The sequence below is a fragment of the Vibrio sp. YT-17 genome (assembly GCF_033337375.1).
Lineage (GTDB): Bacteria > Pseudomonadota > Gammaproteobacteria > Enterobacterales > Vibrionaceae > Vibrio > Vibrio alginolyticus.
In genome coordinates this window covers 115,343-167,292 of record NZ_JAWOQP010000012.1, presented here as the reverse complement: position 1 = coordinate 167,292, position 51,950 = coordinate 115,343, and the positions used below count along the sequence as shown (strand labels likewise).

Below are 51,950 nucleotides of genomic sequence, written 5' to 3'. Positions count from 1 at the left end.
GAGTGGCCAAAGGGAGCAGACTGTAAATCTGCCGGCACTGCCTTCGATGGTTCGAATCCGTCCCCCTCCACCATATTGAAGAAGCCAGCTCATTGAGCTGGCTTTTTTCGTTTCAGGATCTTGATAGCATAGTCCTACTACAACGAACCTTTCACTCCTAACCGAAACTCTGCTCGATTGAATACCTATCACGGTAAATAAGTGATCAGAAATAGCGTAGGGAAAATGCTTGAGAACAAGGCGCAATTTTTTGATAAGTAGTTATTCTACAATCAAAAATTGCAACGCAGTTATCGAGTATTTTAACAAGCTAGAATGACCAGTTATTTACTACGATTGGTATAACCTATACTCAATCTCACTAAAGCAACCAACCCCATGTGAAACTCCACAAACAAAAGGCTGAGGAGCAGATCTTTACCCTACAAACAATGTACTAGCTATTTTGATTTTGTTAGTTCGTATGGCCTTAATATGAATGTTCAATATAAATAGGAAAACACTTTAGGACTTACTAGAAAAAGTGGGCTCGCAAAATTAGAGCAAAAGTTATCAAGCGGACTCAATTAGTGATGTTTGTATAAAAACACGTACAAGAAATACAAATGATAGATACAAAAAATCCCGCAGGGGATGCGGGATTTTTACTAGTGACTAAATTGGTTTAAAGGTGACTAGCCTTGAATGCCAACGATTAACCATGGCGCATTAGGCGTAGTCAAGTCACGCTCTAGGTGCCAGATATCTTCGATTTCTTCTTCAACACCTTCTACTGTGTCACGGTAACGACCGCTAAACTGCAGACTAAGCTGTGCTTTATTTGCATCGTAATCAGCACGGACGATCTCCGCATCAACGTACATTACGTCAGTATGCTGCTCACCGTCGAGCTTCGCGCGCTCTGCTTTTAGGTCTTCAAACAAGCTTGGAGAAACATATTCTTCAATAGTTTCTAACTGGTTGTGATTCCACGCACCTTGCAGGATTCGATAGTGTTCACGAGAACCATTAATGAACGCTGCTTGGTCAAAACCCGGTGGGTAGTTATGTGGTACGTCTGTTTGAGCGCCAAAACCACCAAAGCCACCATTATTTGTGTTTGGTTGTTGCTCAAAGTTTTGCATGTTTGGTTGCTCAAACTTAGATGCGTTGCCACCAAATGCAGGCTGTTGACGATGCTGGTTCATACTGCCCTGCTTCGCACCTAGCATACCGCGCATTAGTTTAAAGATGACAAAGGCAATCAAACCAATAATTAGGATATCCATAAACTGGATACCTTCAAAAGCACCGCCAAAGAATGCAGCAAGTAGACCACCAGCAAGAAGTCCGCCTAGCAGACCACCCATAAGGCCTTTCTTACTTGAAGACTTTGTCGTCTGATCTTTGCCGACCGTATTGGTGTTTTGTTGCTGTTGTTTCGGTGCTGGTGCAGTTTTGTAGCTCTTACCGAAAGACTTACTGCCACCAAACTTCTTCGCTTCCGCTATAGGCGTTACAGCAACAGTAAACATCAATAAAGCAACAATAGAAAATAAACGTTTCATCGTTATCCTTAAAGTTAGCTATCTAAGATAGTGCCCCATTTTCAAGACGAAACAATCGTTGTTTCAAACAGTAGCACGCCAAAGATGATTTTTAAGTCATCATACTCTGTATACCGATTGATGAAAATAGCTTATAGAAGCTGACATGTATCAGAATATTGCCAAAAATGCAGACTGCTCACACTGCTTACAATTCAGCTGAAGGCGCTTGATCAATGTAAAAAAAGTATGGAATAAGTTCACTAATACTCCAGATTGTTTTACTTGAATTAGAATCAGTGACACAGCTCAGAATCCTACACCTTGAGGGCACTTGGACACATTGCCTTGTTGACGGTTAATAGGTAGCTGACTATCATATTGAACGATGTTCAATAAAGTAGTTTGAGAGTATGGCGCGCAGAAACGATCACACCCGAGAAGAGTTAGTGAATTTGACGTTAACAACGGTCAAAAACTTTTTAGATGAGAATTCTTACCACGAACTCAGTCTTCGTAAAATCGCTAACATGATTGGTTACGTGCCAAGCACATTGGTAAATGTTTTTGGTAATTATAATTTGTTGTTGCTTCATGTTGTCGCTCAAACTTTAGATGAGTTATCTCAAGAAGCACGCAAAGCGACTAATGACAGCAAAGACTCCCATCAAGCGCTTTTTGAACTCGCTTATTGCTACCACGATTTTGCTCAAAAACACCCATACCGTTGGCAGTTAGTGTTCGAACACAACATGAATGGAGCAGAACTTCCGGAATGGCATGCCAAACGTATCGATGGTATGACGGGAATGCTAGAGTCACTATTGGCTCAAATCGCACCACATCGTACTGAATCCGAAGTGATTCAAGCGAGTCGAGTCCTTTGGTCTGGCGTACATGGCATTACTTTACTCAGTGTTGATGATAAGTTTTTCTCTAGTGAACCTATTGATGGCAAAGAGTTGATCAGTAATCTTCTTTCTAACTATCTCACGAACTGGTAACAAAGGATTATCCATGTCATCCGACAGACAGCCGTCGTTACTTACGCAGAGAAAGTTCCTGCCCTATTTCATTACTCAGTTTTTTGGCGCTTTCAACGACAATATTTTTAAAAACGTTTTGCTGTTGTTTGTCGCATTCGCGGGCTCCAGTGCACTGCCTATTTCGAGCAATTTGTTCATCAACCTTGCGGCAGGCTTGTTCATTCTACCGTTCTTTTTGTTCTCTGCTTCCGCTGGCGTATTAGCCGACAAATATGAAAAGTCATGGTTTATTCGTAAGGTTAAACTATTTGAAATAGCCATCATGCTCTTGGGTGCCATCGGATTCATAACCGAAAGTTATGGTGTGCTTTTATTGCTACTGTTTTTAATGGGCACACAGTCAGCATTTTTTGGCCCAATTAAATATGCCCTTTTGCCTCAAAAGTTAAATGCTAAAGAGTTAGTGCCCGGCAACGCTCTTGTTGAAGCTGGTACCTTTATCGCCATCCTTATTGGCACCTTAGGCGCTGGGATTATTGCCTCTGCAGACAACGCAAAATACCTTGCCGCATTTTGTGTCGTGATCTTCGCATTGTTAGGCTACTTGTCGAGCCGCTCAATCCCCTTTGCTGCAGCCAGCGCGCCCAATCTCTCTTTTCGTTGGCAACCATACAAGCAAACCAAACACACGCTCTCTATCGCCAAATCCGATCGAGTTGTTTTTCAATGCATAATGGCAATAAGCTGGTTTTGGTTTTTAGGCGCCGCATATCTAACACAATTTCCGAATTTCACTAAGATTTACCTAAATGGCACCGAGAGTGCGGTGTCTTTCTTGCTCGCTCTATTTTCCATTGGTATCGCGCTAGGGTCGCTACTTTGCAATTGGATCTCAAACCATCGTATCGAAGTCGGTATTGTGCCAATTGGTGCCTTTGGCATTACGGTATTTGGGTACCTAATGGCCACTTCCATTCCCAATGATCTACCTACTTTCCATAACTTTGTAGACTTCTTTAGATATGAGCCTTTTTGGCCATTATTTTTCTACCTATTGATGATTGGCGCTTCGGGCGGTTTATTTATCGTGCCTCTTTACGCATTAATGCAGCATCGAGCAAAGGAAACCGAACGTGCTCAAGTCATCGCAGGGCTCAACATTTTTAACTCTCTGTTTATGGTCGGCAGCGCTGTCTTAGGTATTGTGTGCCTAAGTGTAATCAAGATGACAATTCCTCAGCTGTTTGCATTGTTAGCCATTTTAAATTTCTTAGTCGCCGCTTACATCTTTTTGCAAATTCCTATTTTTGTAGTTCGCTTTGTCATGTGGATGCTTACGCACACCATCTATCGAGTTAAGCATAAGAATCTACACAACCTACCCGAGCATGGTGGGGCATTGATTGTATGTAATCATGTAAGCTACATGGATGCATTGCTACTTAGTGCCGTATGCCCAAGGTTGATTCGTTTTGTGATGGAGGAAGATTACGCCAACCTACCTCCATTAAGGCGCTTTTTACGTCGAACTGGGGTAATTCCAATTTCAGCGAGTAACAGAAGCTCTATCAGACGTGCATTTAACGATGTGGAAGCCGCGCTAAGCGAAGGTCATATCGTCTGTATATTCCCTGAAGGAAGATTAACGTCAGATGGTGAAATGAATGAATTCATGCGCGGTATTGATATAATCCTACGTCGTAGTCCAGTACCTGTCATACCTGTTGCACTTAAAGGCTTATGGGGAAGCTATTTCAGCCGCGCAAAGGGTCGCGCATGCTGTGGCTTACCGACTCGATTTTGGTCAAAGCTAGAAATTGAAGCAGGACAACCAGTGCCACCAAATGAGGCAACGGCAAAAACAATGTTCGATAAAGTGCATCAACTCAGAGGCGACTGGCGATAAAATACGCTTGAACACATGTTTAGAATAACTGAACATGTGTTCAAATCATTAAGACAAACTGACCACACCCAGTGCGATATACTCTCCCTTTCATTCACAACAGCGAATAAAAACCTTGAATAGAAACTACCTCCTGTTTGGATTGGCGTTACTTTTTTGTCTAACCCCTCTTGCCTCCTCTCCCATTGCTCTAGTTATCGGTTTTCTACTCGCAAGTTTTGGTTTTGTGCCTTCCGAGCTGCCCATCGCTTCTTTTACTAAAAAGCTGCTGTCTTACTCGATTATTGGCTTAGGCTTTGGCATCAACTTTGAGCAAGCACTTGCAGTCACATCGGATGGTATCGGCCTGATCATCGCCACTATTACAGGCACACTGATCATGGGCACTCTCATTGCCAGGGTAATTAAATTGGAGCGAGTAACCGCTTACTTAATCTCATCAGGTACTGCAATTTGTGGTGGTAGCGCAATTGCTGCTGTGGCACCGGCGATTAAAGCGAAAGACGAGCAGATTGGATTAGCACTGGCAACAGTGTTTGTCCTGAACTCCATTGCACTCTTTGTGTTTCCTGTGATTGGACATGCTTTAGGGCTAGATCAACACACGTTTGGCACATGGGCTGCCATTGCCATTCATGACACATCTTCTGTTGTCGGGGCTGCCTCGGCCTATGGGGAAGAAGCACTAACGACGGCAACAACATTGAAACTCGCGCGCGCTTTATGGATCATTCCTGTTGCTTTGATCAGTGCCGTCATCTTTTCAAGAGGCCAAAAAGAGTATGGAAAGAAAAAACTAGCTATCCCTTATTTCATTTTTTGGTACTGTGCAGCTATCGCGTTTAGCGACTTCTTTCCTCAATTTGAAATGGTCTATCACGGCATTTTCATTGGAGCAAAGCAAGCGTTGGTTGTATGTCTGTTCTTGATAGGTTGCAGCATTTCAATTTCAAAACTAAAGTCAGCTGGAGCTAAGCCGCTGTTGTTTGGTGTGACTCTGTGGGTGTTAATTTCGACCACTTCTCTAAGTTGGTTACTGTTTTAGATATTGGTGGTCTGCTTATCGCGTTGAGGGGACGGCATTTCCCGTTTGCTATTTTTGTATATAACGACCAACGCAATAGCGATCAAAAATGCCGTTAGCTCTGCAACAGAGCGGGCTAGCCCTTCACTACTTATCGCGATACCAATTTGTAGTGCTACTGCCGCAATTAAAACTAGCTTTGCCATCCTGAACCTTATGCATTTTCTCTCCACGAAGAAGCATAATTATGATTCAGAGTTATTAGGATACGAAATTCTCTTTATGACTAATACATAGCAAAATTGACTAATGCTGAAGTGATGACAGCAGCCACTCTTTCACTGCCTTACGCGAAATTTTGATCCCACCTTCTAGTAGAGTTTGTGGCATTACGTGGTATTCCACTGGCCATTTAAACTTCTCTAATTTTGATTGCAAATGCTGGTCATACTCCGATTTGCTGCGCAATCCATTGGTCTGAATCACAGCTACTGGTCTATGACCAAACTCCGCGTCTTCGACTGGAACCACTATACTCTGCACTACACCATCAATTTGGTTCAAAGCGGCTTCAATCTCTTCACAATGGATATTCTCACCACCAGAGATAAACTGATTGTCGGCACGGCCGATTATCTTTAATTCATCACCTTGCCACTCGCCAAGATCTTTGCTGTCAAACCAGCCTTTCTCATCCAGAAATGGGGTAACATGTCCTTGATGGAAATACCCTGCCGCTAATGTCTTACCGCCAACAAAAATGCGTTGGTCAACTAATTTTATCTTACGGTGCTTCAATACATGTCCAGCATTACTGGTGCTGTCAATTCTCTTTGCGGTAACGGTAGAGGCCGCCTCCGTCATCCCATAACCTAACCACGTCTCAATGCCTTGCCCTGATGCTCGTAGTGCCAACTCATGATCAACGTGACTGCCGCCCAGTAGCACATGTGTCAATGACAAATGTGCATCATCATCCAATAACCGTTTGAGCTGAGTCGCAACCAAAGAAGCGTGTGATACGCCCTGAACATCATCAACAAGTTTCCCTGAACCGACTTTTAGTGTTGCTCCGACATATAGCCAACGATAGACAATCGCTAATCCAGAGACGTGATACAGCGGAAGCGATAATAGCCAAGCATCTTGCTGAGTGAAAATGAACTCCTGCAACAAGCCCTCTGCAGACGCAAGATGCTGTCGATGTGTATGAACCACAGCTTTAGGCTCCCCTGTAGAGCCAGAAGTAAATACTACTGAAGCTAGCCGGTCATGATGATAGCTATCTTCAGTCAACGAATCACTCTCTTTCTGTGATACTACAGGCGGTGAAAGCAATGTTGCCTTGAGTTTTTGTATATCATGTTCAGAAAAGGTCGAAGCGCACTCCAGAGAAAACCAGATAAACCGAGTTTGATCAGGCCTGTAAAGTGTAGCAAGCTTACCCTGCAACTTATCTAGTGGTTGTTCCATGGTCAGCGCAGCGAGCGCGCCTAACTGTTTGGAGGCAAGATAAAACAACAGTGTTTCTACTTGGTTCTTGCCAACCAAAGTCAGCACATCCCCCCGAGTTACACCCAAGTCATTCAAATAGTGAGTGTATTGGTCAATACGCTTCGAGAGTTGTTGCCAGTTTAATACTTCTGTTGATGTCTTGAGTGCAATAGAAAAAGGGCTCGTTTGAGCCCAATATTTCCATGGTGCCTTCGCAATATTGTCTACGCAGAATGCCACACAATCTCCTGGTCTTTTAGAGGAAGAACGGGAAGTTCACACTTAGGCCAGCCCTGCTCTAGCTGAGCTTTGAATAAGCCAATCGTATCCAAACCTGGAACTTCATCAGGCAGCTGCCATTGGGCAAAGCGCGCTAATTGAGTTAAACCGAGACTGGATTCAATGCTCGAGCTAATCACTGCTTTCATCCCCAGTGACTTCGCTTTCTCTATCAGTGTAATACAAAAATCCACTGAACCAATGAGTGTGGGTTTGATGATGATCGTTTTCACACCAGTTAGATCTTCAAGACGGAAATCTTCACGACGAACCGCATCTTGCAATGTTTCATCCCAAGCGATAGCAATACCAGTATTAATCGCAAAAGAGAGACTATCGCCAGGAGAGCGGCACGGCTCTTCTAGAAACGTGATTCGTTGACGCAGAGACGGAGCAATGTACTTAGCGAACTGCTGCGCTTTTTCTGGTGTCCAAGCGCGATTGGCATCGAGTCGAAGCGTTAATTGAGGGATTGATTCAAGAAAAAGGTTCACAAGCATGCCATCGCGAATTGGCTCATAAAGTCCAACTTTCACCTTAGCGACTTTCTCACCTTCCATTTCGTTCAGCTTTGGAATGAGCTCATCTGGGTCGCCAGTGCATAGTGGCGCTGTTTGGTATTTACCTTGTTGTGGTAAGCCACCAGCTAATTCAAGCTGTGCCATCGATAAACCAAACGCAACCGACGGGTACATCTTGGCATAATCCACATCCAACTCTGCTACCCAACGCTCCGCCTGTTCTTGTAGCTGAACACCCGCATCTTCGGTGCTCTCTAAGCTAAAACCAGGAAGAGGAGCGACTTCTCCAAGCCCTGTTTTACCATCTTCGGAAAGCGCAACAACATAACCAACACGTTCGGTTAGCTTGTTGTCACGTAGGATGACACCACTATCCATGGGCAAGCTATAACGATAAATTTTCGCTTCACGCATAATTCAAGTCCTATGTAATGCCGTATATTTGAGCGTTCTGACGAGCAATCCCACCAGCCTCCCAGAGGGCGAGGCGCTCAGGAAAAAAGGAACAGAGGAGCTAACACGCTCCTCATTTAGACGGATTATGGGTTGCGAGGGAATTTATCGAAGTCTGGGCGACGCTTCTCGTTAAAGGCATTACGACCTTCTTGGCCTTCATCAGTCATGTAGAACATCATCGTTGCGTTACCCGCTAGCTCTTGCAGACCCGCTTGACCATCACAATCTGCGTTTAATGCAGCTTTCAGGCAGCGCAATGCCATTGGGCTGTGCTGTAGTACTTCACGACACCAACGAACGGTTTCTTTCTCTAGATCCGCTAGTGGTACAACTGTGTTTACTAGGCCCATGTCTACCGCTTCTTGAGCATTGTAGAAACGACATAGGAACCAAATTTCGCGAGCTTTCTTTTGGCCTACGATGCGAGCCATGTAAGATGCACCCCAACCGCCATCAAATGAACCCACTTTAGGGCCTGTTTGACCAAATTGAGCGTTGTCAGCTGCAATCGTTAGGTCACACATCATGTGCAGAACGTGACCACCGCCAACAGCCCAACCCGCTACCGATGCGATAACTGGTTTTGGACAAGTACGAATATCGCGCTGGAAGTCCAATACGTTTAGGTGGTGCGTACCTTGGTCGTCTTTATAGCCGCCATAGTCGCCACGGATCTTCTGGTCGCCGCCAGAACAGAATGCGTCTTCACCTAGACCTGTCAGAATGATCACGCCAACACCAGAGTCGTAACGCGCATCTGCCAACGCATCAATCATCTCTTTTACCGTTTGAGGACGAAACGCGTTACGCACTTGAGGACGCGCAATGGTGATTTTCGCGATACCATCTTCAGACTTATGGTAATGAATGTCCTCGTATTTCTCGCCGCAATCTTTCCATTGAACCGGAGCGTAAAGTTCTTCTTCAGAAATGCCTACTGTTTTAGCCATGGTGATTCCCATTGTTCTCGTTACTCTCACCAAAGTGAGACTGAATTATTTGCTTGGTATGTATCGCAAACTGTTTGGGCTGCTCTTGATGGACGTTATGACCAGCGCCTTCAACTTGTCGATACGCCAACCCGCTATGTTGTGCCAGTTGGCTAAATTTTTGGTCTTTCTCACCACACAAGTAATACACTGGTATGTTCTGCTTTTGCAGTGAGGGCAACAAATATGCCTGTTTGGCTAACGATGTCGCCATCAACATATTCGCCACCGCTGAGCCAAGATTATCACTTCGCTTCGCAATGAATGTTTGTCTTTGCTCATGGTTTAGTGAAGAAAACACCGCTTGTTGGTACCAATCGTTCAAAACACGTTCAAGTGGTTCAGTTTTGAAACGCATTGCCCAGCGAGCATCATTCTCTAATCTCACCTGTTTCTCTGACTCAGTTTGAAGCCCGAAGTTTCCCCCTTCAACAATCGCGCCCGCAATATTGAGATCTGGAAAGCATTGATGGGCAATACCATGCATCGCAATGCGGCCGCCCATAGAGTAACCAATCAAAATAAGTGGTTGTTGTGAGGGAAATAATAAAGATAGTGTGGAACCAAGAAGTTTGCAGCAATCATTCAGATCGCTGCAAGAAATAGATTGGCTGTGCCCATGACCAGGGAGGTCAACCGTAACACGTTCATACTCGGGTAACGCGTTGATACACGCTTGCCAATCTTCACCGCTACCAAGCAAGCCATGCAAAAACACCAAAGTGGGCAACGTTCTACTTTGGTGTTTTTCTAATACAGGGAAACGTTCAAAGTAAAGCATTCAGACTCTTATTAAATGCCTTGAGTGTCTCAGCAGCTTGATTAGGTGGGGTTTGAACCTCGACCAGCAACGTTCCTTGGCGGTGACATAAATGCTCTTTTACAGATGATTGGAATTGCTCCAGTGTAGAAACATGCAAATACGCCAAACCAAACTGCTTTGCCGCGTGTTCAAACTGATAACCATGAGGCATTTGATAATATGTCGTTCTGCGCTCTGGTGGTACTGGCAACATATCAAAAATCGCACCGCCGTCATTATTAGTAACAACAAGTACCGCCGGCAGTTTATTGTGAGAAAATAGCGCCAGAGAATTGAGATCATAAAGTGCTGCTGTGTCACCGATATACATTAGTAACGGATTACCTCTTGCCCGTTGCACGCCTGATGCCGCAGCAAACAAACCGTCAATCCCTGATGCGCCTCGATTAGTGAAAACCTCTACACCATCCAATTTTCCGTACATATCAACAAGCCGAACAAACAAGCTATTACCCAAGAAAACATCTACGTTCTTTGTGCGCTCGTTGATGTCTGCTGCCAACGCAATTTCGTCAATGGCAGACGCTGAATCAGATAGGAAGGCTTCTTCGATACGTTGATGAACTCGCTTAACGTCATTCGCTAACCTATCAGCCCACCCAGCAAATATTGACTTCTCAAAACTAATGCGAGAAACCCACGTTTTAGGAGGCTCAACCCAGTGCGTTTGCGCCAGATGATTTTGGTTATTCCGGTCCATACAAGGTGAGACATACCAATACTGAACGTCTTTACTTTGTTGATTTTTCGATACTTGTTTATCAATCCATTGGTTCAAACGTTTGGAGATGATTCGGCTACCAAATTGGATAATAAGTTCACAAGATTCAAGCTCGTTTACGAACTCGGGAAGTTGAAGCCATACATCGTAATACGCCCAATCCGAACTGAGACCACTTTGCGGGTCTGCAAGTACTGGCCATCCCATCTTTTGTGCAAATGCCTGCGCCGACTTCGCTTGTTCAAGCGGTAAGCTGCCAATCACAACCAAGCCTTTTTTGTCTGAAAAAGGCGGGATGTTCGCCTGTGACAAATGGCTAAAACGCTGAGTATAAGTGCCGCTTCCTTTTCGCCATCCGGCGACCGAATCTAAGTAGGTTTGATAATCCGCTTTTGCGCCGTTGGAATACAAAGGCTCTGGAAATGCACAATTAATATGAACGGCACTACCCTGCAATTGCTGAGTAAACATCACTTCGTCAACAGAGGTCAGCAACCAGTTAAGCGACGTTGCTAAATTTGGGCTTGGTAAATTCAAACTGGCCGAAACATGATGTGAAAAAATACCCAATTGATTTATCGCTTGGTTTGCACCACAGCCGACAAGTTCTACTGGACGATCTGCTGTCAGCAGCACCAGTTTTTCACCAGTAAGTTTGGCTTCGGCAACCGACGGTAATAAGTTCGCCACTGCCGTACCAGAGGTAACGATAATTGCCACGGGTTCCTGAGTAGCTTTCGCTAAACCAAGAGCCATAAAGCCCAATCCACGCTCATCAAAATGAGTATGAATGGAAAAGTCGGACTGTTCTGCCGCTTCTAAAGTTAAAGGAGTAGAACGAGATCCGGGAGCGATACAAACATGCTTAACGCCAAATCGCTGAAGCTCAATCAATATGGTTTCTGACCAAACTCGATTGAGCACCGCTTGGTCATGACTCATGATGCGACTCCCAATGGCGGATGATCAGAAATCAGCGTAAGTAACGTCGACATTTTCTTATCAAGTTCTGCCCACTCATGTTCTGCCACAGAACCAGGCACAATCCCTGCGCCCGCAAACAGTTGTACTTGATCACCGAGCACAAGCGCGCTTCTGATTGCGACACAAAACTCTGCTCGTTCATGGCTTATATAACCCATTGACCCCGCGTACCAGCCGCGTGCAAAGGGCTCATTATCAAGAATAAACTGCATGGACTCTTGTCGGGGTAAGCCAGCAACCGCCGCTGTTGGCTGAAGCGCCGATAACAACTGAACACCATTTATCCCCGCTCTTAGACTAGCGTGAATATTTCGCTTAAGGTGCTGCACTTTTCGTAGTCTGACCAAACTCGGTTCAGCTTCCACTTCAACCATTTCAGAATGCGGTAATAGACGATCAATGATGTCGTCCACCACATACTGGTTTTCGTTGAGGTTCTTTTGGTCTTGGGATAACCAATTCGCCAACTCCATATCTTGAGTGGCATTGTCTCCCCGACCAATCGTACCTGCTAACGCTTCGGTATGTAGCTCATGCCCTACGCGAGAATACAAACGTTCTGGCGTAGACCCCATAAAACTGTGCTTACTGTCTAAGCTCAGCATGAAATGGAAGCTATGATGGTTATTTAAGTAACTTGCTTTAAGTAGCTGTGCAGCACTTAATGTGTTATCAAGCTGCACGGTAGAGCGACGCGCTAAAACCACTTTCTTAAAATCATCATTCTCTATACCAGTCAGAACCTTATGAACTAACTCATTCCATTGAGGCTGACTTGGCGTGTGAACAATAGAGCGGATGTGAGACGAAATTGGAGCTAAGGCCGCGACCTCACAAACCAGTTTATTCAACCCAGCTAGAGTTCGCGCTTTGTCTTCTGAAATATTAACTGCGAGAGACCACTGTTGGTCAAAACGAATTAACTCAATTTGAGGCAAAAAGAAAAAAGAAGGCATACAGCGACGATTCTTCTCATGCTGTCCATCAAAAGAGCGCCCGCCCCAGACTCTTTGCCCTTCACCTAGAATGGTATAAGCAGGACCTGGCTCAACAAAAGCGTGCAATTGCCCTAGTGCAACGACCTCTTCACGTGTATCGCGGGACTGCCAATAAAACTTAGGGAAAAGTGGTTGTGCATCAAGCCAATCAATAAATGAGAAATTAGGTTTCTCGCTAAGGGGCTCGACCAGACGTGTTTGATTGCCTTCCGATTGCTGAACTCGCTCGATAATTCTCTTTACGGCTTGATGGAACTGTGACAAATCAACCTCGTTGTATGTGAGGATAAATGGTAACTGACGGCTACTCTAAGTTTAGACCCAAAGCAAATCAAGGTCGTATGCGATCTTTTGCGAAATCCTGTGATAGCAAGCGAGCAAAACTTAACCAGCAGACAGATTATTTACAGATATATATTCTAATAAAAAACAAATTATTGTATTTTAATAAAGAAATTAACGAATTTTTAGGAATTAAACAATGCAAAATATCGGGATGTCGTCAAAACTCGACAATGTCTGCTACGACATTAGGGGTCCTGTACTCAAACATGCTAAGCGCATGGAGGAAGAAGGGCATAAAATCCTAAAGCTAAACATTGGTAACCCTGCCCCATTTGGTTTTGACGCCCCTGATGAGATTTTAGTCGACGTGATTCGTAATCTGCCGACTTCTCAAGGCTATTGTGATTCCAAAGGCATTTACTCTGCTCGTAAAGCTGTGGTCCAACACTATCAGCGTAAAGGTATACGCTCGCTAGATGTCGAAGATGTGTATGTAGGTAACGGCGTGTCTGAGTTGATCGTAATGGCCATGCAAGCGCTATTAAACAATGGCGACGAAATGCTGATCCCAGCACCAGACTATCCGTTATGGACAGCTTCAGTTGCACTATCTGGTGGTAAGCCGGTTCATTATCTATGTGATGAAGAAGCTGACTGGTACCCAGACCTTGAAGACATCAAAAAGAAAATCACACCAAAGACACGTGGCATTGTTCTGATCAACCCGAACAACCCGACAGGTGCGGTATACAGCCGTGACTTCCTACTTGAAGTGATTGAGATAGCACGCCAGCACAAACTGATCATTTTCGCAGATGAGATCTACGACAAAGTGTTGTACGACGGTGCAACACATACCTCAGTCGCTACACTCACTGAAGACGTGCTAGTCATGACATTCAATGGCCTTTCAAAAGCCTACCGTGTTTGTGGTTTCCGTGGTGGCTGGATGTTCCTAACGGGGCCTAAACATCTAGCTCAAGGATACGTGAATGGCTTGGAGCTGCTTTCATCGATGCGTTTATGTGCAAACGTACCAATGCAACATGCCATTCAAACCGCGTTAGGTGGATACCAGAGTATCAATGAACTGATTTTACCAGGCGGACGCTTATTAGAGCAGCGCAACCGAGCGTATGAACTGATCAATCAGATTCCTGGTGTTTCTTGTGTTAAACCTAAGGGTGCGATGTACCTCTTCCCGAAAATCGACACTAAAATGTACAACATCAAGAACGATCAGCAGATGGTTTTAGATTTCTTAAAACAAGAGAAGGTCTTACTGGTGCAAGGTTCCGGTTTTAACTGGCCAAAACCAGACCACTTCCGCATCGTGACACTACCGCACGTTGAAGATCTAGAAATCGCCATTGGACGTTTTGAAAGATTCCTATCAACCTACAGCCAGTAATGAATCACTGGTAGTAATTAGTGCTGATCTCTCATATGCTTAGAGGAACTCCTAGTGAGTTCCTTTTTTACACCAGAAACGGAGAAAGCCATGAAAGAAAGCCATTTTTTCGCCCACCTGGCTCGAATGAAGCTGATCCAACGCTGGCCTTTAATGCGGTCCGTCTCACCAGAAAACGTTTCAGAGCATAGCTTACAAGTTGCTTTTGTCGCTCATGCCCTTGCCCTAATTAAAAACAAAAAGTTCGGCGGCAACCTTAATCCAGAACGCATCGCGATTCTGGCCATGTACCATGACTCCAGTGAAGTATTAACGGGTGATCTTCCAACTCCAGTGAAGTATTACAACCCTGAAATTGCCAAAGAATATAAGAAGATAGAATCGGCAGCGGAACAAAAATTACTCTCAATGTTACCGGAAGAGTTCCACGATGATTTTGCCCCCTATCTTCTTTCTCACTCTGCACACGAAGAGGACGCAAAAATCGTTAAGCAAGCCGATTCCATCTGTGCCTATTTAAAATGTCTCGAAGAACTAAGCGCCGGTAACCATGAGTTCGCTCTGGCAAAAAAACGCTTAGACGTCACTTTGCAAGAACGCAGAACGCCTGAAATGGATTACTTTCTCAATACCTTTGCCCCAAGTTTCGAATTATCGTTAGATGAAATCAGTTAGCTTACGGAGATAATCGTGTCGTTTGAATTACACCCGCAATGGCAAGAGCGCCATGATGATGAGCATAAAATCCGTCGAGACGACCATCGGAGCCCGTACCAACGAGACCGAGCGCGCATTCTTCACTCGGCTGCATTTCGACGCCTACAAGCAAAAACCCAAGTACACGGTAATAGCTTGGAAGACTTTCACCGCAGCCGGTTAACACACTCCTTAGAAGCGTCGCAACTCGGGACTGGTATCGTCGCCCAACTAAAGAAAAAACAGCCAGAGTTCCGTGATCTATTACCATCAGACAGCTTAATTGATTCATTATGTTTAGCGCACGACATCGGGCATCCTCCATACGGTCATGGGGGAGAAGTCGCTCTAAACTACGTAATGCGCGAACATGGCGGCTTCGAGGGGAACGCCCAAACCTTTCGTATCGTCACTAAGTTAGAGCCTTATACTGAGCATTTCGGAATGAATTTATCACGCCGCACACTGCTTGGTTTGATTAAGTACCCTGCCCTCATTAGTCAAACACGCTCCGTCAAGTTGCCTCAACCAGCCGAGCATCAACGTAAACTAAAAGCAAAAGATTGGAGCCCAGCTAAAGGCATTTATGATTGTGATAAAGACTTATTTGATTGGGTAATTGCACCGCTTTCTGACAACGACAAGGCATTGCTTAGTCTGATGCGTTCAACGCCAGAATCGGAGTTTGAGCACAGTAAAACGCGTTTTAAATCACTCGATTGCTCAATCATGGAGCTAGCAGATGATATCGCCTACGGTGTTCATGATTTAGAAGATGCAATCGTACTTGGTATGGTGACACGTCAGCAATGGCAAGAAGGCGCAGCAAGTCAATTAGCGGACTGTGGCGACCCGTGGTTTGAAGCTCATATCGATTCCATCGGACAGATGCTATTTAGCGGTAAGCACCATGAGCGGAAAGATGCCATCGGTGGTATGGTTAACGCGCTACTGACCAGCATTTCAATCAAAGCGGTGGATGAGCCGTTTAATAACCCTTTACTTTCTTGGAATGCGTGTTTAGAACCACAGATGGCACGTGCACTTGACGTACTCAAGCACTTTGTCAGCACCTTCGTTATCCAAGTCCCGCAGGTCCAGATCGTTGAGTATAAGGGTCAGCAAATTATTATGGATATTTTTGAAGCGTTAACAGCAGACCCAGAGCGCTTACTACCCGTTCATACAAAAGAGCTGTGGTGTCAGGCGAAGAGCGAAAGCAATAAGATGAGGGTCATCGCCGATTACATTTCTGCAATGACCGATGGTCACGCACAAAAGCTACACCGCCAACTTTTCTCTTCCATCGTTCTTTAGTAACACTCAACCTTTCAAATAATTCTTTTCAAAAACGCCCGGAGGCATCTGGGCGATTTGGAATTCGATCATATTTTCAAAGGCATGCATAAGCGGTGTAAAGTCGCGCTCGGGTTCAAGCAGGCGAAGCGAATGATAACCTGCCTCGACTGTCGATAAGCTATTCTCAGAGGGCGCCTTACGAATGGTGTAGTGCCCTTGTAGTTGCTTAGGCAACTGCACGGTTGGGAGTGGATGTAAGTTGCTTGAGAGTTGCCACATTTTGTACGCTTTTTTCCACGTACCATCGAGCAAAATCAAACGTATTTTCTTAGATACACTATGACTCGCTTGAGTGATTTCAGAAATGCATCGTGACCCTTCTGATGGGTAAAGAACAAAATGTTGATATGACTCATCCGCTAATAAGTGATTTAAGACATCATCACAAGAAAAGTCCTCTCCTATCAAACAAATACAGTTATCTAAACTCAAATTGAGAATCCGTGCCGTACCAAGCGGACGATGTTCTTCACTCGTGTGCTGAAGAATGATAAGTTCTACCTCGCTTGCCAGCGGTACAATCCATTGGCAAATACACGCTTTTTGCGATTTTCCACAACGAGAACAATAACGAGACATAGAGTGAACCTTTATACCTTGCTGAGTATTATCAGCGTGATCTGTTTGATACTTCAATTTGAACCAATGGCAAGCCTAACCGAGTGGCACAGCTACAATATACGCCATGGTGAATGGTGGCGAATCGTAACAGGAAATCTCACACATACCAACTTTGCGCACTTAGGAATGAACCTCGCCGGATTGTGGATCATTACTTTTATTTTTCGCCCAAGCACTCGTAACTTCCTTATCGTTTTTTCAATCTTATGTGCATGTGTTGGTGCGCTGAATTTGTTTACCAACATATCGGTGTACGTGGGTTTATCCGGCGTATTACACGGATTGTTTGGATTTTGGGCGCTCAGAGAAGTCTTTGAAAGTAGAAGAAGCAGTGTGTTGTTAGTCGGAGGGCTAATCGCCAAAGTAGCTTGGGAGCAGGTCTATGGCCCATCAAGCAGTACTGCTGAGCTTATCGGTGCAAACGTTGCTATTGATGCTCATATGTTTGGCGCACTCGGTGGGTTAATAATGGCTTTAATGGAAAAAGGCCTTCGCCGTCGTTTATTCGGATAAAAAATCCCGAACCACGAAAGAGGGGCTGGTTCGGGAAAGCAGTAATAGGGAAGCAGATATTGTTCTGAATTCAGACTCAATATCTGCAATACATCAAGCTACAGTAAAATGCGGTCTTCGTTTTTCTTAACTGTCGCTTCACCAATGCCTTTTACGCTCTTCAAATCTGCTGCCGTTTTAAAAGGGCCATGTTCCTCGCGGTAGTCCACTATACTCTGCGCTTTCTTCTCACCTATACCTTTCAACATGGTCGCAATTTCTTCAGCAGTGGCCGTGTTGATATTTACAGTAATTTCAATTCCTTCATATTTGTCAGTGGCTGAATCCGCAGCCATGCTAAAAGGTGCAAAAACAAATAAGCACAATGTCAAAATCCATTTCATATTGAACATACAATCTCCAAAATAGTAGGCTAAAAACAGTCATCGAGAGCGAGTCACTATCAAGTTTGCAATGGAAAGCAATATGGTTATGCATTTAACAAACTGAGATGACCCGGAATTCACAACGGCCGCTATCACTTAAACGCGCACTAATTTAAGTAATGCCTATTGATGATTGAAGTTCATAAAGACAAAAATAAAACGGGCCGCTTATGCGGTCCGTTTTATTCAACATACAAATTACACTAATTGTGCTTAGTTGCTCACAACAAAGTACTCAATGTCAGTATTTGCACGCAGTACGGCTAGTACAGATGATAAGTCTTGCTGAGAAGATGCACGCTGCATTTGCATCGCAACTTGATCTTCTAACTCACTATCTAGCTCTGCGTTTACAGCATCAAGCTCGATGATAATGATGTTACCTTCAAGATCTTTAGACTGACCGTATACTGGTTTACCATCGACTGGTTTTGCCATCGCGAATACCGTTGTTGCCAACGGAGAACGACGATCTACTGTCTCTTGTTCACCAAAGGCAAGATTGTTTTCAGCAAGCACGTTCGTCTTACCTTCTTTCAATGCCGCAACGACTTGTGTTCCAAGCTCCATCGCTTCTTGCTCACCTTTAACACGAGATAGCTCTGCAACAACCTGATCTTTCACTTCTTCTAGTGGAAGAACTGTCTCGTCACGCGCATCTTCAACACGAACAACGATAATATGCTCAGGCGCAACTTCGATAGCTTCAGAGTTTAGGCCATCTTCTTTAACTTCAGGACTTAGGATAGCTTGCATTACAGCAGGGCTACGAAGCACTTCAGGTGCATCAACCTGAGAAATAAAGTCCGTTGTCTTCACTTCTTGGTTAACCGCTTGAGAAGCATCATACAATGAGTCTGGGTATTCAAACGCTACGCGCTCAAGCTCATTTTGCAACTCGTAGAATTGATCGATAGCTTGTTGGTCAACCATCTCTTGTTTGATTTCAGCAGCGACTTCTTCAAATGGCTTCGCCACAGAATCTTTTAGCTCTTCAAGCTTGATAATGTGATAGCCAAAGTCCGACTTTACTAGACCCGACGTATCGCCAGGGTTCTTCAGTGCGAATGCCGCTTCTTCAAAAGCAGGGTCCATCACATCACGCTCGATCCAACCTAAGTCACCACCGTTTTCAGCGCTGCCAAAATCGTCAGATTTATCTTGAGCAAGCGTCGCAAAGTCTGCACCCGCGTTTAGCTCATCTAGGATAGCTTGCGCTTTTGCTTCATCGTCCCCTTCTACAAGAATGTGAGCGACACGGCGTTGCTCTTCTGAAGAGTATTTGTTTAAGTGCTCGTCGTAGTACTTTTTCACCTCAGCATCAGAAACATTAACTTGTTCCTTTAGCGCTTCAGCTGACAGTTCGATGTAAGAGACTTTAACCTGCTCTGGACGTGTAAAGTTGTCTGGGTTTGCTTTGTAGTACTCTTGAATTTCTTCGTCGGTCAATTCAATATTTTTCGCAAACTCCGCTAAGTCGATCTGAATCGTGCGAATATCACGAGTTTGAGTGAACAGCTTGCCTTCTGCTTGTACTTCACCCGGCAGAATAAATTCACTGTTTTGTAGCGCATTCAGCAGTTGCTCACGAACCAATTCACGACGCATGTACTCAGCAAAAGAGTCTGGCGAAAAGCCTGCACGACGCAAAGAAGCTTGATAGATCTCTTGATCAAACTGACCATTAGATTGGAACTGAGGCATGTCTAGAATCATGCTACGCACTTGAGTGTCGCTGATTCGCAGACCCAAAGCTTCAGCTTGTTGGTCAAGCAACACGTCATTGATCATTCGATCTAAAACGGATTTGCGGAAAGATTCAACATATGCAGGGTCAGCCAGCATTTGAGAGAAGTAGTCACCCAACTGAGCTTGCATACGGTTACGCTCATTTTGGTATGCCATCTCGAACTCACCACGAGGAATCTCAGTGTTACCGACTTTCGCTGCAGAGTTGTTGCTACCACCAACGATGTAGCTACCTACACCTGCAAATACGAAAGACAGGATGATAAGTCCAAGGATAATTTTGACCGCGATGCTATTCACGCCTTCGCGTAGTCGATCCATCATAATTTAACTGCTCTCCACAATTGAAGCCTACTGCTTCTATCTAATAGAAATAATGGCGCAATAATATCAGAAAAAGAAATGCGCATCAGTATGATGCGCATAATTTAAGAAAGTTCGGCTCGAAGTTTGTAAATTTTTGTTCGAAACTTATTGTTTGAGCAAAAGTTAAGCAAATGGCCGGTTACAGAAATAACGCCGTGATTAGTTACAAGCGTCTTTCAGTGCTTTACCAGCTTTGAAAGCTGGTACTTTTGCTTCTGCGATTTGGATTTCTTCACCAGTTTTTGGGTTACGACCAGTACGTGCAGCACGAGTACGAACGCTGAATGTACCAAAGCCAACTAGAGCGACTTGATCACCAGATTGAAGAGTTCCGCTTACTGCTTCGATGAATGCATCTAGAGCACGACCCGCTGACGCTTTAGAAATATCTGCATTTTCTGCGATTTGTTCTACTAACTGAGTTTTATTCACTGTAATTTCCCCTTTGTGTCATCTGTGATTATTTTTGTGATGACTTTCGTTCCATTGTTAAGAAAATATGCTCCACCCCTTATTCATCAAGGGCTGGCAGCTATCGAAACTAACTTAGCGCCCAAAAAAAACGCTGACAAGCCTTTTTGGGCTTATCAGCGTAAACTTTTACTTATTTTTGCTACACATCACTATTTTTGAGACTCAAACTCAACGCCCGTCGGGTCTCGCTCTAGTGCGACTTTCAGTACTTCATCAATCCACTGTACAGGGATAACTTTCAGATCAGCGATAACATTATCAGGAATCTCTTCCAGATCACGCTCGTTATCTTTTGGAATTAGCACTGTCTTAATGCCACCACGGTGTGCCGCAAGTAACTTCTCTTTTAGGCCGCCGATAGGTAGAACCTCACCACGCAGTGTGATTTCACCCGTCATCGCTACTTCTGCTTTCACAGGGTTGCCTGTCAGAGAAGAAACCAATGCCGTACACATTGCTGTACCCGCACTTGGGCCATCTTTTGGTGTCGCGCCTTCCGGTACGTGTACGTGAATATCTTTCTTCTCGTAGAAGTCAGTATTGATACCTAGCTTTTCTGCACGAGAGCGAACCACTGTCATTGCTGCTTGGATAGACTCTTGCATCACATCACCAAGAGAACCCGTTTGTGTCAGCTTACCTTTACCTGGCATTGATTGAGTTTCAATCGTTAATAGATCGCCACCCACTTCTGTCCAAGCTAGGCCAGTTACTTGACCAATTCGGTTACTTTCATCCGCTTTACCGTAATCGAAACGTTGAACACCTAAGTACTCTTTTAGGTTGTCCATCGTTACCGTTACTGACTTGATGTCCTTATCCAGCAAGATGTTCTTCACCGCTTTACGGCAGATCTTAGAAATCTCACGCTCTAAGTTACGGACACCCGCTTCACGCGTGTAGTAACGAATGATGCCAATAATCGCAGAATCTTCAATGACGATTTCATCCGCTTTCAAGCCATTACGCTTCACTTGTTTATCAACAAGGTGACGTTTTGCAATGTTCAGCTTCTCGTCTTCGGTGTAACCAGATAAACGAATAACTTCCATACGGTCTAACAATGGACCCGGGATGTTCATCGAGTTCGATGTCGCAACAAACATAACGTCAGAGAGATCGTAATCCACTTCTAGGTAGTGATCGTTGAACGAGTTATTCTGTTCAGGATCAAGTACTTCTAGCAGAGCCGATGCTGGATCACCACGCATATCGGAAGACATTTTGTCGATTTCGTCCAATAAGAACAGCGGGTTCTTCACACCAACCTTCGACATCTTCTGGATCAATTTGCCTGGTAATGAGCCGATATAAGTACGACGGTGACCACGAATTTCCGCTTCATCACGCACACCACCCAACGCCATACGAACATACTTACGGCCTGTAGCTGAAGCAATTGAACGACCAAGAGATGTTTTACCGACACCAGGAGGACCAACAAGACAAAGGATAGGACCTTTTAGCTTGTTGATACGGTTTTGAACCGCCAAGTATTCAAGGATACGTTCTTTGACGCGTTCTAGACCGTAGTGATCTTCATTAAGAACCTCTTCTGCTTTCGCTAAGTTTTTCTTAACTTTTGAGCGCTTAGCCCAAGGAACGCTGACCATCCAATCGATGTAGCTACGAACCACTGTTGCTTCAGCAGACATTGGAGACATCATCTTGAGCTTTTGCAGCTCTTGCTCTGTCTTTTCACGTGCCTCTTGAGGCATTTTTGATTCGTCAATCTTCTTCTGTAGCGTTTCGAACTCGTCTGGTGCGTCTTCCATCTCACCAAGTTCTTTCTGAATCGCTTTCATTTGCTCATTCAGATAATACTCACGCTGAGATTTTTCCATTTGCTTTTTAACGCGACCACGAATTCGTTTTTCAACTTGCAGCAAGTCGATCTCTGATTCCATCTGGCCCATCAGGAATTCCAGACGCTCAGTGACGTCAACAATTTCAAGCACTTGCTGCTTATCCACCAACTTTAACGGCATATGAGCCGCAATGGTATCCGCTAAGCGTGCGGCTTCGTCGATACCATTAAGTGACGTTAGCACTTCTGGTGGAATCTTCTTGTTTAGCTTAATGAACCCTTCAAACTGATTAATCGCGCTGCGAACAATCACTTCTTGCTCACGCTCATCCAATTCTGGCGTAACAACAAATTCAGCTTCCGCTAGGAAGAAGTCACTCTCTTTAAAGTGATTGATTTTTGCTCGCTGCTGGCCTTCGACCAATACTTTTACTGTGCCATCCGGAAGCTTCAAGAGCTGGAGAATGGTGGCTACCGTACCTACGTCAAATAGGTCGTCAACCGTAGGCTCGTCAGTGTCCGCTTGCTTTTGTGCCACAAGAAGAACTTGTTTGTTGGTTTCCATCGCCGTTTCTAGACAGCTAATCGATTTCTCACGACCAACAAACAATGGAATAACCATGTGTGGGTAGACCACTACGTCACGTAGAGGTAGTACCGGGATCTCGATACGCTCGGAACGTTCCAAGTTCATATAATTCTCTCTTCCGCTTTCACGTTTAACGTATTACTTAAGGCAGTATATGGGGGCTAATTGTTTGGATTCAATAAGAGAAATAAAAAAAGGAGGTAATTACTTACCTCCTTTTTCATTATGGCTGAATTTACTCTGCTCCAGCTGCCTGATTGTCTGCGTTACTGTAAATAAGCAGTGGCTCTGACTCGCCATTAATGACGGACTCATCAATCACGACTTTACTAACGTCTGTTGCAGATGGTAATTCGTACATGGTTTCAAGTAGCACGCCTTCAAGAATCGAGCGTAAGCCACGAGCACCTGTTTTACGCTCCATTGCTTTTTTCGCGATAGCGCGCAGCGCATCTTCACGGAATTCAAGTTCGGCGTTTTCTAGCTCAAACAATGCTGCATATTGCTTGGTCAGTGCGTTCTTCGGTTCACATAGGATCTGAATCAACGCTTCTTCATCAAGCTCAGTCAGTGTTGTTGTTACAGGTAGACGACCAATGAATTCTGGAATGAGGCCGTACTTCACTAAGTCTTCAGGTTCAACTTGAGTAAATAGCTCACCTACCGTCTTCGATTCATTCTTCGAACGAACTTCAGCACCAAAGCCAATACCTGTACCTGTTGCAACACGCTGCTCAATCACCTTGTCTAAGCCAGCAAAAGCACCACCACAAATGAACAGGATCTTAGATGTGTCCACTTGTAGGAATTCTTGCTGAGGATGCTTACGACCACCTTGAGGTGGAACCGATGCAACCGTACCTTCGATAAGTTTTAGTAGCGCCTGCTGAACACCTTCACCAGATACGTCACGCGTAATAGATGGGTTTTCAGCTTTGCGTGAAATCTTATCAATTTCATCAATGTAAACGATGCCGCGTTCTGCTTTAGCTACATCGTAATCACATTTTTGCAGAAGCTTTTGGATGATGTTTTCAACGTCTTCACCTACGTAACCGGCTTCGGTTAGTGTCGTCGCGTCTGCCATTGTAAATGGCACATCCAAGAATCGAGCTAATGTCTCCGCAAGTAGTGTTTTACCGCTACCTGTAGGACCAATTAGAAGGATGTTACTCTTACCAAGCTCCACACCTTCGCTCGTTGTATCACCATTGCGTAAACGCTTGTAGTGGTTATATACCGCAACTGCGAGCACTTTTTTCGCGTAATCTTGCCCGATCACATAGTCATCAAGGTGTTCACGGATCTGTTTTGGCGTTGGTAACGCTTCAGATTCTTTCTTAGGGAGAACATCCTTGATTTCTTCGCGAATAATATCGTTACACAAGTCGACACACTCGTCGCAAATGTACACTGACGGACCTGCGATTAGCTTGCGAACTTCGTGCTGACTTTTGCCGCAGAAAGAACAGTACAGCAATTTACCGCTGCCACTTTCTTTGCTTTTATCTGTCATTCGCTAACCTCTTAGCCTTTACTCTTCATGAATGAGTGTATATCAATTTTTGCCAAAATGCGCTGGCTAATTACTCGCCACGGTGGCTTAACACTGCATCCACGATACCGTATTCCACAGCCTGCTCTGATGACATGAAGTTATCACGATCAGTATCGCGCTCAATGACTTCAAGAGGTTGGCCTGTATGTTCTGCTAACAACTTGTTTAGCTTCTGTTTAATCGTCAGGATTTCCTGAGCATGGATTTGGATATCAGAAGCTTGACCCTGGAAACCACCCAATGGTTGGTGGATCATTACACGAGAGTTAGGCAGTACGTAACGCTTACCTGGCGCACCACCTGCAAGCAGGAAGGCACCCATTGAACATGCTTGACCCATACACACAGTGCTGACATTTGGCTTAATGAACTGCATGGTATCGTAAATAGACATACCAGCTGTTACGCTGCCGCCTGGCGAGTTGATGTATAGGAAAATATCTTTATCTGGGTTTTCAGATTCTAGGAAAAGTAGCTGAGCCACGACAAGGTTTGCCATGTGGTCTTCCACTTGACCCGTTAAAAAAATCACGCGCTCTTTCAGCAGACGTGAGTAGATGTCGTAAGAGCGTTCGCCTCGGGAAGTTTGTTCAACCACCATTGGTACTAGCGCGTCCATAATTGGCGACATTGCATTTTTTTCTTGGTAGCTCATATTCTTATGTCCCTAAAATAAATGGCCCGGATGATGACTATCATACGGACCATTGTTAGCAGAATAGTTAACGTTAAGTCAACCTTCTACGCAAGATATTGCTTATTAAGCAGCAGGTTGTTGTTGGTTAAGTAGCTCGTTGAAGCCTACTTCTTTCTCAGAAACCTGTGCTTTAGCGATGATCGCGTCGATTGCTTGCTCTTCTAGAGCTACGTTGCGCATGTTGTTCATCATTTCTTCGTTTTGCTCGTAGTAAGCAATAACTTCTGATGGATCTTCGTATGCAGTAGCCATTTCTTCGATTAGCGCTTTAACTTTCTCGTCGTCCGCTTTTAGCTCTTCAGATTTGATTACTTCACCTAGTAGAAGACCAACAACTACGCGACGTTTAGCTTGTTCTTCGAACAGTTCACGTGGAAGCTGAGCAGCAGCTTCTGGGTTACCACCGAAGCGTTGTGCAGCTTGTTGACGTAGAACTTGGATTTCTTGCTCGATAAGCGCTGATGGTACGTTGATGTCGTTTTGCTCAACTAGACCGTCAATCGCTTGCTCTTTGATGCGGTTCTTAACAGCTTGCTTAAGTTCGCGTTCCATGTTCTTACGAACTTCAGCTTTAAGTGCTTCAACACCACCTTCAACAACACCGAACTTAGCAACGAACTCGTCGTTTAGTTCTGGAAGTTCACGAGCTTCAACTTTGTTCACTTTGATTGCGAACTTAGCTGCTTTACCTTTTAGGTTTTCAGCGTGGTAATCTTCTGGGAAAGTCACGTCGATGTCGAATTCCATACCAGCAGTTTTACCTGCGATACCGTCTTCGAAACCAGGGATCATGCGACCAGCACCCATTTCTAGAGGGAAGTTCTCAGCTTTACCGCCTTCGAACTCTTCACCGTCGATAGAACCAACGAAGTCGATGCTTACGCGTTTGCCATCTTCTGCTGCTTCTTCAACTTCAACCCAAGTTGCTTGTTGCTTACGTAGAGTATCGATCATCTCTTCTACGTCTGCATCTTTAACTTCTGTTAATGGTTTTTCAACAGTGATGCTCTCTAGGCCTTTAAGCTCAACTTCTGGGTAAACTTCAAAAGTTGCAGTGAAAACTAGGTCTGAACCTTCTTTGTTCTCTACAGGAGCGAAAGTTGGAGCGCCAGCTGGGTTGATTTTCTCTTTAACGATAGCTTCGATGAAGTGGCGTTGCATTACTTCACCGAGAACGTCTTGACGTACTGCTTTGCCGTACATCTTAGCAACCATTTTTAGAGGCACTTTACCCTTACGGAAACCATCGAAACGACGGTTTTTAGCGATGTTGCGTAGTTCAGCTGTTACAGCGTCTTCGATGTTTGCAGCTGGAACAGTAATGTTTAGACGGCGCTCTAGGCCCTCTAGCGTTTCAACAGTAACTTGCATTATATATAAACCTCTAAAGTGGCTCGGTTTTCCGAGCGTATGAGCGAAACTCAGAGGAGCTTACGCTTCATCCTTGTGTAGTGTTCTGTCCGAACACCTAATTTAAAATCGAGTATCGATACTGGTTGTCAGTACCGGACTAATCAGTGATATCTTCGATAAAATAACCAAAGGTATCTCCTATTAGCCTCAGGACAGAATTTTTAGACGCGACATTCTAGCGATCTGTCGCAACCCTGTCGAGCCAATAGCCACTATGTGGACATTGTCTGCGCTAAATTCTCGAATGCTGACCCATTTTTTCTTCAAAAATGCGATTCAGACACCGTCTAAGCATCGCCAGCATATCTAGAATGGGGACAATAGCGACTTTTTCAAGAGAATCGACCGGTTTTTTTATCGAAAAGCCTAAAAAGAGATCTTGCTCTTGTTTTACTCCACAGAGTTGAAAACTAAATCCCTAATCCTTCCTACAAACTATTAACATTTTCTTACGTGACCAAAGGAAGTTGTAAGGAGTGTAAGGATGTCGCAAAAAAAACGGATTCTGCTGACATTTTTTGCTTTCTATTTCCTGTCCGCAATTATCGGTGGCCATTGGGTTTGGCAGACCAGTTATCAATCTCTACTTGATAAACACCAATCACAGCTGGAGCAATTTTCTGGCCATATAAAAAATAAACTCGATAAGTACGCCCATATCCCAAATCTTCTCGCTAAAGATGATCCTCTTTATCAAGCGCTTCAGCACCCCAACAACAGTGCGCAACTGGAAATCACTAATCGGTATTTAGAATCCGTTAATGGCGTGATTGAAGCAGCGGATACGTACTTAATCGATCAATGGGGTACAACGATCGCGGCCAGCAACTGGCGTAAAGAGCGCTCCTTTATCGGTCGAAATTTTGCATTTCGACCTTATTTCAAACAAGCCATTGTAGGTAAACGAAGCCAATACTATGCACTGGGCTCAACATCTGGTAAACGTGGCTACTACTATTCTTATCCCATCGTATACGCTGGCGGTGTACTTGGTGTCGTCGTGGTGAAGATGGACCTAAGTAAGATAGAGGACAACTGGCAGCAACCTAACAGTGTTTTTGTCGCCAGCGATCCATACGGAATTGTTTTCATGAGTAGCCGAAGTGAATGGCTACTCAAAAGCTTACAACCACTGACAAAAAAAGAGAAAAAGCAAGTTTGGGCAAGCCAACAATATCTTGATGCGCCAATTGAAACGCTTGGATTAGTAGGTAGTTTGGACGAGGTGCATTCTGAGCTTAAACAGGGTTACCCATACAATAAAGGAACCTTGGTGGTCTCTTCGCTGCCCCTTCCCGAACTCAAACTGACTATTCGTGTGCTGTCTCCTAAACAGTCGATCGTTTGGTTCACCATGGGTTACATCTTTGTACTCACTCTAGCATTCATGGTTTTGTTTTTAATTGGTCAGCTTATCTATCACCGTCAACAGCGTCACTTGCAACTTGAACGAATTCAACAAGAAGCAAATCAAAAGTTGGAATATCAAGTCATGGCACGGACTGCCGAGTTGCAAGCGGAGATCGCACAGCGTATCGATACCGAACAAACTTTACGCGTTACTCAAGACGAATTGGTGCAAGCAGCGAAACTCGCGGTGTTAGGACAAATGTCAGCCAGTATCAGCCATGAACTGAATAATCCACTTGCGGCAATTCGTAGCTTTGCGGAGAACGGCAAGCTGTTTCTAAAAAAAGAAAAATATGAGCGAGTGGAAGATAATCTCACTCGCATTTCTGCTCTCACTGACCGTATGGCAAATATCAGTCAGCAACTTCGCTCTTTCGCCAAAAAAACCAGTGGTGACGAGTTGGCTCAATCTCGATTGTTCCCTGTGATTGCCTCTGTAAAAGAACTGATGAAGCCCGCATTTAAATCAGGGCGCGTCACGTTAGAAACAAATTTGCCAAAGCATGATGTTGAAGTGCAGATCAATATTATTCAACTGGAGCAAGTGTTGGTCAATTTACTGACTAATGCGATAGAAGCACTCAAAGAACAACAAGACAAACAGGTAGAATTATCTGTAGAACACGATGAGCACACTGATTTGGTTTGGATTCATGTTGATGATAATGGCCCAGGGCTTGGCTCTTTCTCACTTTCTGATTTATGTGAACCGTTTCTAACTACTAAACTGAACGGTTTAGGTTTGGGTCTCTCTATCTCGCAACAAATCTTAGCCAGTATGAATGGAAAATTATGTGCCCATAATCGAGAACAAGGCGGCGCTCGATTCTCATTGTGTTTACCTATCACTTCTTACAACACTGAACCATCAAAAGGATAAGATCATGTGTCAGGTGTTTTTTATTGATGATGAGGCCGATCTCAGAATCGCTATAGAACAGACCTTTGAACTGGCGGATATCGACGCCAAGTTTTTTGTGGATGCAGAATCGGCTTTAATAGCGATGCAGCAAGGAGAAGAAGTTGGCGTCGTGGTCACTGATATCTGTTTGCCGGGCATTTCTGGTATGGATATGCTGACAACTTTGACTCAACGCGATGCAAACTTACCCGTCATCATGATCACTGGACACGGTGATATTTCCATGGCTGTGCAAGCCCTTCATCAAGGCGCTTACGACTTTATTGAGAAACCTTTTGCGCCAGAACATTTGGTTGAAACGGTTAAGCGGGCGATTGAGAAGCGCAAACTAACCAATGAAAATGAAAAACTGCGCCTGTCACTTAAAGCCAGTAAAACCCTTGGTCCACGAGTTATTGGTGAAACCTCTAGCATCCAAATATTACGAGAGACCATCACCCAAATCGCCGATACCGACGCCGATATTTTATTGTTTGGTGAAACCGGTACAGGGAAAGAGTTAATCGCTCGTTCTTTACATGAGCAAAGCTCTCGCCGGAACCAAAACTTTGTCGCCGTAAATTGTGGAGCGGTTCCAGAGAACTTAATTGAGAGTGAACTCTACGGCCATGAAAAAGGCGCATTCACTGGCGCCGAAAGCCGTCGTATCGGTAAATTTGAGTTTGCACAAGGCGGCACACTTTTCTTGGATGAGATCGAGTCGATGCCTATCCAAGCCCAAATTCGTTTATTGAGGGTATTACAAGAGCGCGTGATTGAGCGTGTCGGTTCAAATGAATTATTGCCTTTAGATATTCGAGTGATTGCCGCAACAAAGGTCGATTTAAAACACGCAGCTGAAGAAGGTACTTTCCGTCAGGACCTCTACTATCGGCTCAATGTCGTGACCCTGGATCTCCCGCCACTACGCGAACGAAAAGAAGACATTCCCGCCCTCTTTCACCACTTTCTGTTGGTAGCAGCTTCACGTTATGGCAAAAGCTCACCTAGCTTGTCACCCCAAGATCTAGCGCAACTGATGAGCCATGACTGGCCTGGCAATGTTCGAGAACTCAGAAATGCTGCAGAGCGTTTTGTGCTATTGGGTAAGTTAATTCAGTTGGGAGAATCGAACCCAGTTGCTAAGTCTTCCTCAAGCCTTGCAGAGCAAGTGGCGGAGTTTGAGAGAGCAGCCATTGAAGGCGCTTTATTAGAAAACAACGGTAGTATTAAACAGACAATGTGCCAATTGAATGTGCCAAGAAAAACTCTTTACGACAAGATGCAGCGCTACCAAATAAATAAAGACCTTTACAAATAAAACACGTTCAAATAGCTGGCATTATATTCAACTTTAATCATAATTTTTAACAACGGGTTTATCATGGTTGTTATAGATATGAACGAAAAAGTGAGAATACCGATTGTTACAGATACCGTGCTCGTAGACGGTTGCTATCAAGAAGAGAGAAGATTCGGTGAAGAGCGTCGTAAAAATAAAAAGAGGTGGCGACACTATGAACGTCGAATTAATTCAGACCCGCGCAAAACTTGTTACAAGTCAATAGACGAAGAGGTGTGAATTCTCACACCTCTTTCTACTTTCTGGCTTCCATTACTTGGTAATGATCTCCGGCCCCATCAAGGTAGTAGGCAACCAAGTCGAAACCCATGGTACATATGTGACGATAATTAGGAACAAGAACATCACTCCAACCCAGGGTAATGCTGCCTTCACTACGTTCATCATCGACATTTTGGCAACACCAGCGGTCACAAATAAGTTAAGACCCACGGGCGGCGTTATCATTCCTATCTCCATATTCACCACCATCATTATGCCCAAATGAATTGGGTCTATACCTAATGCAATCGCAATTGGGAACACGAGCGGCGCAACAATGATCAACAAGCCTGATGGCTCCATGAACTGACCACCAATCAGCAACAAGACGTTCACCACAATCAAAAAAGTGATTGGTCCGAGACCAGCCGAGAGCATCGACTCGGTGATCATTTGCGGGATGCGTTCTTCCGTTAAAACATGCTTCAAAATTAAGGCATTAGCAATGATGAACAGCAGCATGATGGTGAGTTTTCCCGCTTCATACAGGGTGTGTTTCGTGTCTTTATGAACAAAGGTTTGGAAGATTTTAACGAGCGCAGGTTTAGTGTTTTTCTTGTCTGCAAATGGCCCCATGTCTTTGTATACAAAGTTAGCAATAAAGAATGAGTACACAGCAGCAACCGCAGCGGCTTCTGTCGGCGTAAAGATACCGCCATAGATACCACCAAGAATGATGACGACCAACAACAAGCCCCAGCTTGCATCCTTGGCGGCATCAAAAGTTTCTTTCCAACCGACAAAAGGTTGCTTTGGAAGGTTCTTGATTCTCGCGGCAATGTAAATCGCGATCATCAACATGACACCCGCCAGCAAACCGGGAATCACACCACCAAGGAACATACGTCCAACTGACACATCCGTTGCGGCTGCATACACCACCATCACAATCGAAGGTGGGATCAAAATCCCTAGCGTACCTGCGTTACAAATTACCCCAGAGGCAAACTCTTTTGAGTAACCGTTTTTGATCATACCTGCGATAACAATACTACCTATGGCAACAACCGTTGCAGGTGAGGAACCTGACAACGCGGCAAACATCATACACGCGACAACCGAAGCCATCGCCAAACCGCCGCGGAACCAGCCTACAATGGCAATGGCGAAACGAATGATCCGCTTTGCTACGCCACCCGTCGACATAAAGCTTGAAGCCAATATAAAGAATGGAATAGCCAATAGCGTGTAGTGGCCCGCGAATGCATTAAACAGCGTTTGAGCAACTGACGCTAAAGAGGCATCCGAATGCATTAAAAGGAAAAGAACACTGGAAAGGCCCAGCGAAATAGCAATTGGCACGCCAACCAGCATAAAGCCAATTACCATCAAAAATAGAAATAAGATATCCATGGCTTATTGCTCCTTGTTTTTAGCGTCTTGCGAGGCCTTTGGAGCCATTACGTCTTCAGCGTCACTCATCTCAGCTTTAAGAGATTCGAGCTCTTCCTCCGCTTCATGTCCTGCAATCAAGCGATCGAGCTTACCAGTAGCGATTTGCCACGTGACTTGAACAAATCTAAACGTTAGTAGCGCCATTCCAAGTGGCAAAGCGAAGTAAGGAATAAAACGTGGCAGCTTTTCATAACGCTCTCCCTCATTTAACCAGTCGGCCATGAACTGGAGCATTTCAGGCATTGGAATATCGTCCGTTTCATACCACGCTCGGTCAGTAGCGAACGGATACCAGTAGTTCCAAGCGCCAATTAACAGCAAAATAGAGAAGGCTAAGCAACACATTGCAGCAAAAAGCGCCAGGGCTTTTCGTTTACCTTCCGGAACGATGTTAATAATGACATCGACACCAATATGAAAGTGTTTTTTCACACCATAAGATGCGCCAACCAACACCATCCATGCGAACATGAAAACGGTGAGCTCAAGCGCCCAAAGAATATTGTCGTTAAAGACATAACGAAAGATGACATTGGCAAAGGTCAGCAAGGTCATGGCACCCAAGAAGAAAGCAATCAAAGTCTCTTCAATGGCATCGGTGATTCGTCCAGCCTTGGCAAAAAAAGTCTGTTCCATAATTACATCACGTCGTCTGTAGGGGGAAAGAGCCCCCTCAGTTTGAGAGGGCTAAATGTGCTAGGTGTTATTATTTTTGGTTAGACGCCAAAGCGGCTTCGATTAGGTCAGAACCAATGTCTTTTTCGAACTTCTTCCATACTGGTTGAAGTGCAGTGACCCATTCTTGGCGCTGTTCTGGCGTTAGAGTACGAACCACACCACCTGCTTCGATGATATTGTTCTTATTCGCAAGGTTTACTTTGGTTGACTCAGCATTACGCTGCGCAGTTACCTCTTGAATAATGGTGTTTAACTGCTGGCGCTGATCATCTGGTAAGTTTTTCCAGAAGTCGTTTGACGTCACAACTAAGTAATCCAGAATTCCGTGGTTCGTTTCCGTAATGCCATCTTGAACTTCGAAGAATTTTTTGCCGTAAATGTTTGACCAAGTATTTTCTTGACCATCAATAACCTTAGTTTGCAAGCCGCCGTAAACTTCTTTGAACGACATTTTTTGTGGGTTAGCACCTAGCTGCTCAAACTGAGCAACGAGTACATCAGAGGCTTGAACACGGAACTTAAGTCCTTCAGCATCAGTTGGAGAAATGAGCGGCTTGTTGGCTGACATTTGCTTCATGCCGTTATGCCAAAACGCAATGCCTTGTAGGCCACGACGTTTCATTGAGTTTTTCAGCTTTTCACCCGCTTCCGAGTTTTGGAAACGGTCAACCGCGTCGACATCATCGAACAAGAAAGGGAGATCGAAAAGGCGGTACTTCTTGGTGAATTTCTCAAACTTAGAAAGAGAAGGAGCAGCGAGTTGAACATCACCATTCAGTAGCGCTTCCAACACTTTGTCATCATCATAAAGAGTTGAGTTAGGAAACACCTGCATACAGACTTTACCGTTCATCTCTTCGTTGACGCGCTTTTCAAGTAACGAAGCCGCGATGCCTTTAGGGTGTTTGTCCGCATTCGTTACATGGCTAAACTTGATGACCGTTTCACCCGGGTCACAATTTGCGGCAGCATTAAAACTGGTAACAGCAAGTGCAGAGACAGATAGTAGAGTTAGAGGCTTAAACATTATTATTCTCCTTGTTGAATCACATCCCATCCCGTCCATGAGTAACTAGGTGTTAGGCGATGGGTACGGATGTTCAACAAAGAGCAATTAATGGACCATGTTAAAATTTATATATATTTCAATAAATTAACAAAGCCCGTTAACATGAATCCGAAGTGTAACGAGTGAATTCCACCCAAGAAAAAGATATAAATGGGTGGGAAATGACCCATTTATGAAGAACAGCTTATCTCCATTTTCTTCCCCCATTCCGGCGGCAATTTCGCATAATCATCAAACTCGGGTTGCTCATCAAATGGGCGTTTTAACAGTTCGGCCAATCGGTGTAATTCGCTAAAGTCCCCTTCTTCCGCTTTATCAATCGCCAACTGAGCCAAGTAGTTACGCAAGATGTATTTGGGATTGGCTTGACGCATCTGTTTGCAACGCTGTTCGGTTGAAATCAGGCCCCCTAGTTCATCAACCTCTAGCTCACACCGAGCTAAGTACAGATCAAGCCAAGCTCGCGCAGCTTCTCGGTCGAGAAATAAATCGATTACGGCTTGGGAAGGCGCATTATCAAGGTTTGAGAGTGTTCTGAAGAAGCGAGTGTAGTCCGTTTTGTTCTGGTGAAGAAGCTCAAACATAGCTTCAAACAAACGCCCGTCTTCCGCTATCTTAGTTTTTAAGCCCAACTTCTCACGCATGAGGCGGCTGAACTGCTGGCTTAAATGAACTTCAAATTGACTCAACGACGATTCTAAATCTTCTCGTTCAACGAGTGGCGATAACGCATGCGCCAGTGCTGACAGGTTCCAAAGCGCAATTCTAGGCTGTTGATCAAATGCGTAACGACCCTGGTAGTCTGAATGATTACAAATGTATCCCGGCTCATAATCATCAAGAAAGCCAAACGGACCATAATCAAAAGTTTGCCCAAGAATTGACATGTTATCGGTATTCATCACGCCATGCGCAAAACCAAAAGCTTGCCAATATGCGATCATCTCGGCTGTTTTAGTCACGATGGCGTCAAACATCGCGGCATATGGTTTCTCCGCCGATGCACAATCAGCAAAGTGCCACTCAATCACCTTATCCGCCAACAGCTTCTGCTCTGCTAACTGGTTGGTGTAAAAGAAATGCTCAAAGTGACCGAATCGAACATGGGTTTCAGCCATTCGAAGTAACAAAGCGCCCGATTCCGTTTTTTCTCGATAAACAGGTGTATCACTGACCATCATACCGAGAGCACGTGTCGTGGGAACCCCAAGGCCTGCCATGGCTTCACTGCACAGGTACTCACGGATAGTCGAGCGTAATACAGCTCGCCCATCTCCCATTCGCGAGTAAGGCGTTAGCCCTGCACCTTTGAGGTGAAGATCAAACCAAGTACCATCCTGATGCTCAATTTCTGCCAACAGTAATCCACGTCCATCGCCCAAATCTGGGTTGTAAACGCCAAACTGATGGCCTGCATATTTCATCGCAAGAGGACGAAATTGTTCGAATTCACTTAGCCCAGAAAAAACCGCCAATAACTCATCGTTTTGCTCTTCTGGTAAACCAAACTGCTGTGCAAACTCACCATTCCAAGCGGCCCAGCGAGTGTTGTCCAAGGGTTGTGGCTCGACCAGCGTATAGAACGCTGACGGTAATTGACTAAAGCGATGGGTGAAATTGACCCGTTGCCAAATGGACATGTAGGGTTCCTTAATAAAAAGAAGTACTGTTGTGAGTATACGTGTGAATGTCCCTGTCATTCAGCCATGAAATGGACATGGGTATTTTGCGTGAATAACGCGAAGGCGGCAGGAAGGTATCAACCTGCCGCAGACCATCTCCTAAACGGAGGTATCATGTAAAAACGATCAAAGGGTTAAGCGGAAAATTCTTCACCCGTTTTTGGTGGCTGTGATGGCGTATCAAAACGAGCGCGTTCGATATCCACTACCGTTTTATAGCTCAACGATAACAATGCCAGCTGGTACGCGCCAAAAATACCATAGGCCACACCGACGAGGCTCAACATAAAGAGATTCGTAAAGTGGCTAAAGATCAGCTGACTGAGCAAGCCCGCACCCAATGGAATTAGTCCCATCAAAATGAATACTTGTTTGTTGTATGGTCTGCTCTGGTTCCACGAACGAAGCAAGCTTCGCGGCTGATGATCCATTGCTGTCGCTGGCAACACAAATGACCATCGCGCCATTACCCAATAGCCAGGAATGCTTGCAATCGTTGTGATAATAGCCATAGCAACAAAGTCGGCTTCACCACTTTCTGCAATGTAGATAAACGACAACACAAAGATCGGGATACCAATAACGAGCATCATCATCAGTCCAAACAGTATCCACCAGCCTATGAAACGGAATTCTCGAGCTGACAAACGACATACATCCAACGCCGAGTGCATGTAATCGCCGACTAAATAAATTCGATGCACACGCACAGCCGCCATAGCGGCAACAAGTGGGTACAAAATAATTGTGACGAAATAAAATCCTGAGACATTGCCTTCTTGAACGTTCGCTTGATCTTGCCCCGTCATTTCAGGATACATAAAAGCAAAAATTGAGTGCACGATAATCAACGGAATACAAGCAATAACAATTGCGAGTAGATTCCTTCTGACCATCACTGCCGCTTCTCGGCATATTTCCGAAACAGAAAAGCCCTCGGTAGACATATAACATCCTTAGTTCATAAAAATCGGCCCCTAGGGTAACCGCAGAGTAGAAAAATCGCTTTAAAAATAATGAGAAACACATCTCATAAGATAATGAGAACGAAACCAAAATAAATCAGATAAAAAATAAGCCACTCAATGTGAGTGGCTTATACCGCAATTCAATACCGTTTTAGACGCGACGTCGCCAGCCTAATGTTGCAAGTAACATCAAAGCCCAATAAGAAACACTGCCGCTACCTTCAGAGTTCTTGAATGTCGTTGTCTTCAAAGAAGCAACAACCGTCACGATAACTTCACCCGTAGCAGTGGCACCATGACCGTCTGAAACCGTATATTGCAGCTTGATGCCGTCAGTAGGGCTATCCGGTGCTTGAAAACGGATTTTGCCATTCTCTACACTCGCACTTCCCACACCCGTTACGTTCTGTACGCTTTCTACAACCAGTTTATCGCCGTTCACATCCGAATCATTGCTCGCTGCATCAATCAGAATACTTTCACCAACGGCAACGGTCGCCGTATCTGCAAGCGTAACTGGCGCTGCGTTTTTCATGGTTAAATCGACGGTAGCACTGGACGTTTCATTACTAGGGTCAGTCACGGTTAAACGGAATGTCAGAACCTCACCCGCTTTTGCACCTTGAGGCACCGTAAAGCTTGTGCTAACACTGGTTGCATTGCCAAGAGAAACTGAAGTGCCAGCCAACTGCTCCCATTTATAACTCAACACATCGCCATCAGCATCCGCACTATTTAACGCAGACAACGTGACTCGCAGCCCAACCGTCATGTCTTTATTATCAACATCAATCACGGCCACTGGCGCTTCGTTGCTGCCAAGCACTTCCACCTGCACATTCACGATTGAAGATGAGTACGCACCATCAACCGACAACAAACGATATTGGAAAGTGTCCAGACCAACGAAGTTAGCTTCAGGTTGGTACTGGTTGCCAGAGATGGTGCCGTGCTCAGGCTTCTGCACAATGTCCACATTGAACTGATACCCTACCGCCATGAAATCATTGTCCATCAGGTTCAGTTTGATTGGCGTATTTTTATTGGTTTGTAACGAATCAGATTTCGCTTCAACCAAGTTGCTCGCATCCACATTTAATAATGCTGCAAACGGAATATAAGAGAACCCGGCTTTTTCTAGACCAAACGTGCCAATCTCGCTGTAATCACCAGTCCACATTACAGGTAGAGAGGCTTTTTCAGTTTTTAGCAAGCGACCGAAATCAAAGTTTGCATCAAATTGACCGCCTTCCAATTCAACGACCAATAAATGCTGACCCGCACTCAATTGGCTTGGTTGGGGGAATAAAATTCGAGATGACTTTTGGAAGTTACCTTGCTGTAAAAGCTCAGCGTTGTTTTGATTCAATATTAATCGATAGCCAATGTTTCCAGAAAATGGGAATCGCCAAACTCGATAAGTCATGTCACTTTGAGCGCTATCTCTTTGCGCGTAAAGTTGAAGACCATCAAGCTCTGTATCACTATTCAAGTCCAGTGGCACCGCCAGAGTGTTACTCCCACTCGCGTACACATAACCTTGGTGAAGAGAGTTCAGCCATGCTGATTTATTTGGTTCGTTTGTATGCTCAAGAGAAAAGCTACCGCCGTTGGTGTTGCTGGCAATGTTGGAAATACGAACCCCAGTATCAAACCCTGTGATCGCTCTCAGACCCGGGGTCGATGTATCTGAAATGACATCGCCACCATTAGGGTACAAATCGTCAGCGTCACTCCTACCATCATTTTCTAACTCATTCAGACCATCAGCCTGCATGATTTGAACCTGCATCGCGCCAACATCATTAAAGCGGTTCTGGACATTGACCGACGTAGCTAGGATACCTTCAGCCGCCAATGCTCGGTCGTAACCGCTAAAGGTGCGATTTTCCAAGTAAACACGTGGGCCAAACTCTTTCAAGTACGGGTCGAGATACACCAGCTTGACATCGTCGTTGTTCACAGAAATAGGCGCTGGACTTTCATGAGTTACCGTTGGTACAACAAAACCAGCAGCGTGTTTGCTCCATGCACTCATGTTCACCGGAGTGTCACCAGCGTATGAATCTCCCGGTTTCTGCGCCCATGAACCGCCACCCATCACGCCCCAAGAGCCGATCGAGGCATCACTGTTCCTTGCGTACAAATCCGGTAAGCCAAGCATTAAGTGGCCAAGCTCGTGTACGATCACGCCCAAGGTCGCTTGATGATCAACTTGATAGTCAGCGAACACACAATAGTCTGTGATCTTTTTACCATCTAGTGTGACATCATCGTGAGAGAATTTGTGCGGCCAAATAGCAGGACGGTTGAGAACCCCTGTTGAACGATCTCCCCCCGCAAAAATAAACATGACAGAGAGTTCTGACGGTTCTACGGTACCATTTTGATTGCTGTCGTAGGCCGAAAGATTAAAGTATGGATCCAGTTTTTGATAAGCCTCGGTGAAAACCGCATTCAACTTGGCGGTGCATGTCTTATCAGTCGAACTAGAGTGACAGTTAGGGTGGCTTTGTGCCACAGTCACATCTATCACACCGTCATTGGCGGTGCCGTAACTCTCAAGTGCAGGAACAACTTTGAATTTACCTTGAGAGTTTTTATCAAAGTAATCCACAACGCTTTGACCATTGGTATTAAATACGCGTTGCTCGAAATCGTGCACCATTGCTTGGTCATCAAACGAAACTTGCACAACCAATAGGGGCTGCTGCTTCACCGTTGAACTGCTCATCGCCTGGTAACCTTGCGCCGAACGCAGTAGGTTTTTTCGTGCCATCGGTTCAATGGTTTTTAGAGAAGATAATTGCGGTTTAACTTGTAAATCCGGGCGAAACTTCGCCGACTCAGGTGGCTCACTCGACTGCGTTTTCACCACACCTGTCGAGATCAATATTGGCGTGTCTGACTCGCGCTGAATCTGCGCGAAAAACCAAACGCCGTCTTCCTGAAGTAAGGCATTGCCCTGCTTATCTTCAAACCAGTGGAAATCTGCCGTTCCACGTAGAATTGCCTCACTGGAGCTACCATCGCTCAACGCAATAGTATGCCAAACCGGCGATGGCGGAGTAGTTGCCATGCTCTTCCCTGCAAGAAGCGCAGTTAGCATAGCCATGGCGAGTGTGTTGAATTTCAAAGTACGACTCCATCTTTTCGATTCGTTCATTCATACCAAGCACAACAAACACAAAGTAACCCTATGGGCATAGAGTAAGACTGAGTGACTATTGACGAAGGCTGGTATCAATTCGCTCAGATAACACGACGTAGTTTGGTGTCACACTACAAAAGCGTCGGATTCCAAAACGCTGTTATGAGCGTAGCTTCTGAGAATATAAATTGAGTGAATGAATAGTATCGAAACGAAAGGAAGAAGAAATGAACTTCTACGAATTTGTAGGTAAAATTGGGCAACATTCCACATATTCTATAAATGTACGAGCACTGCTATTAATCAATGCTCGTAATGGTCGCGCGGCCATTGTTTAACGCTATATTAACCTGTAAGAACGGCGTCTTCTGGGTATTTGACCAAGGTAGGTTCAGGACGTGCCAACATGTAGGCAAGCGTGAGCGGCCCAATACGACCAATGATCATCACCACGATCATAATGTATTTACCAGGTTCAGAAAGTTCCGCAGTCAAACCGGCGGTGAGCCCCACTGTGGCAAATGCGGAAATGGTTTCAAACATAACCTTATCAAAGCTGGCCTTCTCGGTAAGCATCAATAAAAACATTGCGCTTGTCAGGATAGCTCCGCTCACAACGATAATTGCCAATGACTTAGTCACAGTTTGCCAATTTATGGTTCGCTTAAACATAACCACATGTTTCTTTTGGCGTAAAAAGGTCCACGTAGCCATAAACGCAACAGCAAATGTGGAAACTTTAATACCGCCCCCCGTTGAGGTGGAACCCGCTCCAATTAACATCAGAACAATCATGACCAGTAAGGCCGGCTGGGTAAACAACGCCAAGTCAACACTATTAAACCCTGCCGTTCGCGCACTCGCAGATTGAAAGAATGCCGCCAACCATTGCCCTGTTGCAGGTAAAGACGCCATTGTGTTTGGGTTGCTTCGCTCAAGTAACCAAAACATCATCGTTCCGACTAAGAGCAATATCGGTGTCGCAATCAGCATGATTTTGGTGTGAAGATGCAAAAAGTGGAAACCTTTGCGCCAGTTTAGCCAGATGTCACCCACAACAGTAAAACCAAGCCCGCCAAAAATGAATAGCCCCGCCAGTGTAAAGATAACCAACGGATCATTCACAAAGCTCATCATACTGTCAGAAAACAGCGCGAACCCAGCGTTGTTAAATGCAGAAATTGCATGAAACAAGGCGTAAAACATACCAGTCTGCCAGCCCATTTCAGGGACCCAGCGGATAGAGAGAAAAATAAACCCGACCGTTTCTGCAACAAGCGCGAAAACAACAATCCGCTTTACTAGTCGGTTTAGATTGACTTGCCGATCTTGCCCTAATGCTTCTTTCGCCAGCGCTTGTTGACGCAAACTCAAACGCACGCCGAACATATAGAGTAAGACTGCCGACAACGTCATCTGCCCCAACCCACCGATTTGCATTAAAAACATCAGCAAGATTTTACCCGCAAGCGTAAAGTGTTGCCCAGTATCGACAACACCAAGCCCTGTCACACTAATAGCGGACGTTGCAGTAAACAAAGCATCCGTTATCGACAGGCCCGTAACAGAAAAAACTGGCAAGGTTAGCAATACCGCAGAAGGCAGTAAAACACCGAGAAAACTGAGCAATATAATTCGCGGTTCGTTGCCTTTCGCTTTCTCTTGTTTACCATCTGGTGCGTAAAAAACACCTTTCTGATGAAAATACGTCATAGCGATTTTAATTTATTTGCGAGCGCATCTTGAGGGCCGACCACAATAATTAGGTCACCAATTTCTAGTGTGGTATTAAGGTCAGGTGCCTTGGTAATTTCTGGGCCCCGTTTAAACCCTAGCACTTGCACGCCATCGACTTTGCACAGAGCCAAATCACTTAGTGTCTTACCCATCCAACGAGAGCCAATCACAAACTCCGTCATAGCTAAGCCACTGCCTAATGGGTGGAACTCAAGAACCCGTTTATCGAGCATTTTACGCGCGACACGTATCCCCATGTCACGCTCAGGCATGATAATGTGGTCTGCGCCAATTTTTTGCAGAACACGAGCTTGGAAGCGGTCGTTGGCTTTAACCCATACTGACTTTACTCCCGCCTCTTTAGCAATCAATGTCGCAAGAATACTGGCATTGACATCCGCTCCGATGGCAATCATCACCATGTCGTAATCATCAAGTTTGAGCTCAGCAACCGTCTCTTCGTGAGTACAGTTAGCCACAACCGCCTGACTAACAAAACTGGCGGCTTCTTTAACTCTGTCTTCGTTGATGTCAACGGCTAAAACTTGAGCGCCTGAATCTTGTAACTCTTTACACACTGCCAAACCAAATCGGCCAAGACCAATAACGGCGAATTGCTTATCACCTGTTTTCATTTGTGCCCCATCTTATGCATTCATTAGCAAGCAAAAAAGTTTGCGCCCATTCCTTACCTTGTGCAAACCTGCGGACAGATAATTGACAAAAGCTTAACGCACCTTGATTCACTTTACGTGTTAAGCGTATGACACTGATTAACTTTTTTCCTCATTACCGAATAGAAACCGTCGCGATGGCTACATAATTGGATGCCTTAAAACGCAAAAAGCCGCAAGAATGCGGCTTTTAGATCATGGGATAAACTGGCTATTTTGATTCGCGCTTATCGCGCGGTTTACGTTTATTCTTAGGCACGTAATTTAAAATTGAAATTGGTACTGGCTTTCTTGGCGCAAAACCTTCAATTTCCACTCGCTCTAGCAAGTACCCTAAACGACTTTCAATCATGCAGAGGTTCTTAAAGTCGTCTTTTGAAACCAGTGATATCGCCTCACCTTTCGCGCCAGCACGACCTGTACGACCAATACGATGTACATACTCATCCGCTGGGTAAGGTAAATCGTAGTTGATGACAACTGGCAGATTATCAATATCAATACCGCGCGCAGCAACGCCGGTTGCGACTAAGTACTGGATTTCACCCGCTTTAAACTTTTCTATTAATTCCTGGCGAACACGCTGATTACGGCCACTGTGGAATGCTTCTGCCACAATGCCACGTTTCTCAAGTTGGCTTACCAGTTTGGCTGCGCCGTGTTTAGTTTCAATAAATACCAGTACTTGCGACCAGTCATTTTCTTTAAGCAAGTGACTTAACAGCGACGACTTCATGTCTTTATCGACGGTCGTGATCCACTGTTTAATATTTGATTTTGAGGCACTGTGCTTTGCAATCGTGATCTCTTCAGGATCAATAATCGCATTTTTCGCCAAGTCACGAACAGGGTTAGATAACGTTGCTGAGAACAGCAAACTTTGCACATGTTCTGGCATACAGTCGACGATTTTGTCGATCGCATCGATGAATCCCATATCCAACATTTTGTCGGCTTCATCAAGCACTAGCATTTCCACTTCATCAAAGTGAATCGCGCGTTGACCGTACAGATCAATCAAGCGCCCAGGCGTGCTTACCACAATATCGACACCCTCGATCAAGGCTTGTTTTTGTGGTGCATAATCCACACCACCAAACATCGCCATTGAGCGTAATGGTAAGTTTTTACCATAAGCTTCAATACTTTGATGAACCTGAAGCGCCAGTTCGCGTGTTGGCGTTAGGATAATCGCACGAGCGCGTTTTTTATGTTGCGTTTCGCCTCGACTAAGCTTTTCTAAGATTGGCAGAACAAAACTGGCCGTTTTACCTGTGCCCGTTTGCGCTGCTGCAATTAAATTGCGGCCACGCAATACGATTGGAATGGCTTTTTGTTGGATAGAAGTGGGTTTTTCATAACCTAGCGCTTTTACTGCATCAGCAATCGATGCGCTTAAACCAAGCTTAGAAAATGGCATAGAAAGGTCTCAACAGAGGAAATGGGCGCGTAGTGTATCAGAATCCCCGTGAAGTAACAGAAGGATTCATGCGCGAAAAACTAGGAACATGACACAATCTTAGCCCATGAAATTGGGCTGCAAACCTTTTTCTAATTTTTTCCTCACTTTGTAGGAAACATCATTAAGCGTGATTTTCCCCGTGTTGTGGCGATCGATACCTGCATTCTGTCGATAGGCTATTGAGCCTTGTCTGAACAAAACGAAAGACAGCGGTTTACCAATCGCAGCAGGGTAGAGAATGGCCATGTAAGCATCTTCTAAGCTATTAATTTTATTTCGATAGGGCCAATAGTACGCTTTCACATAGTCAAGTTGTTCAAGCGCGCTCATTCTCGCAAGAGTCTTTGTGTTCACTCCTAATGATTCTGCGGTAGAGGGCATAAATTGAATTAACCCTGTAGCCCCGCTTCCGGAACCATTTTTGATGCTTGGACTGAAAGTTTCAGCAGTTTCAAATGCCATGCACGCCATAAGATGATTAGGATTGATCTTTAGCTCTTTACTAATACGAATGACTTTAGATTTGAACTCTGGAGAAACTTTACCTCCCCACGCGACCGCGTTCTCGGGATCTGCAATCGAAGAGACCGTTGATGCGTCATGTTCTTCGACAATTTTAGAAAGTAGAGGAAGCGTTTGGCGTAGTCGATGGCTCGAACTCACCAAGCGAATTGATTTGGTAAGAAACTTGTCTTTTTTTTGATGTAGTTTTTGGAACTTTACTAACTTATACAGTTGCTTATAAACCGTTTTCACAACGAAGCCGGATGTAGGGAACACTCCCAGAATGTAATCCATTTCCTACAAATTTAATATAAATATCAGCAACAGGAATCCTGGATGTGATCAATGTCACCATAAAAATTCTCAAATTCGATACACGCCGATGTAAGTGGTCAATGTGTCTCCAACACGCTAGAAGTAAAAGTAAAGAGGCATTAAAAAGGTCTTACCAATTTTTTGGTAAGACCTAAGTTTACTGATTCTCGGATAAGCGAATGTATATTCTTACAGTTCAGCTTCCCGAACCAGTTCTGCAAGCGTCGACAAACGCTGCTCACTTTGTTTAACGTAAGGATTATTCGTATCCCAAGCATATCCAGCCAAAATCGCACTAATCATCTGTTTAATACGTGGGTTCGGGTTTTGATAGAAAATCACATCTTGCAACGTGCCGTTGTACCAGCCTTCCACATAAGTGCGGAATGTGTTCACTCCCACCATTAAGCGTTGCGAGTACTCTTCTTGCCAATCAACCTTTTCACCATTCAGCTGACGAACCAAGCAGTCCGCTGCAAACTCTGCCGATTTCATGGCGATAGTGACACCCGATGAAAATACAGGATCAAGAAACTCACCAGCATTACCAAGCAACGCGTAGTGCTCTGTCGCTAAACGTTTGACGTTAGCAGAATAGCCACCCAACTCGCCTGCTGGATTCGGGTAATTCGCGTTTCGCAATAAAGCAGCCAAACCCGGCTCTTCATTGGCTAACTGCTGCAACGCTGCAATCTTATCTTCTGGGTATTGTTCGAAAAATTCTGGCTCACCCACCACACCAAACGAACAGGTACCATTAGAGAATGGGATTAGCCAGTACCATACGTCGTGATTTTCAGGATGAACTGAAATTAAAATTTTGTTGCGATCGTATTCCGGCTCTTGGGGAGAGATATGATCTTCGATATGGGTAAAGATCGCTTTTCTAGGCGGAAGACAAGAAGGTTCTTCTAGCTCCAACAAGCGTGGCAAAACACGCCCAAAGCCACTGGCATCCAACACAAAATCTGCTTCGATTTGATAAGCCTTCTTATTTGAGTCGAGCACTTCTAATCGAGACTTTTTCCCTTCAAACACTAGATTGAGCAGTTCATGCTGATAGCGAATCTCTACGCCTTGCTCTTCAGCGCTATCTGCCAATACTTTATCAAAGCTGGCACGTTGAACCTGAAACGTCGTGCCCGGTCCTGGCGTGTATTTGTTTGTAAAGTCGAACTGGGTGTATACGCCATTACGACGAAATGCAGCACCATCTTTATACTGGAAGCCAAACTGCTTTACTGCATTGGTCATTCCTGCTTGTTCAACAACTTCCATACATGCAGGGAGCAGGCTTTCTCCTATGGAAAAGCGTGGAAAAGTCGCTTTTTCTAAGACAACAACATCTATGCCACGCGATTTTAATAACGCAGAAACGGTTGAACCTGATGGCCCCGCTCCTACGACAACAACTTGCTTGAGCTCTGTTTTCATTCTGAATTTAGTTTGCTTGTAGTTTTAATAAGGTATGACCAAGGCCAATATTGTCGGTTCTTTCAACGACAGATAAACCTGCCGCTTCGACAATTTCTAAGAAATCATCACTGCGATAAAAGCGACTATTACCGTTAGCTAAACAGGTAAAATAAAGAGAAGTGGCATTAAGGCTATAGGAAGCTCCCGCGTATTTTTGAGCATCCCAAAACAGCTCCAATACGTAAATAGTATCTCCCTTCGTTAACTGGGCTTTAACTTTTTTAAGGATATTGAGGATCTCAATTGGGGAAAAGCAATCCAAGAACTGGCTCATCCACCATACGTCAGCGTGTCCAGGCAATGTTTGTGCTTTATCCAGCATGTTTGCAGGGTATGGACGTACACGCTCGACGAACTGGTTTTCTGAAACATTCTTCATCGCTACTTCTAATTGCTGTGGTAAATCAACAATCGTCACTTGAACGTCAGGGTCATGTTTACAACACTGAATCGCCCATTTTCCCGTATTTCCGCCAATATCCACAAGATGCTTTGGCTTGCTTGCAAATACTTCTTTAAGCAGAAGTGGGAACGAGCGATCCGAATAGAAATGATCGAACTTAAACCAGCTCTGTTTGGCTTGTTCTGGTAACGTCGATAGACCTTGATAAATGGTCTCCCAATTGCCCAACTCTTTCAAACCTGACGGTTTACCTTCTTGAATTGCTTCCGTCAAATGCATCATCGCGGCGTAACAAACATCTGCCGTAAAATCCATGTTTGCATTCGTCATACCATCATGAAGAAGGTAAAAACCAAGGTTTGCAAGCGAATAGTTAGGTCGTTCCCATAAAACAATATGCGCACTAATCGCCATATCCAACAGTACTTTAACACCATATTCTGATACTCCCGTTTTCTCGGCAATATCTGTGGCACTCATGCCTTGAGCGCCAGCGCTGTCTAAAACGGCTAAAATACCTAAATCTCGAAGCGTTTTGGCGGTCTGGAACACGATTGGTGCAAAAGATAACTTCTGAGCTTCTGTCTTCGCTTCAAAAGCATTAAAAGGGTCATTATTTTGATTTAACACGGAAAAACCTAACTGCAATTAATAGTTTTATTGTTGAGATTGATTGCCCAACAATGCAATAGCTCGCTGAATATCAACATTCAAGTTGTTTACCCAACGATTGTAATTGCGGTGGATTTTGCCATCACTTGCTTTGAGATTTACTGAGTTGAGATAAATAATTGAGTAATATTTATTATTGTATGGGATTTTTACTTCTGCAGAGTGTTTACGAACGTGGATTTTTGCAATAAGAACACCAGGGCTTACTTCTTCGATCGTCCAGCCTCGGTTAGTTGCTGATTGCACTATGGCCATTTTTACTTGTTTATTTTGAAGATCATAAGCAACTGGAGTATCCTCCACATTCATTACAGGTTGTACTCGTCCACAACCAACAAGAAGCAAAGTTAATAATAACGAGACATACAGCTTAAAACGCGACATGATAATTTCCTTTTTATTGTGAATTTGGGTCAACCCCAATTTGTATCGAGCTGTAAAATAAACAATTTAACCCAATATGCCAAACTCGAAGATCAACATTTCGTTCAATATTGATGCGTGGACAGCGAATTCATTCGGTTTATCCGAATCCAATGAATGGAAACAATGGGCAACAGAGATAAAATGGCCAGAAGATGGCAAAATCAATGTTGCAAATATTCCTGCGATGATGCGCAGAAGAATGAGCCCACTCAGTAAACTGGCGGTACAAACTGCAATCGAAATGCTTAATCAACATCAAGTTGATTACCTTGTATTTTCAAGCCGTCATGGTGAACTGCATCGCAGCGTCGCACTAGTTGAAGATATAATTAATGGAGAAGAGGCGTCTCCGATGGCTTTTTCTCAATCGGTGCACAATACCGCCGCAGGGCTTGCCACTATCGCAACTAAACAACCCATTCCCCTAACTTCTATCGCTGCGGCAGAAAACACATTCCAAAGCGCAATATTAGAAGCATGGCTGTTTTTGTCCGACAATCCTGACAAAAAAGTACTGCTTGTTGATTTTGATGAGCCTATGCCTGACTCTTATTTAGAATATGAAAACCAACAATACCAAGGGTTTGGACTTGGCTTAATACTTTCTCATGGAGACAAGTTCGCGATACAAAGCTCCATAAACGCAGAACGTTCCGGTCATCCTCTTCCTCAAGGTTTAGTATTTTTGCAACAATACTTGTTAGATAAAAGCCAGTGGACTATTTTCGCTCCGCAACAAGCTTGGGAATGGCACAAAAAATGACTCGCTTAAATCAGTATTGGCGTGTGCTAGCAACAGGCTTTTGTTTTTCAGTATTTGGGTTAGGTGGTTTAGTACTGAGTTTCATTGTTATTCCGACCATTCGTATTTTTGTTTCAGACCAAACGGAACGCGAATATAAAGTTCAGGGTGCGATTCGATATTCATTCAACACATTTTGTAAATTGATGAAGTTGAGTGGCGCAATCGATTATCAAATTATTGGTGCCGATATTCTTCAACAAGATCGTAATTGTTTAATTGTTGCCAACCACCCTAGTTTAATCGATTACGTTCTCATTGCTTCACAATTAAATCGCTGCGACTGTTTAGTAAAATCGGCAATATGGTCGAATCCTTTTATGAAGCACATCGTAAAAGCAGCCGGATATATTCCCAATGAAGCACCGGATGATTTATTAGCACTTTGTGATGAACGATTTAACAAAGGCAACGTGTTGCTTATATTTCCTGAAGGAACAAGAACAACACCAGGTGTAGAGCCGAAATTACAACGCGGTGCAGCACAAATTGCGGTAAGAACAGAACGAGATTTAAGAGTTGTCCATATTACGGTAACGCCAAGTTTCCTCACAAAAGAGAAAAAATGGTATCAAGTACCGGCAACAAAGCCCTTTTTCAGGGTTGAAGTTAAGGATAAAGTTGAGATTACCCCCTTTATAAAGCAAACTACGTCGCCGACAATAGCGGCGCGACGCTTACAACAGCACCTAGCTGAAAACATTTTTCCAGAAAACTTTTATTAATAAGCAGGTCCCAGTGGAACAGTTACACAACGACATTAAGCAACTTATTATTGATGCTTTAAACCTTGAAGATTTAACCGTAGATGATATTGAAACGGATGCACCACTTTTTGGTGATGGACTTGGCTTAGATTCTATCGACGCGCTTGAGCTTGGACTCGCAATAAAAAAACAATACAACATCGTTATTGATGCCGACGACTCAAATACGCGCGAACACTTTGCGTCTGTAGCAAATCTAGCGAAATACGTTTCTTCTCAAACTAATGAATAAGTTGTAGGTATATTCATGACTGATGTAAATAAAGATCAAGTATTTAAACAAGTTAAAGATGCGCTTGTTGAGCTGTTCGAAATTGATGCAGCCGACATTCAATCAGATGCGCACTTATACCAAGATCTCGATCTTGATAGCATTGACGCCGTTGATTTGGTCGTACACCTACAGAATGTCACTGGCAAAAAAATCAAGCCAGCAGAGTTTAGTGCAGTAAGAACCGTTGACGATGTGGTTAACGCTGTCACTGAGTTATTGAAGGAAAGTTAATGCGCCAATTGCTGACTGGTCTGTCTGCAATTGTACTGTTTGCCTACCCCTTCGCCGTCTATTTCGGTATAGATAAATTTGGCTTGAACTTAGTTGGGGGCTTGTTAATTGCTGCGTTACTTTTGCGTGTTTTCGTCGCAAATAAGACCCCACTAAAAGAGTTTAAGTTCTTGGCGCTCGTTACGGGCGCTGTTGGCATTGTTCTAATTACGCTTGGCATGGTGTTTAAACAACATGGGTGGCTTCAGTTTTACCCTGTCGTTGTCAATGTATGTATGCTGTGTGTATTTGGACTGAGCTTAAAACAGCCGCAATCGATCATAGAGAGGCTTGCTCGCTTGCAAGAACCCGACCTTCCGGCTAGTGGCGTGGCTTACACTCGCAAAGTGACGATGGTTTGGTGCACCTTTTTTACGCTCAACGCTGCCGTTGCACTCTATACCTGTTTCCTACCAGTAAAAATATGGACGCTTTATAACGGCCTCATCAGCTACTTACTTGCTGGTGGCTTGTTCGCTGGAGAATGGATCGTGCGTCAATTTGTTCGAAAGGAACACTAATCGTATGAATACAACGTATTCGAGCTTTACCTCCCTAGCGACCTTGTTCATCGCGGAGAGGTCTGAGCAATCCCCAGTCTCTTACGATCGCGATACGGTTATCACGTGGGGTGATTTCCAACAGCACGTCGCAACACTTACTCAACAGCTAGAAACCCAACCAACGCAAAACATTGCGTTGTGTTTTGGCAACAGCTACCTGTTTGCCGTTGGCTTTTTTGCTTGTTGTTATGCAGGAAAATCCATTGTATTACCTGGTAATTACCAACCAGAAGCACTCAAAGAGCTCAGTGAGCACTACGATTTGTTGCTGCATGATGCCGATGTCTCGGCTCCAGAACTCGTGAGCTCGCTTTTGATCGAAGCTCAATCATTGCTAGAAACCACCGTGATTAGCGAGCCAGAGGCCAAACAACCTTATTTTTGGCGTGAATTAAACCTGGCAGAAATACCAGTAACGCTATTTACTTCGGGTTCAAGCGGCACACCAAAAGCCATTGCAAAAACGCTGAAACAGCTCGATATCGAAGTTGCTATTCTAGATAACCTGTGGGGCGACACGGTTGCCAGCACACGCGTTGAAAGCACCGTTTCTCATCAACACATTTACGGCTTGCTGTTCCGCGTATTGTGGCCTTTGTGCTCCGCACGTCCATTTTCAGCACACGACCTTGAGTTCCCAGAGCAAATTGTCCATCACGCTGATGCTGACACCACGCTAGTAAGCAGCCCTGCGTTACTAAAACGACTCAGTGAAGAGCACAATCCGGTTGCGATTCGGTGCGTATTTTCTTCTGGTGGTCCCTTGCCAAACCAAGCCGCGCAGCACAGCCAGTTGTTGTTTGGGTCACTTCCTATTGAAGTTTTTGGCAGCACAGAAACCGGCGGCATCGCTTACCGTCAGCAGCACGAAGCCAGTACTCCCTGGACGTTATTCCCTGGTATTGAAGCCGAGCTTAACCATGAAAATTGTTTAAAGCTCCGCTCGCCACACATTGATGAAAACACTTGGTACCAAACTGCGGATGAATGCTATTTCCATGATAGTATTTCTTTTGAATTGCGTGGACGCACTGACCGAATCGTCAAAGTCGAAGAAAAGCGTATTTCCCTTGTCGAAGTGGAAAAACGTTTAGAGCAATTGCCGTGGGTTCAAGAAAGCGTGGTGATCCCAATGGAAGAATCTGGTCGCCTCACGTTAGTCTCGATCATCGTACTTAACGATCAAGGCAGCGATGTGCTTAATGAACTTGGTAAAGGCAAATTTTGGCTTGAGCTTCGCAAGGCACTGCGCAATTGGCTAGAACCGATCGCTATCCCGAGAAAATTCCGAGTGGTCGACGAAATTCCATTGAACAGCCAAGGCAAACGCCAAGTTGCTGAAATTGAAAAACTATTCCAATAAAGCTAGTAACATGGAAAAAAGAAAACCAACTATTCAGAATATTGAAGTGAGTGACCATACCGCGGAGCTGTCGCTGCGAGTGGATGCTGACACCTTAGATTTCCAAGGTCATTTCAATCACTTCCCTCTTTTACCCGGCGTCACTCAAATTGATTGGGCGCTGTTCTACGCCGTTCAATATTTGAATACTCCCAAGGTATTTAAAGGAATGGAAGTCATCAAATTTCAAGAGCCGATTCTGCCAAACGCCGACGTTTGCCTCTCACTATCTTGGGACAATGAGCGCGAGAAATTGACCTTTAAGTACACATCGACAAACGGTGAAACCTTGGTGACTCACTCGTCAGGAAAAATGAAACTGGGTGAGTCACGTGAGTGATTATCGCCCCTGCTTTTTAATTCCTTGCTACAACCACGGCAGCACAATTGCAGACGTGGTTGCGTCGTTATCCTCTTTCGCTTTGCCAGTGCTGGCCGTTGACGACGGCAGCAATGAAGACACCAAACAAGCGCTTTCTGCTTTGAGCAAGCAAGGACTGATAAAACTGATTAGTTTGAGAGAAAACCAAGGCAAAGGTGGCGCTGTGATGGCAGGCCTACATCAAGCTCACCAACTTGGTTTTACGCACGCCATTCAAATCGACGCAGACGGTCAACACGACCTAGAAGCATTGCCGAAATTGCTCAGCGCCAG

At 44.6% G+C, this 51,950-nt stretch carries 47 protein-coding genes (1 of these 47 cut by a window edge); 18 read left to right on the top strand and 29 right to left on the bottom strand.

Features of this window, described 5'->3' with window-relative positions; all coding sequences use genetic code 11:
• Positions 1-674: 674 nt before the first annotated feature.
• A complete protein-coding gene (locus tag R7F67_RS13640; RefSeq protein WP_054577992.1) occupies positions 675-1,547 on the bottom strand; it encodes a Tim44 domain-containing protein in 873 nt (290 codons plus the stop codon).
• A 392-nt stretch (positions 1,548-1,939) separates the two neighbouring features.
• Between R7F67_RS13640 and R7F67_RS13635 the strand changes: the two genes are divergently transcribed.
• The 3 genes from R7F67_RS13635 to R7F67_RS13625 all read left to right on the top strand — a co-directional run bounded on the left by R7F67_RS13635 (position 1,940) and on the right by R7F67_RS13625 (position 5,463).
• Positions 1,940-2,530: a TetR/AcrR family transcriptional regulator gene (locus tag R7F67_RS13635; RefSeq protein WP_005382308.1), complete on the top strand. Its 591-nt coding sequence runs from the start codon at positions 1,940-1,942 to the stop codon at positions 2,528-2,530.
• A 13-nt stretch (positions 2,531-2,543) separates the two neighbouring features.
• The gene (locus tag R7F67_RS13630; RefSeq protein WP_262602743.1) at positions 2,544-4,418 is read left to right on the top strand and encodes an MFS transporter; all 1,875 of its coding nucleotides are present in this window, start codon (positions 2,544-2,546) and stop codon (positions 4,416-4,418) included.
• Between the two features lie 115 nt (positions 4,419-4,533).
• Positions 4,534-5,463: a YeiH family protein gene (locus tag R7F67_RS13625; RefSeq protein WP_262643690.1), complete on the top strand. Its 930-nt coding sequence runs from the start codon at positions 4,534-4,536 to the stop codon at positions 5,461-5,463.
• Here R7F67_RS13625 and R7F67_RS13620 read toward each other — a convergent pair.
• From R7F67_RS13620 to R7F67_RS13590, 7 genes are all read right to left on the bottom strand, one after another.
• On the bottom strand, positions 5,460-5,648 hold the full coding sequence (locus R7F67_RS13620) for a hypothetical protein (RefSeq protein WP_158173745.1): 189 nt from the start codon (positions 5,646-5,648) through the stop codon (positions 5,460-5,462). The two genes, R7F67_RS13625 and R7F67_RS13620, sit on opposite strands and share 4 nt — an antisense overlap.
• Positions 5,649-5,748: 100 nt before the next feature.
• Positions 5,749-7,176, bottom strand: coding sequence for an o-succinylbenzoate--CoA ligase (gene menE, locus R7F67_RS13615; RefSeq protein WP_085569941.1), 1,428 nt, complete (start codon positions 7,174-7,176; stop codon positions 5,749-5,751).
• The gene (menC, locus tag R7F67_RS13610) at positions 7,161-8,150 is read right to left on the bottom strand and encodes an o-succinylbenzoate synthase (protein ID WP_042524032.1); all 990 of its coding nucleotides are present in this window, start codon (positions 8,148-8,150) and stop codon (positions 7,161-7,163) included. The genes menE and menC overlap by 16 nt, the downstream gene beginning before the upstream one ends.
• Positions 8,151-8,275: 125 nt before the next feature.
• Positions 8,276-9,142: a 1,4-dihydroxy-2-naphthoyl-CoA synthase gene (gene menB / locus R7F67_RS13605; RefSeq protein WP_005382318.1), complete on the bottom strand. Its 867-nt coding sequence runs from the start codon at positions 9,140-9,142 to the stop codon at positions 8,276-8,278.
• Positions 9,135-9,962 carry a 2-succinyl-6-hydroxy-2,4-cyclohexadiene-1-carboxylate synthase gene (gene menH, locus R7F67_RS13600; RefSeq protein WP_054576732.1) on the bottom strand — a complete coding sequence of 276 codons (828 nt, stop codon included), beginning with the start codon at positions 9,960-9,962 and terminating at the stop codon, positions 9,135-9,137. The genes menB and menH overlap by 8 nt, the downstream gene beginning before the upstream one ends.
• Entirely contained in the window at positions 9,949-11,667 is a 1,719-nt protein-coding gene (gene menD, locus R7F67_RS13595) for a 2-succinyl-5-enolpyruvyl-6-hydroxy-3-cyclohexene-1-carboxylic-acid synthase (RefSeq protein WP_054576731.1), read from the bottom strand. Before menD ends, menH begins: the two co-directional genes overlap by 14 nt.
• Positions 11,664-12,971, bottom strand: a complete 1,308-nt coding sequence (locus tag R7F67_RS13590; RefSeq protein ID WP_053303262.1) for an isochorismate synthase MenF — start codon at positions 12,969-12,971, stop codon at positions 11,664-11,666. The genes menD and R7F67_RS13590 overlap by 4 nt, the downstream gene beginning before the upstream one ends.
• Positions 12,972-13,188: 217 nt before the next feature.
• On the opposite strand from R7F67_RS13590, the gene R7F67_RS13585 reads away from it, so the two are divergent.
• The 3 genes from R7F67_RS13585 to R7F67_RS13575 all read left to right on the top strand — a co-directional run bounded on the left by R7F67_RS13585 (position 13,189) and on the right by R7F67_RS13575 (position 16,416).
• Positions 13,189-14,403 carry a pyridoxal phosphate-dependent aminotransferase gene (locus R7F67_RS13585; RefSeq protein WP_005384283.1) on the top strand — a complete coding sequence of 405 codons (1,215 nt, stop codon included), beginning with the start codon at positions 13,189-13,191 and terminating at the stop codon, positions 14,401-14,403.
• A gap of 90 nt (positions 14,404-14,493) precedes the next feature.
• A complete protein-coding gene (yfbR, locus tag R7F67_RS13580) occupies positions 14,494-15,078 on the top strand; it encodes a 5'-deoxynucleotidase (protein WP_017634778.1) in 585 nt (194 codons plus the stop codon).
• 15 nt (positions 15,079-15,093) lie between these two features.
• Entirely contained in the window at positions 15,094-16,416 is a 1,323-nt protein-coding gene (locus tag R7F67_RS13575) for an anti-phage deoxyguanosine triphosphatase (protein WP_047009478.1), read from the top strand.
• A gap of 6 nt (positions 16,417-16,422) precedes the next feature.
• Here R7F67_RS13575 and R7F67_RS13570 read toward each other — a convergent pair whose 3' ends face one another.
• The gene (locus R7F67_RS13570; protein WP_054575199.1) at positions 16,423-17,037 is read right to left on the bottom strand and encodes a tRNA-uridine aminocarboxypropyltransferase; all 615 of its coding nucleotides are present in this window, start codon (positions 17,035-17,037) and stop codon (positions 16,423-16,425) included.
• A 3-nt stretch (positions 17,038-17,040) separates the two neighbouring features.
• Here R7F67_RS13570 and rrtA point away from each other — a divergent pair, with 3 nt between their 5' ends.
• Positions 17,041-17,592 carry a rhombosortase gene (gene rrtA / locus R7F67_RS13565; protein ID WP_318057222.1) on the top strand — a complete coding sequence of 184 codons (552 nt, stop codon included), beginning with the start codon at positions 17,041-17,043 and terminating at the stop codon, positions 17,590-17,592.
• Positions 17,593-17,690: 98 nt separating this feature from the next.
• Here rrtA and R7F67_RS13560 read toward each other — a convergent pair whose 3' ends face one another.
• The 7 genes from R7F67_RS13560 to tig all read right to left on the bottom strand — a co-directional run bounded on the left by R7F67_RS13560 (position 17,691) and on the right by tig (position 26,628).
• Positions 17,691-17,975 (bottom strand): ComEA family DNA-binding protein, encoded by a 285-nt coding sequence (locus tag R7F67_RS13560; protein WP_031777211.1) that lies wholly within the window; start codon positions 17,973-17,975, stop codon positions 17,691-17,693.
• A 255-nt stretch (positions 17,976-18,230) separates the two neighbouring features.
• Positions 18,231-20,090, bottom strand: coding sequence for a peptidylprolyl isomerase (ppiD, locus tag R7F67_RS13555; RefSeq protein ID WP_137281804.1), 1,860 nt, complete (start codon positions 20,088-20,090; stop codon positions 18,231-18,233).
• A gap of 201 nt (positions 20,091-20,291) precedes the next feature.
• Entirely contained in the window at positions 20,292-20,564 is a 273-nt protein-coding gene (locus R7F67_RS13550; protein ID WP_005382341.1) for an HU family DNA-binding protein, read from the bottom strand.
• 191 nt (positions 20,565-20,755) lie between these two features.
• Positions 20,756-23,107: an endopeptidase La gene (lon, locus tag R7F67_RS13545; protein ID WP_005384300.1), complete on the bottom strand. Its 2,352-nt coding sequence runs from the start codon at positions 23,105-23,107 to the stop codon at positions 20,756-20,758.
• Positions 23,108-23,237: 130 nt separating this feature from the next.
• Complete coding sequence (gene clpX / locus R7F67_RS13540; RefSeq protein ID WP_005382345.1) at positions 23,238-24,518, bottom strand: ATP-dependent protease ATP-binding subunit ClpX; 1,281 nt, start codon at positions 24,516-24,518, stop codon at positions 23,238-23,240.
• Between the two features lie 70 nt (positions 24,519-24,588).
• Entirely contained in the window at positions 24,589-25,215 is a 627-nt protein-coding gene (gene clpP / locus R7F67_RS13535) for an ATP-dependent Clp endopeptidase proteolytic subunit ClpP (protein WP_005382347.1), read from the bottom strand.
• A gap of 105 nt (positions 25,216-25,320) precedes the next feature.
• Complete coding sequence (gene tig / locus R7F67_RS13530) at positions 25,321-26,628, bottom strand: trigger factor (RefSeq protein WP_005382251.1); 1,308 nt, start codon at positions 26,626-26,628, stop codon at positions 25,321-25,323.
• Positions 26,629-27,154: 526 nt separating this feature from the next.
• Between tig and R7F67_RS13525 the strand changes: the two genes are divergently transcribed.
• The 3 genes from R7F67_RS13525 (at position 27,155) to R7F67_RS13515 (ending at position 30,563) form a co-directional block, all read left to right on the top strand.
• Entirely contained in the window at positions 27,155-28,960 is a 1,806-nt protein-coding gene (locus R7F67_RS13525) for an ATP-binding protein (protein ID WP_258474052.1), read from the top strand.
• Between the two features lie 4 nt (positions 28,961-28,964).
• Complete coding sequence (locus R7F67_RS13520) at positions 28,965-30,302, top strand: sigma-54-dependent transcriptional regulator (protein ID WP_213915103.1); 1,338 nt, start codon at positions 28,965-28,967, stop codon at positions 30,300-30,302.
• A gap of 78 nt (positions 30,303-30,380) precedes the next feature.
• A complete protein-coding gene (locus R7F67_RS13515; RefSeq protein ID WP_021034161.1) occupies positions 30,381-30,563 on the top strand; it encodes a hypothetical protein in 183 nt (60 codons plus the stop codon).
• A 33-nt stretch (positions 30,564-30,596) separates the two neighbouring features.
• Here R7F67_RS13515 and R7F67_RS13510 read toward each other — a convergent pair whose 3' ends face one another.
• From R7F67_RS13510 to R7F67_RS13450, 13 genes are all read right to left on the bottom strand, one after another.
• Positions 30,597-31,958, bottom strand: a complete 1,362-nt coding sequence (locus R7F67_RS13510) for a TRAP transporter large permease (protein ID WP_005382255.1) — start codon at positions 31,956-31,958, stop codon at positions 30,597-30,599.
• 3 nt (positions 31,959-31,961) lie between these two features.
• Positions 31,962-32,636: a TRAP transporter small permease gene (locus R7F67_RS13505; protein ID WP_005382256.1), complete on the bottom strand. Its 675-nt coding sequence runs from the start codon at positions 32,634-32,636 to the stop codon at positions 31,962-31,964.
• Positions 32,637-32,706: 70 nt separating this feature from the next.
• On the bottom strand, positions 32,707-33,705 hold the full coding sequence (locus R7F67_RS13500) for a TRAP transporter substrate-binding protein (protein WP_318057221.1): 999 nt from the start codon (positions 33,703-33,705) through the stop codon (positions 32,707-32,709).
• Positions 33,706-33,917: 212 nt separating this feature from the next.
• Positions 33,918-35,387 carry a protein adenylyltransferase SelO gene (locus tag R7F67_RS13495; protein ID WP_042524014.1) on the bottom strand — a complete coding sequence of 490 codons (1,470 nt, stop codon included), beginning with the start codon at positions 35,385-35,387 and terminating at the stop codon, positions 33,918-33,920.
• A gap of 176 nt (positions 35,388-35,563) precedes the next feature.
• A complete protein-coding gene (locus tag R7F67_RS13490) occupies positions 35,564-36,376 on the bottom strand; it encodes a hypothetical protein (RefSeq protein ID WP_042524012.1) in 813 nt (270 codons plus the stop codon).
• Between the two features lie 172 nt (positions 36,377-36,548).
• The gene (locus tag R7F67_RS13485) at positions 36,549-39,533 is read right to left on the bottom strand and encodes a M6 family metalloprotease domain-containing protein (RefSeq protein ID WP_318057220.1); all 2,985 of its coding nucleotides are present in this window, start codon (positions 39,531-39,533) and stop codon (positions 36,549-36,551) included.
• A gap of 360 nt (positions 39,534-39,893) precedes the next feature.
• A complete protein-coding gene (locus R7F67_RS13480; protein WP_025766961.1) occupies positions 39,894-41,261 on the bottom strand; it encodes a TrkH family potassium uptake protein in 1,368 nt (455 codons plus the stop codon).
• Positions 41,258-41,920 carry a potassium channel family protein gene (locus R7F67_RS13475; RefSeq protein ID WP_005388291.1) on the bottom strand — a complete coding sequence of 221 codons (663 nt, stop codon included), beginning with the start codon at positions 41,918-41,920 and terminating at the stop codon, positions 41,258-41,260. The genes R7F67_RS13480 and R7F67_RS13475 overlap by 4 nt, the downstream gene beginning before the upstream one ends.
• A 250-nt stretch (positions 41,921-42,170) precedes the next feature.
• Complete coding sequence (locus R7F67_RS13470) at positions 42,171-43,379, bottom strand: DEAD/DEAH box helicase (RefSeq protein WP_318057219.1); 1,209 nt, start codon at positions 43,377-43,379, stop codon at positions 42,171-42,173.
• Between the two features lie 99 nt (positions 43,380-43,478).
• A complete protein-coding gene (locus R7F67_RS13465; RefSeq protein WP_017819928.1) occupies positions 43,479-44,219 on the bottom strand; it encodes a transglycosylase SLT domain-containing protein in 741 nt (246 codons plus the stop codon).
• Positions 44,220-44,429: 210 nt separating this feature from the next.
• Positions 44,430-45,674, bottom strand: a complete 1,245-nt coding sequence (locus R7F67_RS13460) for an NAD(P)/FAD-dependent oxidoreductase (RefSeq protein WP_005382268.1) — start codon at positions 45,672-45,674, stop codon at positions 44,430-44,432.
• 7 nt (positions 45,675-45,681) lie between these two features.
• The gene (locus tag R7F67_RS13455; RefSeq protein ID WP_017819929.1) at positions 45,682-46,749 is read right to left on the bottom strand and encodes a class I SAM-dependent methyltransferase; all 1,068 of its coding nucleotides are present in this window, start codon (positions 46,747-46,749) and stop codon (positions 45,682-45,684) included.
• A 27-nt stretch (positions 46,750-46,776) separates the two neighbouring features.
• Positions 46,777-47,175 (bottom strand): hypothetical protein, encoded by a 399-nt coding sequence (locus R7F67_RS13450; protein WP_005382272.1) that lies wholly within the window; start codon positions 47,173-47,175, stop codon positions 46,777-46,779.
• 76 nt (positions 47,176-47,251) lie between these two features.
• On the opposite strand from R7F67_RS13450, the gene R7F67_RS13445 reads away from it, so the two are divergent.
• The 8 genes in view from R7F67_RS13445 to R7F67_RS13410 are tightly spaced (at most 15 nt apart) and all read left to right on the top strand, a layout consistent with a single transcriptional unit that may run on beyond the window.
• Positions 47,252-47,980: a beta-ketoacyl synthase chain length factor gene (locus R7F67_RS13445; RefSeq protein ID WP_017819930.1), complete on the top strand. Its 729-nt coding sequence runs from the start codon at positions 47,252-47,254 to the stop codon at positions 47,978-47,980.
• Positions 47,977-48,744: a lysophospholipid acyltransferase family protein gene (locus tag R7F67_RS13440; protein ID WP_005388305.1), complete on the top strand. Its 768-nt coding sequence runs from the start codon at positions 47,977-47,979 to the stop codon at positions 48,742-48,744. The genes R7F67_RS13445 and R7F67_RS13440 overlap by 4 nt, the downstream gene beginning before the upstream one ends.
• A 13-nt stretch (positions 48,745-48,757) precedes the next feature.
• Complete coding sequence (locus tag R7F67_RS13435; RefSeq protein WP_005382278.1) at positions 48,758-49,018, top strand: phosphopantetheine-binding protein; 261 nt, start codon at positions 48,758-48,760, stop codon at positions 49,016-49,018.
• 15 nt (positions 49,019-49,033) lie between these two features.
• Positions 49,034-49,291 carry an acyl carrier protein gene (locus R7F67_RS13430; protein ID WP_053303277.1) on the top strand — a complete coding sequence of 86 codons (258 nt, stop codon included), beginning with the start codon at positions 49,034-49,036 and terminating at the stop codon, positions 49,289-49,291.
• Entirely contained in the window at positions 49,291-49,851 is a 561-nt protein-coding gene (locus R7F67_RS13425) for a hypothetical protein (RefSeq protein ID WP_318057218.1), read from the top strand. Before R7F67_RS13430 ends, R7F67_RS13425 begins: the two co-directional genes overlap by 1 nt.
• 4 nt (positions 49,852-49,855) lie before the next feature.
• Positions 49,856-51,256, top strand: coding sequence for an AMP-binding protein (locus R7F67_RS13420; RefSeq protein ID WP_053303278.1), 1,401 nt, complete (start codon positions 49,856-49,858; stop codon positions 51,254-51,256).
• 10 nt (positions 51,257-51,266) lie between these two features.
• Positions 51,267-51,635 (top strand): 3-hydroxyacyl-ACP dehydratase, encoded by a 369-nt coding sequence (locus R7F67_RS13415; protein WP_318057217.1) that lies wholly within the window; start codon positions 51,267-51,269, stop codon positions 51,633-51,635.
• Positions 51,628-51,950, top strand: partial view of a glycosyltransferase family 2 protein gene (locus R7F67_RS13410; protein ID WP_213965690.1) — the 5' portion only. 1,384 nt of this gene lie beyond the right edge of the window; only the first 323 of its 1,707 coding nucleotides appear in the window; its start codon is at positions 51,628-51,630; its stop codon lies off the right edge, out of view. The genes R7F67_RS13415 and R7F67_RS13410 overlap by 8 nt, the downstream gene beginning before the upstream one ends.

Excerpts from the sequence above, each read along its gene's own strand:
- R7F67_RS13500 (WP_318057221.1), bottom strand. The coding sequence starts at position 33,705 with ATGTTTAAGCCTCTAACTCTACTATCTGTCTCTGCACTTGCTGTTACC.
- menB (WP_005382318.1), bottom strand. The coding sequence starts at position 9,142 with ATGGCTAAAACAGTAGGCATTTCTGAAGAAGAACTTTACGCTCCGGTT.
- lon (WP_005384300.1), bottom strand. The coding sequence starts at position 23,107 with ATGAACTTGGAACGTTCCGAGCGTATCGAGATCCCGGTACTACCTCTA.
- tig (WP_005382251.1), bottom strand. The coding sequence starts at position 26,628 with ATGCAAGTTACTGTTGAAACGCTAGAGGGCCTAGAGCGCCGTCTAAAC.
- R7F67_RS13560 (WP_031777211.1), bottom strand. The coding sequence starts at position 17,975 with ATGAAATGGATTTTGACATTGTGCTTATTTGTTTTTGCACCTTTTAGC.
- R7F67_RS13490 (WP_042524012.1), bottom strand. The coding sequence starts at position 36,376 with ATGTCTACCGAGGGCTTTTCTGTTTCGGAAATATGCCGAGAAGCGGCA.
- R7F67_RS13635 (WP_005382308.1), top strand. The coding sequence starts at position 1,940 with ATGGCGCGCAGAAACGATCACACCCGAGAAGAGTTAGTGAATTTGACG.
- menD (WP_054576731.1), bottom strand. The coding sequence starts at position 11,667 with ATGAGTCATGACCAAGCGGTGCTCAATCGAGTTTGGTCAGAAACCATA.
- R7F67_RS13430 (WP_053303277.1), top strand. The coding sequence starts at position 49,034 with ATGACTGATGTAAATAAAGATCAAGTATTTAAACAAGTTAAAGATGCG.
- menH (WP_054576732.1), bottom strand. The coding sequence starts at position 9,962 with ATGCTTTACTTTGAACGTTTCCCTGTATTAGAAAAACACCAAAGTAGA.
- clpP (WP_005382347.1), bottom strand. The coding sequence starts at position 25,215 with ATGAGCTACCAAGAAAAAAATGCAATGTCGCCAATTATGGACGCGCTA.
- R7F67_RS13425 (WP_318057218.1), top strand. The coding sequence starts at position 49,291 with ATGCGCCAATTGCTGACTGGTCTGTCTGCAATTGTACTGTTTGCCTAC.
- R7F67_RS13465 (WP_017819928.1), bottom strand. The coding sequence starts at position 44,219 with ATGGATTACATTCTGGGAGTGTTCCCTACATCCGGCTTCGTTGTGAAA.
- R7F67_RS13515 (WP_021034161.1), top strand. The coding sequence starts at position 30,381 with ATGAACGAAAAAGTGAGAATACCGATTGTTACAGATACCGTGCTCGTA.
- R7F67_RS13470 (WP_318057219.1), bottom strand. The coding sequence starts at position 43,379 with ATGCCATTTTCTAAGCTTGGTTTAAGCGCATCGATTGCTGATGCAGTA.
- R7F67_RS13525 (WP_258474052.1), top strand. The coding sequence starts at position 27,155 with ATGTCGCAAAAAAAACGGATTCTGCTGACATTTTTTGCTTTCTATTTC.
- R7F67_RS13570 (WP_054575199.1), bottom strand. The coding sequence starts at position 17,037 with ATGTCTCGTTATTGTTCTCGTTGTGGAAAATCGCAAAAAGCGTGTATT.
- clpX (WP_005382345.1), bottom strand. The coding sequence starts at position 24,518 with ATGACAGATAAAAGCAAAGAAAGTGGCAGCGGTAAATTGCTGTACTGT.
- R7F67_RS13445 (WP_017819930.1), top strand. The coding sequence starts at position 47,252 with ATGCCAAACTCGAAGATCAACATTTCGTTCAATATTGATGCGTGGACA.
- ppiD (WP_137281804.1), bottom strand. The coding sequence starts at position 20,090 with ATGATGGATCGACTACGCGAAGGCGTGAATAGCATCGCGGTCAAAATT.
- R7F67_RS13460 (WP_005382268.1), bottom strand. The coding sequence starts at position 45,674 with ATGAAAACAGAGCTCAAGCAAGTTGTTGTCGTAGGAGCGGGGCCATCA.
- R7F67_RS13510 (WP_005382255.1), bottom strand. The coding sequence starts at position 31,958 with ATGGATATCTTATTTCTATTTTTGATGGTAATTGGCTTTATGCTGGTT.
- R7F67_RS13585 (WP_005384283.1), top strand. The coding sequence starts at position 13,189 with ATGCAAAATATCGGGATGTCGTCAAAACTCGACAATGTCTGCTACGAC.
- R7F67_RS13505 (WP_005382256.1), bottom strand. The coding sequence starts at position 32,636 with ATGGAACAGACTTTTTTTGCCAAGGCTGGACGAATCACCGATGCCATT.
- R7F67_RS13420 (WP_053303278.1), top strand. The coding sequence starts at position 49,856 with ATGAATACAACGTATTCGAGCTTTACCTCCCTAGCGACCTTGTTCATC.
- R7F67_RS13415 (WP_318057217.1), top strand. The coding sequence starts at position 51,267 with ATGGAAAAAAGAAAACCAACTATTCAGAATATTGAAGTGAGTGACCAT.
- R7F67_RS13520 (WP_213915103.1), top strand. The coding sequence starts at position 28,965 with ATGTGTCAGGTGTTTTTTATTGATGATGAGGCCGATCTCAGAATCGCT.
- R7F67_RS13620 (WP_158173745.1), bottom strand. The coding sequence starts at position 5,648 with ATGGCAAAGCTAGTTTTAATTGCGGCAGTAGCACTACAAATTGGTATC.
- R7F67_RS13450 (WP_005382272.1), bottom strand. The coding sequence starts at position 47,175 with ATGTCGCGTTTTAAGCTGTATGTCTCGTTATTATTAACTTTGCTTCTT.
- R7F67_RS13640 (WP_054577992.1), bottom strand. The coding sequence starts at position 1,547 with ATGAAACGTTTATTTTCTATTGTTGCTTTATTGATGTTTACTGTTGCT.
- R7F67_RS13480 (WP_025766961.1), bottom strand. The coding sequence starts at position 41,261 with ATGACGTATTTTCATCAGAAAGGTGTTTTTTACGCACCAGATGGTAAA.
- menC (WP_042524032.1), bottom strand. The coding sequence starts at position 8,150 with ATGCGTGAAGCGAAAATTTATCGTTATAGCTTGCCCATGGATAGTGGT.
- R7F67_RS13630 (WP_262602743.1), top strand. The coding sequence starts at position 2,544 with ATGTCATCCGACAGACAGCCGTCGTTACTTACGCAGAGAAAGTTCCTG.
- R7F67_RS13495 (WP_042524014.1), bottom strand. The coding sequence starts at position 35,387 with ATGTCCATTTGGCAACGGGTCAATTTCACCCATCGCTTTAGTCAATTA.
- R7F67_RS13440 (WP_005388305.1), top strand. The coding sequence starts at position 47,977 with ATGACTCGCTTAAATCAGTATTGGCGTGTGCTAGCAACAGGCTTTTGT.
- yfbR (WP_017634778.1), top strand. The coding sequence starts at position 14,494 with ATGAAAGAAAGCCATTTTTTCGCCCACCTGGCTCGAATGAAGCTGATC.
- R7F67_RS13475 (WP_005388291.1), bottom strand. The coding sequence starts at position 41,920 with ATGAAAACAGGTGATAAGCAATTCGCCGTTATTGGTCTTGGCCGATTT.